Source organism: Ruegeria sp. AO1, assembly GCF_056535985.1.
Genome location: NZ_JBQFJC010000001.1, coordinates 3472501 through 3530171, shown reverse-complemented (window position 1 = coordinate 3530171; position 57671 = coordinate 3472501). Strand labels below are relative to the sequence as shown.

The 57671-nt window shown below is 57.8% G+C and carries 50 protein-coding genes, 1 tRNA gene and 2 rRNA genes (2 of these 53 only partly in view); 20 read left to right on the top strand and 33 right to left on the bottom strand.

From position 1 onward, the window contains the following. The 5 genes from ACR3FB_RS17550 to dxs form a co-directional block, all read left to right on the top strand. Positions 1 to 246 carry the 3' portion of a response regulator gene (locus tag ACR3FB_RS17550; protein ID WP_170379735.1) on the top strand. It extends 456 nt beyond the left edge of the window, so the window shows 246 of its 702 coding nt (coding positions 457-702); its start codon lies off the left edge, out of view; the stop codon is at positions 244 to 246. Positions 247 to 315: 69 nt separating this feature from the next. Next, a complete protein-coding gene (locus ACR3FB_RS17545) occupies positions 316 to 1242 on the top strand; it encodes a histone deacetylase family protein (RefSeq protein ID WP_480566354.1) in 927 nt (308 codons plus the stop codon). Further along, positions 1239 to 1481: an exodeoxyribonuclease VII small subunit gene (locus ACR3FB_RS17540; RefSeq protein WP_480566353.1), complete on the top strand. Its 243-nt coding sequence runs from the start codon at positions 1239 to 1241 to the stop codon at positions 1479 to 1481. Before ACR3FB_RS17545 ends, ACR3FB_RS17540 begins: the two co-directional genes overlap by 4 nt. Further along, positions 1482 to 2348, top strand: a complete 867-nt coding sequence (locus ACR3FB_RS17535) for a polyprenyl synthetase family protein (RefSeq protein ID WP_480566352.1) — start codon at positions 1482 to 1484, stop codon at positions 2346 to 2348. A 16-nt stretch (positions 2349 to 2364) separates the two neighbouring features. Beyond that, positions 2365 to 4293, top strand: coding sequence for a 1-deoxy-D-xylulose-5-phosphate synthase (gene dxs, locus ACR3FB_RS17530; protein WP_480566350.1), 1929 nt, complete (start codon positions 2365 to 2367; stop codon positions 4291 to 4293). 9 nt (positions 4294 to 4302) lie between these two features. Here dxs and ACR3FB_RS17525 read toward each other — a convergent pair whose 3' ends face one another. Beyond that, positions 4303 to 6513, bottom strand: a complete 2211-nt coding sequence (locus tag ACR3FB_RS17525; RefSeq protein ID WP_480566349.1) for a glycosyltransferase family 32 protein — start codon at positions 6511 to 6513, stop codon at positions 4303 to 4305. 193 nt (positions 6514 to 6706) lie between these two features. On the opposite strand from ACR3FB_RS17525, the gene ACR3FB_RS17520 reads away from it, so the two are divergent. After that, a complete protein-coding gene (locus tag ACR3FB_RS17520; protein ID WP_480566347.1) occupies positions 6707 to 7675 on the top strand; it encodes a glycosyltransferase family 2 protein in 969 nt (322 codons plus the stop codon). Between the two features lie 3 nt (positions 7676 to 7678). Here ACR3FB_RS17520 and ACR3FB_RS17515 read toward each other — a convergent pair whose 3' ends face one another. The 8 genes from ACR3FB_RS17515 to ACR3FB_RS17480 form a co-directional block, all read right to left on the bottom strand. After that, on the bottom strand, positions 7679 to 9922 hold the full coding sequence (locus ACR3FB_RS17515; protein WP_480566346.1) for a glycosyltransferase family 2 protein: 2244 nt from the start codon (positions 9920 to 9922) through the stop codon (positions 7679 to 7681). Then, positions 9922 to 10962, bottom strand: a complete 1041-nt coding sequence (locus tag ACR3FB_RS17510) for a glycosyltransferase family 2 protein (protein ID WP_480566345.1) — start codon at positions 10960 to 10962, stop codon at positions 9922 to 9924. The genes ACR3FB_RS17515 and ACR3FB_RS17510 overlap by 1 nt, the downstream gene beginning before the upstream one ends. A gap of 188 nt (positions 10963 to 11150) precedes the next feature. Next, positions 11151 to 11618 carry an Hsp20 family protein gene (locus ACR3FB_RS17505; protein ID WP_480566344.1) on the bottom strand — a complete coding sequence of 156 codons (468 nt, stop codon included), beginning with the start codon at positions 11616 to 11618 and terminating at the stop codon, positions 11151 to 11153. A gap of 126 nt (positions 11619 to 11744) precedes the next feature. After that, entirely contained in the window at positions 11745 to 12560 is an 816-nt protein-coding gene (locus ACR3FB_RS17500; protein WP_480566343.1) for a trypsin-like serine peptidase, read from the bottom strand. After that, positions 12557 to 13348 carry a trypsin-like serine peptidase gene (locus ACR3FB_RS17495; RefSeq protein WP_480566342.1) on the bottom strand — a complete coding sequence of 264 codons (792 nt, stop codon included), beginning with the start codon at positions 13346 to 13348 and terminating at the stop codon, positions 12557 to 12559. The genes ACR3FB_RS17500 and ACR3FB_RS17495 overlap by 4 nt, the downstream gene beginning before the upstream one ends. A 119-nt stretch (positions 13349 to 13467) precedes the next feature. After that, on the bottom strand, positions 13468 to 14787 hold the full coding sequence (gene glcF / locus ACR3FB_RS17490) for a glycolate oxidase subunit GlcF (protein WP_480566341.1): 1320 nt from the start codon (positions 14785 to 14787) through the stop codon (positions 13468 to 13470). A gap of 4 nt (positions 14788 to 14791) precedes the next feature. Beyond that, positions 14792 to 15892 carry an FAD-binding protein gene (locus ACR3FB_RS17485; protein WP_480566339.1) on the bottom strand — a complete coding sequence of 367 codons (1101 nt, stop codon included), beginning with the start codon at positions 15890 to 15892 and terminating at the stop codon, positions 14792 to 14794. A 63-nt stretch (positions 15893 to 15955) separates the two neighbouring features. After that, the gene (locus tag ACR3FB_RS17480) at positions 15956 to 17395 is read right to left on the bottom strand and encodes an FAD-linked oxidase C-terminal domain-containing protein (protein WP_480566338.1); all 1440 of its coding nucleotides are present in this window, start codon (positions 17393 to 17395) and stop codon (positions 15956 to 15958) included. An 81-nt stretch (positions 17396 to 17476) separates the two neighbouring features. On the opposite strand from ACR3FB_RS17480, the gene ACR3FB_RS17475 reads away from it, so the two are divergent. Continuing rightward, positions 17477 to 18187: a DUF599 domain-containing protein gene (locus ACR3FB_RS17475; RefSeq protein WP_480566337.1), complete on the top strand. Its 711-nt coding sequence runs from the start codon at positions 17477 to 17479 to the stop codon at positions 18185 to 18187. A gap of 35 nt (positions 18188 to 18222) precedes the next feature. Further along, positions 18223 to 18570 carry a hypothetical protein gene (locus tag ACR3FB_RS17470; RefSeq protein WP_480566336.1) on the top strand — a complete coding sequence of 116 codons (348 nt, stop codon included), beginning with the start codon at positions 18223 to 18225 and terminating at the stop codon, positions 18568 to 18570. A 3-nt stretch (positions 18571 to 18573) separates the two neighbouring features. Here the strand turns inward: ACR3FB_RS17470 and ACR3FB_RS17465 are convergent, their stop codons facing one another. Genes ACR3FB_RS17465 through rsfS form a run of 3 tightly spaced genes read right to left on the bottom strand, consistent with a single transcriptional unit; the run spans position 18574 to position 19946 of the window. Continuing rightward, entirely contained in the window at positions 18574 to 19059 is a 486-nt protein-coding gene (locus ACR3FB_RS17465; RefSeq protein WP_480566334.1) for a flavodoxin family protein, read from the bottom strand. Positions 19060 to 19071: 12 nt separating this feature from the next. Then, entirely contained in the window at positions 19072 to 19542 is a 471-nt protein-coding gene (gene rlmH / locus ACR3FB_RS17460; RefSeq protein WP_170379769.1) for a 23S rRNA (pseudouridine(1915)-N(3))-methyltransferase RlmH, read from the bottom strand. A 44-nt stretch (positions 19543 to 19586) separates the two neighbouring features. After that, positions 19587 to 19946: a ribosome silencing factor gene (gene rsfS / locus ACR3FB_RS17455; RefSeq protein ID WP_170379770.1), complete on the bottom strand. Its 360-nt coding sequence runs from the start codon at positions 19944 to 19946 to the stop codon at positions 19587 to 19589. A gap of 230 nt (positions 19947 to 20176) precedes the next feature. Here rsfS and ACR3FB_RS17450 point away from each other — a divergent pair, with 230 nt between their 5' ends. The 6 genes from ACR3FB_RS17450 (at position 20177) to ACR3FB_RS17425 (ending at position 25160) form a co-directional block, all read left to right on the top strand. Continuing rightward, complete coding sequence (locus tag ACR3FB_RS17450) at positions 20177 to 20284, top strand: isopropylmalate isomerase (RefSeq protein WP_152611973.1); 108 nt, start codon at positions 20177 to 20179, stop codon at positions 20282 to 20284. 43 nt (positions 20285 to 20327) lie between these two features. Next, positions 20328 to 21731, top strand: coding sequence for a 3-isopropylmalate dehydratase large subunit (gene leuC / locus ACR3FB_RS17445; protein WP_480566333.1), 1404 nt, complete (start codon positions 20328 to 20330; stop codon positions 21729 to 21731). Positions 21732 to 21768: 37 nt separating this feature from the next. Then, positions 21769 to 22323 carry an HdeD family acid-resistance protein gene (locus tag ACR3FB_RS17440; RefSeq protein WP_480566332.1) on the top strand — a complete coding sequence of 185 codons (555 nt, stop codon included), beginning with the start codon at positions 21769 to 21771 and terminating at the stop codon, positions 22321 to 22323. Between the two features lie 42 nt (positions 22324 to 22365). Next, positions 22366 to 22971, top strand: coding sequence for a 3-isopropylmalate dehydratase small subunit (gene leuD, locus ACR3FB_RS17435; protein WP_170472726.1), 606 nt, complete (start codon positions 22366 to 22368; stop codon positions 22969 to 22971). Between the two features lie 333 nt (positions 22972 to 23304). Beyond that, complete coding sequence (locus ACR3FB_RS17430; RefSeq protein ID WP_170379780.1) at positions 23305 to 24135, top strand: hypothetical protein; 831 nt, start codon at positions 23305 to 23307, stop codon at positions 24133 to 24135. Next, a complete protein-coding gene (locus ACR3FB_RS17425; RefSeq protein WP_480566331.1) occupies positions 24132 to 25160 on the top strand; it encodes an endonuclease/exonuclease/phosphatase family protein in 1029 nt (342 codons plus the stop codon). The genes ACR3FB_RS17430 and ACR3FB_RS17425 overlap by 4 nt, the downstream gene beginning before the upstream one ends. A gap of 5 nt (positions 25161 to 25165) precedes the next feature. On the opposite strand, the gene ACR3FB_RS17420 is transcribed toward ACR3FB_RS17425, so the two are convergent. Next, on the bottom strand, positions 25166 to 25693 hold the full coding sequence (locus tag ACR3FB_RS17420; protein WP_425084764.1) for a redoxin domain-containing protein: 528 nt from the start codon (positions 25691 to 25693) through the stop codon (positions 25166 to 25168). Between the two features lie 91 nt (positions 25694 to 25784). Here ACR3FB_RS17420 and leuB point away from each other — a divergent pair, with 91 nt between their 5' ends. Continuing rightward, on the top strand, positions 25785 to 26888 hold the full coding sequence (leuB, locus tag ACR3FB_RS17415) for a 3-isopropylmalate dehydrogenase (protein ID WP_480566330.1): 1104 nt from the start codon (positions 25785 to 25787) through the stop codon (positions 26886 to 26888). Positions 26889 to 26961: 73 nt separating this feature from the next. Here leuB and ACR3FB_RS17410 read toward each other — a convergent pair whose 3' ends face one another. Beyond that, entirely contained in the window at positions 26962 to 29148 is a 2187-nt protein-coding gene (locus ACR3FB_RS17410) for a PBP1A family penicillin-binding protein (protein ID WP_170555189.1), read from the bottom strand. 259 nt (positions 29149 to 29407) lie between these two features. On the opposite strand from ACR3FB_RS17410, the gene ACR3FB_RS17405 reads away from it, so the two are divergent. The 3 genes from ACR3FB_RS17405 (at position 29408) to ACR3FB_RS17395 (ending at position 31617) form a co-directional block, all read left to right on the top strand. Then, positions 29408 to 29746, top strand: a complete 339-nt coding sequence (locus ACR3FB_RS17405) for a P-II family nitrogen regulator (RefSeq protein ID WP_170379789.1) — start codon at positions 29408 to 29410, stop codon at positions 29744 to 29746. Positions 29747 to 29780: 34 nt separating this feature from the next. Beyond that, positions 29781 to 31094, top strand: a complete 1314-nt coding sequence (locus ACR3FB_RS17400) for an ammonium transporter (RefSeq protein WP_419740654.1) — start codon at positions 29781 to 29783, stop codon at positions 31092 to 31094. Between the two features lie 157 nt (positions 31095 to 31251). Next, positions 31252 to 31617 carry a SpoIIAA family protein gene (locus ACR3FB_RS17395; protein ID WP_480566329.1) on the top strand — a complete coding sequence of 122 codons (366 nt, stop codon included), beginning with the start codon at positions 31252 to 31254 and terminating at the stop codon, positions 31615 to 31617. Between the two features lie 56 nt (positions 31618 to 31673). Here ACR3FB_RS17395 and ACR3FB_RS17390 read toward each other — a convergent pair whose 3' ends face one another. The 4 genes from ACR3FB_RS17390 to ACR3FB_RS17375 all read right to left on the bottom strand — a co-directional run bounded on the left by ACR3FB_RS17390 (position 31674) and on the right by ACR3FB_RS17375 (position 34634). Next, a complete protein-coding gene (locus ACR3FB_RS17390) occupies positions 31674 to 32858 on the bottom strand; it encodes an amino acid aminotransferase (RefSeq protein ID WP_170640712.1) in 1185 nt (394 codons plus the stop codon). After that, on the bottom strand, positions 32858 to 33712 hold the full coding sequence (gene sseA, locus ACR3FB_RS17385; protein WP_480566328.1) for a 3-mercaptopyruvate sulfurtransferase: 855 nt from the start codon (positions 33710 to 33712) through the stop codon (positions 32858 to 32860). Before sseA ends, ACR3FB_RS17390 begins: the two co-directional genes overlap by 1 nt. A 70-nt stretch (positions 33713 to 33782) precedes the next feature. Beyond that, positions 33783 to 34055, bottom strand: coding sequence for a CBU_0592 family membrane protein (locus tag ACR3FB_RS17380; protein WP_170464012.1), 273 nt, complete (start codon positions 34053 to 34055; stop codon positions 33783 to 33785). Between the two features lie 24 nt (positions 34056 to 34079). Next, positions 34080 to 34634, bottom strand: coding sequence for a helix-turn-helix domain-containing protein (locus ACR3FB_RS17375; protein WP_480566326.1), 555 nt, complete (start codon positions 34632 to 34634; stop codon positions 34080 to 34082). A gap of 106 nt (positions 34635 to 34740) precedes the next feature. Here ACR3FB_RS17375 and ilvD point away from each other — a divergent pair, with 106 nt between their 5' ends. Next, complete coding sequence (gene ilvD, locus ACR3FB_RS17370; protein ID WP_480566325.1) at positions 34741 to 36573, top strand: dihydroxy-acid dehydratase; 1833 nt, start codon at positions 34741 to 34743, stop codon at positions 36571 to 36573. Positions 36574 to 36945: 372 nt separating this feature from the next. Here the strand turns inward: ilvD and ACR3FB_RS17365 are convergent, their stop codons facing one another. Further along, complete coding sequence (locus ACR3FB_RS17365) at positions 36946 to 37764, bottom strand: sulfotransferase family protein (protein WP_480566323.1); 819 nt, start codon at positions 37762 to 37764, stop codon at positions 36946 to 36948. Positions 37765 to 37905: 141 nt separating this feature from the next. Between ACR3FB_RS17365 and ACR3FB_RS17360 the strand changes: the two genes are divergently transcribed. Then, a complete protein-coding gene (locus ACR3FB_RS17360) occupies positions 37906 to 39483 on the top strand; it encodes a DUF5928 domain-containing protein (RefSeq protein WP_480566322.1) in 1578 nt (525 codons plus the stop codon). Positions 39484 to 39519: 36 nt separating this feature from the next. On the opposite strand, the gene amaB is transcribed toward ACR3FB_RS17360, so the two are convergent. From amaB to ACR3FB_RS17290, 14 genes are all read right to left on the bottom strand, one after another. Further along, positions 39520 to 41016 (bottom strand): L-piperidine-6-carboxylate dehydrogenase, encoded by a 1497-nt coding sequence (gene amaB / locus ACR3FB_RS17355; protein ID WP_425084914.1) that lies wholly within the window; start codon positions 41014 to 41016, stop codon positions 39520 to 39522. 18 nt (positions 41017 to 41034) lie between these two features. Beyond that, entirely contained in the window at positions 41035 to 42141 is a 1107-nt protein-coding gene (locus ACR3FB_RS17350) for a saccharopine dehydrogenase family protein (RefSeq protein WP_425084756.1), read from the bottom strand. Positions 42142 to 42343: 202 nt separating this feature from the next. Then, entirely contained in the window at positions 42344 to 43333 is a 990-nt protein-coding gene (locus ACR3FB_RS17345; RefSeq protein WP_425084755.1) for a HupE/UreJ family protein, read from the bottom strand. After that, complete coding sequence (locus tag ACR3FB_RS17340; protein ID WP_425084754.1) at positions 43330 to 44160, bottom strand: peptidyl-prolyl cis-trans isomerase; 831 nt, start codon at positions 44158 to 44160, stop codon at positions 43330 to 43332. The genes ACR3FB_RS17345 and ACR3FB_RS17340 overlap by 4 nt, the downstream gene beginning before the upstream one ends. Positions 44161 to 44310: 150 nt before the next feature. Beyond that, positions 44311 to 46233 (bottom strand): DUF3604 domain-containing protein, encoded by a 1923-nt coding sequence (locus tag ACR3FB_RS17335; RefSeq protein ID WP_170472674.1) that lies wholly within the window; start codon positions 46231 to 46233, stop codon positions 44311 to 44313. 256 nt (positions 46234 to 46489) lie between these two features. Beyond that, positions 46490 to 47560 carry a hypothetical protein gene (locus tag ACR3FB_RS17330; protein ID WP_480566321.1) on the bottom strand — a complete coding sequence of 357 codons (1071 nt, stop codon included), beginning with the start codon at positions 47558 to 47560 and terminating at the stop codon, positions 46490 to 46492. Between the two features lie 352 nt (positions 47561 to 47912). Further along, the gene (locus ACR3FB_RS17325) at positions 47913 to 48239 is read right to left on the bottom strand and encodes an ion channel (protein WP_480566320.1); all 327 of its coding nucleotides are present in this window, start codon (positions 48237 to 48239) and stop codon (positions 47913 to 47915) included. A gap of 32 nt (positions 48240 to 48271) precedes the next feature. Beyond that, positions 48272 to 49498 (bottom strand): HlyD family secretion protein, encoded by a 1227-nt coding sequence (locus tag ACR3FB_RS17320; protein ID WP_480566318.1) that lies wholly within the window; start codon positions 49496 to 49498, stop codon positions 48272 to 48274. Continuing rightward, positions 49491 to 49829: a hypothetical protein gene (locus ACR3FB_RS17315; RefSeq protein ID WP_425084752.1), complete on the bottom strand. Its 339-nt coding sequence runs from the start codon at positions 49827 to 49829 to the stop codon at positions 49491 to 49493. The genes ACR3FB_RS17320 and ACR3FB_RS17315 overlap by 8 nt, the downstream gene beginning before the upstream one ends. Before the next feature lie 747 nt (positions 49830 to 50576). Next, a complete protein-coding gene (locus ACR3FB_RS17310) occupies positions 50577 to 51515 on the bottom strand; it encodes a hypothetical protein (RefSeq protein ID WP_480566316.1) in 939 nt (312 codons plus the stop codon). 289 nt (positions 51516 to 51804) lie between these two features. Continuing rightward, positions 51805 to 54948 carry an adenylate/guanylate cyclase domain-containing protein gene (locus tag ACR3FB_RS17305; protein ID WP_480566315.1) on the bottom strand — a complete coding sequence of 1048 codons (3144 nt, stop codon included), beginning with the start codon at positions 54946 to 54948 and terminating at the stop codon, positions 51805 to 51807. 785 nt (positions 54949 to 55733) lie between these two features. Next, positions 55734 to 55810 (bottom strand) — tRNA-Met (locus tag ACR3FB_RS17300). 124 nt (positions 55811 to 55934) lie between these two features. Continuing rightward, a 5S ribosomal RNA gene (rrf, locus tag ACR3FB_RS17295) occupies positions 55935 to 56049 on the bottom strand. 192 nt (positions 56050 to 56241) lie between these two features. Continuing rightward, a 23S ribosomal RNA gene (locus ACR3FB_RS17290) occupies positions 56242 to 57671 on the bottom strand (it continues 1399 nt past the right edge of the window).

Below are 57671 nucleotides of genomic sequence, written 5' to 3'. Positions count from 1 at the left end.
GGTGAGGACCCGGTGCGTCTGACCGCAACCGAAAGCCAGTTGATGAAGATCTTCTCGGCCAAACCGGGTGAGCCGATCAGCCGCGCGAAACTGGTCGAGGATCTGGGACGTGACAAGGGGCAGGCGCAGGAACGGGCAGTTGACGTGCAGATCACACGGTTGCGCCGCAAGATCGAACAGGACCCCAAACAGCCCCGATACCTGCAAACCGTTCGCGGAGCAGGGTATATGCTGGCACCGGATTGACCGGGCCGCTGCGCGGCGATTTTATGCCTTCGGCGAGGATATTTTTAGCCAGATGAAGAGGGGATCCCGATGAAGACGGCCTTGTTGACCCATGCAGATTGTCTGGGCCATGTCACCCCCGATGGCCATCCTGAGCGGGTGGCGCGGCTAGAGCATATACTTCATGCGCTGGAGGCATTGGACCTGGACCGCAGGACCGCTCCGATGGTGGCGGATGACGATTTGCTGCGGGTACATCCTGAGGACTACATTCGCGATATACGGGCCGCGCGGCCTGCAGAAGGGTATACGCAGATTGATGGGGATACGTTTATGTCTCCAGGCTCGGTCGATGCCGCGTATCGGGGCGCTGGGGCCGTTGTTCGGGCGGTAGATCTGGTGCTGTCTGGCGAGGTCCCGAATGCGTTTTGCGCCATTCGGCCTCCGGGGCACCACGCGGAGACCGATAAGGCGATGGGGTTTTGCCTGTTCGGCAATGCCGCTTTGGGTGCCAAACATGCTCTGGATCATCACGGGCTGGACCGAGTCGCGGTGGTGGATTTCGATGTGCATCACGGCAATGGCACGCAGGACCTGTTATGGGACGAGAAACGCGCGCTTGTGATCACCAGCCAGCAGATGCCCTTATGGCCAGGCTCCGGTCGACCCGATGAAACCGGGGCTTACGACACGGTTCTGAACATACCCCTGCCACCTGCAAGCGGTGGAGCCGAGATGCGCGCAGCCTATGAGGCGCAGGCCTTTCCGCGCCTGAGAGCCTTCAAGCCTGAGCTGATCATTATCTCGGCCGGGTTTGATGCCCATCAGGACGATCCACTGGCTAATCTCAACTGGTCCACGGGCGACTTCGCCTGGATCACCGCCGAGCTGTGCAAGATCGCGGATGAGGTTTGTGAGGGCCGTATCGTCTCGACTCTGGAAGGCGGGTATGATCTGAACGCATTGGCCGAGGCGACACACGCCCATGTGGAAGAACTGATGAAGGCAGCACGATGACCGATACCCCCGTTGAGCAGATGACGTTTGAACAGGCGATGAAAGAGCTTGAGGCCGTAGTAGGCCAATTGGAACGCGGTGACGTGGCGCTGGATCAGTCGATTGCCCTCTATGAACGCGGCGCGGCTTTGAAGAAGCGCTGCGAAGATGAGTTGAAGCGCGCTGAGGAAAAAGTGGCCGCTATCACGCTGGACGCCAGCGGGCAGCCAACCGGGACGACTCCAATCGAAGGTCAGTAAATGTTTCGCGACAGGCTGGCGCAGGATGCGGCGCGGGTTCAGAGCCATTTTGATCTGGTTCTGGGGGCGCTTGACGATCTGGATGTGACGCGGGCCATGGCCTACGCCACCGATGGCGGAAAGCGTCTGCGGGGGTTTCTGGTTCTGGAAAGCGCGCGCCTGCATGGCGTTAGTGCCACGCAGGCGATCTGGCCCGCGACCGCGATTGAGGCGTTGCACGCCTATTCTCTCGTCCATGATGACCTGCCCTGTATGGATGACGATGACCTGCGACGCGGGCGCCCAACGGTTCACGTGAAATGGGACGAAGGCACTGCCGTTCTGGCCGGGGATGCTTTGCAGACCCTGGCGTTTGAGCTTTGCACACGGCCCGAAGTCGGCAAGCCCGAGATTCGCGCCGAACTGGCGATGACTCTGGCCAAGGCAAGTGGGGCGCAGGGCATGGTTCTCGGTCAGGCACTGGATATTGCGGCTGAAACGGCGTCTGCCCCGCTGTCGCTGGACGAAATCACGCGGCTGCAAGCAGGCAAGACAGGGGCGTTGATCGAATGGTCCGCTTGCGCGGGCGCTCGGTTGGCGCAGGCTGATCCGACCCCATTGCGCCAATATGCCCAAGCCCTTGGGCTTGCTTTTCAAATCGCCGATGACATCTTGGATATTGAGGGCGATGCCGAAAAGGCCGGAAAACGGCTGCAAAAAGATGCAGATGCGGGCAAAGCAACCTTTGTTTCGCTTCTGGGGCTGGATGCAGCGAAAACCCGTGCAGCAGAGCTGGTGGGCGAGGCCTGCGCCGCGCTGGATGGGTATGGTACTAAGGCGGAAACCTTGAAGGACGCTGCTCGCTTCGTTATTGCCCGGGACAGCTAAGCCAGGAACGCGCCAAATGTCTGACCGTCCGAATACGCCACTGCTGGACCTTGTGAACCGCCCTGCGGATCTGAAGCAGTTCTCGGACGCGCAACTGCATCAGCTAGCGCAGGAATTGCGGGCCGAGACGATCTCGGCCGTGTCGGTCACCGGCGGGCATCTGGGCGCGGGCCTGGGTGTGGTTGAGTTGACGACGGCGTTGCATGCAGTCTTCGACACACCACGCGACAAGATTATTTGGGATGTCGGGCATCAGTGCTATCCGCATAAGATCCTGACCGAACGCCGCGACCGTATCCGTACCTTGCGCATGAAGGATGGCCTCAGCGGCTTCACCAAACGCAGTGAAAGCCCCTATGACCCGTTTGGTGCGGCGCATTCCAGCACTTCGATCAGTGCCACATTGGGCTTTGCCGTCGCCCGCGATCTGGGCGGGGTAACCCCAGAAGGGCTGGGCGATGCGATTGCGGTGATCGGCGATGGCTCGATGTCTGCGGGCATGGCGTTTGAGGCGATGAACAACGCAGGCCACCTGCGAAAGCGCCTGATCGTGATCCTGAACGACAATGAGATGAGCATCGCGCCACCCGTCGGCGCTCTTTCGACCTACCTGTCGCGCATCTACGCCGAGGAACCGTTTCACGAGCTGAAAGCCGCCGCCAAAGGCGCGGTCTCTCTGCTGCCCGAGCCGTTCCGCGAAGGAGCCAAACGCGCCAAAGAGATGCTCAAAGGGATGGCTGTTGGCGGGACCTTGTTCGAAGAGCTCGGGTTCTCTTACCTCGGCCCGATTGACGGGCATGACATGGACCAGTTGCTGCCGGTTCTGCGCACCGTCAAGGCACGGGCCACGGGGCCGATCCTGATCCACGTACTGACCAAAAAGGGCAAGGGCTACGCCCCGGCCGAGCAGGCTCGCGACAAAGGCCACGCGACCGCCAAGTTCGATGTGGTCACTGGTGAACAGAAAAAAGCGCCCTCAAACGCGCCGTCCTATACCTCGGTCTTTGGCAAAACGCTGGTGGAAGAGGCCGCACGCGATGACAAGATCGTCGCCGTCACCGCCGCCATGCCCGATGGTACCGGGTTGAACCTGTTTGCGGAACGCTACCCCTCGCGCTGTTTTGACGTGGCGATTGCGGAGCAGCATGGCGTGACCTTCAGTGCCGCGCTGGCTGCAGGTGGGATGAAACCCTTCTGCGCGATGTATTCGACATTCCTGCAGCGCGGCTATGATCAGGTTGTGCATGACGTGGCAATCCAGCGCCTGCCGGTGCGCTTTGCCATCGACCGTGCCGGTCTTGTTGGCGCGGATGGCGCCACTCATGCCGGGTCCTTCGATATTGCCTATTTGGCTAATCTGCCGGGCATGGTGGTGATGGCCGCCGCAGATGAGGCCGAGCTGATGCATATGGTGGCCACCGCAGCAGCCCATGACGACGGCCCGATTGCGTTCCGTTATCCCCGGGGAGAGGGCGTTGGTGTCGACCTGCCCCAGCGGGGCGAGGTTATCGAAATCGGCAAAGGCCGGTTGATCCAGAAAGGCGCGCGCGTGGCTTTGTTGTCCTTCGGCACCCGTCTGGCCGAGGTTCAGAAAGCGGCCGAGGCCTTGTCGGCGCGCGGCATCACCCCGACTATTGCGGACGCACGTTTTGCCAAGCCGCTGGACCGCGATCTGATCCTTGAATTGGTCGAAAACCACGAGGCACTGATCACCATCGAGGAAGGCGCCATTGGCGGTTTCGGCAGCCACGTCGCGCAGCTCTTGGCCGACGAAGGCGTGTTTGATCGCGGGTTCAAATACCGCTCGATGGTCCTGCCCGACATCTTCATTGATCAGGCCAGCCCGGCGGACATGTATGCGGTGGCGGGCATGAATGCCGAACAGATCGAAGCCAAGGTTCTGGATATTCTGGGCGTTGCGACCATCGGCGAAAAACGCGCCTGACGGCCTCGTCTAGCCCAATTCTTTCAACCCCAGCCGCACGGCCCGGTTGGGGTTTTGTTTCAGGATATGCGCGCCCATACGACGGGCGAGGTCCTTGTGCCCTTTCTTGACCGCGCGATTGAACAGCTCTCGCTGGTAGCGCGGGAATTGTCTGCGGGCGCGCAGAAGGGTGTAGAACTCGGTCTCGGTCAGGGTTCCGTTCAACGCCCCGAGAATGATCGGGTGCAGGATACCCATTTGTAGCAGAGACGACCCCAAGCGATGCCCCAGCAGCGGCGCACGCAGATGCGAGACGTTGGCGTTCGTGAACCGCGCCGCGTGACCGGCATCCAGCGGCTCGTAAGGGTCATAGAGGATCGACACACGCCGCGCCGCCTGACTGACCTGCGCGGCATCGCCATAAGGGCCGGTAAAGTCCCGATCCCAAACGGTTTTATAGCGCGTCTCCCACGGGACAACGGACTTGTCGACCGTGCTTTGCGGTGAGATGGCAACCACATCGCAGCCCGGCGCTGCCGGAGAAAAGGCGCAGGCCGCATAGCCGCCCATCGAGGCCCCATAAAAGACAACACGCTGAAACTGGTCGAAGAAACCGCTCTGCTTCAGCTCATCGAATTGGTCATAAACCCAGGGTTCGCGATACCACGTCCACCCGCCCGCGATGGCCGAGAGCATCGACCAGTTCTGCTCTTTGATGAAGGAATATCCCCAGGGGCGACGGTCTTTGCGATTGTTCATCGCCACGTCCAGATTGTCGAAGGTCACCACAAGAGTGTCCTTGGACCGCGGCATATAAAGCAGTGAGTGCCCGATCTCGCCGGGCCTGTACCAGCCGTCCTTGCCTGCAAGATCCGTCGCGATCTGCGCCCAGCTGCTTGCGGCATCGGTGGGTTCGGGCGGTTTAGGCAGGACCTTCACGCGGGTGACCTCGTGCCCGTCAACCTCATGCGTGGCGATCTTTTCATTGGTCCCGAAGGCCTTGAGGAAGGGAAACGCGCCCGAGCCTTTTCGGATATCCATGAACAGCTGCGTGTTGGAATGCAGCATCCGGATCAGGAACTTCTCAAGGAACGGCACCCTATAGTGATCGCCAAACCCTTGGAGATTGCACAGCACGTCCACCGGCTTAAGCCGGTCCTCTGAGGTGATGATTTCGATCCGGTCCCGGTCGACCTCATGATCGGTCAGAAAGGCGACATAGTCGGCAATCCACGGCTCTTCTTCGGATTTGAACTTACCGCGACGGTTGACGTCGACCAGCTTGACGTCGCAATCGAACTTGTGATGCAGCGCCAGAACAAAGCTGCGCGCCTTGCCGGTCAGATCCGCGACCGAGCGGACCTCGGTCAGGTCGACCTCATCAATCAGCGCGCCGTCAAACACCGTATGCCCTCGCCCTTTGATCGGCGAGAGGACGGGGTTGATGCCCGTCTCGGCCACAAGTTTGGCGAGGTAGGTGCCCTTAGGCGGCAGGCCGTTGTGATGATTGCCCAACTGGCGCTTGTTCGAAGCCCACAGATGAAGTGCCGTGGTGTCTTCGGTAATCAGCTGCTTGGCCAACGCCACACGACGCATGAACTTGTAGCGCTCGGGGAAGGTGACCGGGTAGAAGGCGCTGACCGGCAGGGCGTGGTGCTCCAAACCCAACGCGTGAACAAAATGTGTTACCATCATCGGCCCCCAGACGCCCCATGGCTGCTGCGAAATGTGAACCGGGTTGCCGCTTTCCGCCGCCTGCTGCATGGCGCGCTGTTTCGCCTTCGGCAGGAACGGCGCGATGGAATAGCGATCCTCGGTGAAGTCCAGCATCTGGCGCAGCAGCTCACTGTCCGAAGGCATCCCCAGCACCGCGTTGTTGATCCGAGGCGAGTCCGGCAGCTCAAACCCAAAGACATAGTCGCTGTCATAGGTTATGGGGCGGTGGCAAAAGACATCCGTGTCGATCCAGATCATGCCGGGGCATTTTTGGATCATGTGCAGCCGGAACCAATCGGCGAACAGCGCGAAGGAGTTCTTCTGTTCGTATTTGATGAAATCGTCGGTATCTATGATCTCGCGCCCGTCGCGGCGGATCACACCATCAGGGACGTTGGGGATATCCTCGTAGGAAAACAGGGTGATCTTCTGCCCCTTATCCACAAAGGATTTCAGGCACAGCTGTTCAAGCCAACTGAGCGGGCCACCGATCCATAACGTGCCAACCTCGCGCGTGCGTGCCATCCGCGTATCCTTGTGCCTGCGTGTATTTTGGCACACGCGTCGTTTTCTTGATCCTAAGGTCTTGCGCCGCGCTTGGGTACCGCCAGATTACGCAGCAGGCGCGAATAGTTGGCCGGGCGTGACCTTGCTGCATCCCGTTTTGCGCCGCATAGACAAGACCCAGGCGCCAAAGCAGGCAAGCGAGCAGACAGTCATGAGCAATGAGACTTATACAGTCGTCTCCACGATGAAAAACGAAGGCCCCTACATCATTGATTGGGTGGCGCATTACAAAACGCTGGGCTTTGACCATATTCTGGTCTGCACGAATGACTGCACCGATCCCACCGTCGAAATCCTTGTGCGCCTACAAGAGATGGGGCTGGTCACCCAGCACAACACAATCATTCGCAGTGGCGGGATTCACCGTTCGGCCCTGCGGCAGGCCTCGCGCCGCTACGACATCGTGATGGACGCCAAATGGGTCTTTGTCTGCGATGTGGATGAGTACCTGAATATCCATATGGGCGATGGCTCGGCCCGTGCGCTGGTCGAAGGGTCCGGTGCGGATGCGGATGTGATCTCTGTGCCTTGGCGGATATTCGGCCCAGACCACATCGAACGGTTCGACGATGCGCCCGTTACCCAGCAATTCACCATGGGCGAATTCGAATGGGACGCAAAGGATCGTCCCAAAACCGGTAAATTCGTCAAGTCCCTCTACACCAACCAGCACAAATTCAAGCGGATGGGCCTGCATGCGCCGGTGTCTCTGGATGAGCATATCCCGGACACGAAACGAGTTTTGCCCGGTGGCGGGGACTATGTCATCGACGGTAAGCGCACCGAGAACCCGCCCCTGTTTACCCATGCGCAGGTCAACCACTATGCGTTGCGCTCAATGGAGAGTTTTCTGATCAAACGCGCGCGCGGACGGGCGAACCACAGCCACCACGTGCTGGGCATGGAATACTGGGACAGGTTCAACCTCAACGACGAGAAAGACACCTCGATCGAGCGCTACGCCCCGCAAAGCAACAAGCTGGCGGATGAGTTGAAATCTGACCCGGTTTTGGGCGATCTGCATGCACGGGCGGTGGAATGGCACCGGCGCAAGGCAGCCTCAATGAAGCTGGATCCGGAAATGGATGAGCTGGTCAAGGGGCTGAAAGCCGCGCTTTAGGCTCTAATGTTGGGTTTCCCCGTCATGATCGACGGTAAAGAACCAATCCTTGTCGGGGTCACGCTCCAGCACGTCATCTGGAATGGATGAGGGGCCTTTGAGGAACACGTTCGCCCCGAAATGCCGGTGCAGGCGCGCAAGCTTTTCCAGACGCGCGCCTGTCAGTTCGGCGTAGAAAGCGGCGTAGTTCGGTGTGGCCTTCAGTTCCGCGATCTTGGCACGGTGGCAATCTACCGAATGGGCATGCGCGGCGGCGATCTCGGGATCGCTGAGCAGGCGGTCCAGTTCGGCCTGCATTGCTGGCACCATACGCGCGATGGAATGATCCTCGGCGTAGTTGTTGTTCATGCGGAACCAGTAGGCGAGGCCCTGATCCCGCTCAACATGGTTCACCCGGCCCCTGTCGCGCTTGACCAGAAAGCTCTCGGCCGAGCGGACGGCGTAGTGGTTCAGTTGCACCAGATCATAGCCATAGGTGTTTATCGTGGACCGCCAGCCATTGCGAAACATCGAGCGCGGCATCGGCGCACCGGACCCGTTGACCCAGTTGATCTCCTCCCACAATTGCGGATTGAGGCCCTTGGGGCGATGCACGCCGAGCTTTCGGAACAGGCCGATATTGCGGAACAGCGTCTTGAATCCCCAGGCCTGATGCGGCTTGCGGGCATATTCCGGGGCGCAGCGCTGGAACTGTTCGATTATGGGCCTGTCCTCGAACCCGTGTAGGTCTCCGTTACCGAACAATCGCCAGGTCATCGCGATCATGTTGGCGTCAGGCACGGCGGCAAACAGCGCGTCCAGAGTGCCGTCGCCGCATTTGATGTTCACGTATTCATCCACATCAATGCAGGCGACCCACGTGGCGTCTTTGACGATCTGCTCATCATCTGCGGAATGCAGGGCCGCGTGCTGCGGGCGCATGTCCATCTGACGGAACGGGTTGTCGCGATGCTGAACCAGGCCTTTGCTTTGCAGCATCTCCAGCATCGTATCAGTGCCGTCGGTGCAGTCATTGGTGTAGATCAGGAAATCATCGAACCCGATGGCCCGGTGATAGGCGAGCCATTCCAGAATGAACGGGCCTTCGTTCTTCATCGTGGTCACGATGGCACAGCGTCCGCGCCCTGTTTCCTTTGAGGTGACCTCCAACTCGGGCATCCGCACCGGTTTGTGCCCCCAGGTCGTGGTGGACAAATGCAACAGCGGCTCATGCTCGATCAGAGAGGTCTTTGGCACGATTTTCGAGATCGAGCGTGTCGGGTGTCGCAAAAGCATATGGCGGTAAAACCCCATAGTTAGGGTCGAATCCGGGCGCGCATTTCCGACCCGGACCAACCGCCAGACCGCATCAGGGGCAGACTTGGCCGGCGCGATGCACCAGCGCTGCCGACCGCCCGTGGCATCGAACTGCACACAGATATGATCACCGAAATGCGCCTTTTGTCCCGCACGCACGCGCCACGGATAGCAATGCCGTCCGAACAACGCGATCAGTCCACCCTCGGATGCAACGGCTGCGTCGAAGACGAATGTATCTGTTTCGACCATCAGATCATGCACGTCGATATTTGCCACGGCGCGCGCCTGCGCCAGAAACCGTGTGCGCAAGATCTCATAGACCGAAAACGCGCCAAGCGGGCTGTCCCATGGGCTAGGGGGCGGGACCTCCATCCGGTCCTTGCCCGGAGACTCGCTAACGCAAAACGGGTGCGCCTCGGGTGGCAGGTCGGGTTTGCCCAGCGGCACCGGGCTTTGGACCAGAACCACCTGACAGGGCAAGGCATGGCTTTCCAGACACTCGCGAAGCGCGACGGCAAACCCATCCTCGGCACCGGGAGGAGCACGGTCGAGGATCACGGCAGCCTCAAGCCCCTGTGTTTCAATGTGGTAGGCCAACCACTCCAACACGATCCCAGCGCTTTCGCCGTTGCGTTGAGCGATGAACGCATTCTGCCCCTCAAACAGCGCGCATTCCGAGGGCGCACAGTTCAGATCAAAAGCCTCCCCGCAGATCGTAAATCGAGGGTGGGCGTCCTGCGGCAAGCGATATCGCAGAATGCGCGCGTCGCCCACGGCGCCTGCCTCCTCAGCTACGCTGCCCTTAGGGGGGATGACTTCCTCAGCCGCAATCAAACGATCAAAGAACAACGTGACGGCCTGCGCGCCATCGTCCTGATGCACGACCGCATCGAGCAGGATCGCGACACCCAAATCCTGACCTGCAAGCTGCCGTTCGATCAGCCCCATCACTCGGCCGCCTTTGACAAAAGCGAGACCTGTCGGGCAACAAACGCAGCCCCCTCTTGAGCGGAGGGCGGGATGCTGTTGACAAGCCCGAGGCGGAACTCCAGCCGTACGGCCTCGATATCTTGCTGCAAAGCCGCATAGGCGGCACGGTGCCAGTTCAGGCAGGCCTCATGCGCGGCGGCTACGCCGGGCAGGTCCATCAGATCGGCACAAACAGCCCGGGTCGCTTTCATCATTGCGGAAATGCTTGTCTCTTTGACCGTGTTCCAATTGCGCTCGGCCCAATAGGTCATCCCGATCTCGCGGTCCGTGTGGTTCGGCAAACCGCGTGCGCGTTTAACCATGAACTCTTCGCGCGAGCGCAGGGCATAGTGGTTCAACCAGACCTGACGCGCGCCCATAGGCAGACCATAGAGCGAAATCGCGCCATCATTCCCCGCGAAACCCGCAGGCAAGTCCGCCCCATCCGGGCCGATCCAGCGCGCGGGTTTTGATGGTTTGCTGCGGGGCCGATGCACCCCCAGCTTTTGAAACGCCGCCGGGCGGTGGAGCGTTTTGAACAGGTGGCCGAGGGGAAAATGCAGATCCTTCGGCGCGGCTTGCGTAAACCTCTCGGGCGTCAGACCTCTGTCACGCTTCACTTGACCGCCCGCGCCAAAGAACCGCCACGGCAGGGCAAGGGCATCGAAGAGCCCTGATGCTGCCTCGAACCGGGTCAGGAGATCGAGCAGCGAAGCGTCCTGCAGGCACAAGAATTCGTCACAATCGAAAAACAGCGCCCAATCGGCCGAAGCGTAAGCTGGGTGATCCGAGGCCAGTTTCAACGCCTGCCACTGCACCGCCTTGTTGCCTTTGGGGGTGAAGGGCAGATGATCAATCCGCACATCCTGGGCCAGCGCCCGCAACAACGTATCCGACCCATCCGAGCAATCGTGGCTCAGCACCAGAAACCGGTCGACTCCCGCCGCAAGGTGATGAGCCAGCCATTCCACCAGAAACGGCCCGTCATCCTTCTGACATGTGATGCCCAATAGGGTCATGCATGACCTCTGACTGCTCTTGGTCTTTTCATCCACTTATAGGCAGATCGGAACAGGAAAGCCACGCGGTTGATCAGGGAATGGTTCCCTTGAGCAGCGCAAAAAACAACGCCCCGCGTCTGGAGGAACGCGGGGCGGGTGTTGCGGCAGTCAGGGAGGAGGAGACCGCCGCAGGAACTTAAGGCGCGTTAGTTCACGGCCTTGGCATCAACCACATCTTTTTCGATGACCTTGCCCGAGGAAATCTGAATCCGGCGCGGTTTCAGCGCTTCGGGCACTTCGCGCTTGAGGTCGATGTTCAGCATGCCGTTCTCATGGCTGGCACCTGTCACGCGGACATGGTCGGCCAGAGCAAAGCGGCGCTCAAACGCACGAGTGGCGATACCGCGGTGCAGATAGCTGCGGTCCTTGTCCTCGGCGGCTTTCTTGCCAGCCACGATCAGTGCGTTTTCCTTCACTTCGACGGACAGATCTTCTTCGGAAAAACCGGCGACAGCGACGGAAATCCGATAGGTGTCGGCGTCGGTTTTTTCGATGTTATATGGGGGATAGCTGGGCTGTGCCACGTCGTTGGTCAGAACGCGGTCCATCATGTCGGCGATCTGGTCAAAACCAATGGTGGCGCGGTGCAGCGGTGCAAAATCAAATGTACGCATGTGTCGTTATCCTCATCCTAGAGCGATTTACGATGTTCAGCCCTCCGATCTGGACGGGCCTTGGGTTATACCGGACCCCGTTGTGGCGATCCGATACAAATCAAATGGGTAACGATTTGGGTAAGTTCAACCCCCGCCCGAGCTGATGAATTTCGCGCCCGATCCGGACTTGCCCGAACCCACCTGCAATCTGCGGATATTGGCTTTGGGTTGGGGTACATCCCGCCGCATGATCGCCTTGAGTTCGGAGACGACCGGAGACAGTTCCATCCCGAAGCCGATCTTGCGCCCCCCGCTCTCGCCAATGGCGGAGACAACCGACAAAATCTGCCAGCGCGACCCGTTTTTGGTCAGAACAGCCGACCCCGATGAGCCAAAGGTGACATCGCAATCAAAGGTGATCAGCCCGTCTCGCCGATCTAGGATTCGACAGGATTTTTCGCGTGTTATGGCCTCGGACCGTCCTCGACCGTAAGAAGCGACACTGAGTTCGGAGCCGATGACGGGCCCCTTATACAGGACAAACGGATCGGCAATCGAATAGGGGATCGGTTCCTCCAGCCGCATCAGCGCCACGTCTTCGCGCACACCTTGGTTCGACAGAGGGTCATTGGTCCCATAGCTTGGAAGCGTGGCAATCTGAACCACCTTGCGCTCGGCCAGGGCGACGCCATTGCTCAGCCCAGCGCGGAACGTCACCTCGCCCGGCTCATAGGCCTGTCCGGTGCGTTTGTCCAATGCACAATGGGCGGCTGTCAGCACCATGTCCTGCGCTATCAGCGTCCCCGTACAGAAGGACCGTTTGCCCACATCAAGCCGGCCGATCGCCTCCCACCCGTAGAGGTCATCGCGATCCGTCAGTGTGCGTTTGTTGCTTTGGGCCTGCGCCGCCGTGGCCACCAAAGAGGCGCACAGGACGAAAAGGGCAAAGGCATTCCTCATGGCCGGATAAACCTTGCCCCGACATTCTTGCCAGACCCGGAGCTGCCCGAAGACAGGCCAAACCCATTGCCATTGGACAGTTCCGCCTGCAACAGCTGCAGCGATCCATCCAGCGCGGTGCCCAATGATACGTTTTCCCCGTTAAGCTCGGCTTTGGCCGACACCACAGATACGATTCGCGGACGCTCACCACTCAGAGAGAAAATCGGCGCGCCAGAGGCCCCGAAATCAACGTCGCAGGACATTACCAAAACACCACGGTGCCCAGCCATGACCGAGCAAACCTGCTGCAGCGACGGGGCCTCGGCCCGGTCATGCGCGTAAGACACGACACCCACCTGCTCGCCTTGGTCGGGGCGTGCACCGGTCTCAAAAGGAATAACGGTGGTGTTTCGAACCGGCTGCCAGAGCTCAATCAACGCCAGATCATAGCGGACACGGTCGCTGGTGGCCCTGCCATTGTATACATATTTCGGATGAATCACGGCCTGACGCGCCGGACGATAGGCCGAAGCGCTCCCACGTCGCCAACCCGCCAGAAACTCGATCCGCGACGGGTCGATTCGCTTCTTGGTATGTTTTTCGAACAGGCAATGCGCGGCGGTCAGCACCAGAGTGGGTGAGATCAACGCGCCGGTACAAAACCCGGTGCCGTCAATATCCAGCCGCCCCACGGCCATCCATTGCCGCCCGGAATCCGACGTCTCGAGGCTTTTCAGCCCGGTATCCTGCGCCGAGGCGGCCATTGGCAGCACACTCAGCGCGATGGCCTTGATCCAGTTGCGCACGCGGTTCTCCGGCTATCCGTTCCGGTCAACTGTTCTACGGGTCGCGTGGGGCGAAAATAGGGCAGGTCGGCTTGGCGGAAATTTCCTGTTCAACTGATGCCAAGGCGCATCATCGCTGCCTAGCGCAAAATAGGCACCTCTGAGGTCGCCCTGCCCGTCTGCAAACCACGAGGTTTCGGGCCTCCGGTGGCCCAATCCAGCAGCTCGACCGTATGAACGATCGGCAGCTCGGTCCCCGATCCGATCTGCATCATGCAGCCGATATTCCCCGCAGCGATCAGGTCGGGCTTTTTCGCCTCAAGCGTTCGCACCTTGCGCTGTTTCAGCTGGCCCGAGATCTCGGGCTGCATCAGGTTATACGTGCCCGCACTGCCGCAACACAGATGGCTGTCAGCGGGTTCAACAACCTTGAAGCCAGCGCTTTTCAGCAGCTCCTTCGGGTAGGTCTTGATCTGCTGCCCGTGTTGCAGCGAACACGCCGCGTGATAGGCCACGGTCAGCCCTTGATCCGACTGCTCGGGCAGATCCAATTGCATCAGGACCTCACTGACATCCATCGCAAGGGCCGACACCCGTGCCGCGTCCTGTGCCAGAGGGTCATTTCGGAACATGTGCCCATAGTCCTTGACCGTCGTCCCACAGCCCGAGGTGTTAATGACGATGGCGTCCAGCCCATCCCCATCCATTTCACGCACCCAAGCACGGATATTGCTTGCAGCCGCCGCGTGGCTCTGCTTGCTTTTGCCCATGTGGTGGGTCAGCGCACCACAACATCCGGCCCCTTCGGCGACAACCACCTCGCATCCCAACCTGGTCAGAAGACGGATCGTTGCGTCGTTGATATCGGTGTTCAAAGCCTTTTGCGCACAGCCCGTCATCAAGGCCACTCGCTTTTTGCGCGGTGTTTTGGGCGCAAAGCTCTGCGGGTCGTCATTGCGACTGACCGGAGGGATATGTTTTGGCGCCATATCCAGCATCGCCCGCAGCCGAGCATCCGGCATCAGAAACCGGAACGGACGCCCCAGCTTGGCCCCGATCAAGGCCCAGCGAAACCGCATCGGATAGGGCAAGATCTGCGCCAGAACCCAGCGCAGCACACGATCCGACAATGGGCGCTTGTAGTTGTTCTCAATATACACGCGCGCGTGATCGACCAGATGCATGTAGTGCACGCCTGACGGGCAGGTCGTCATACAGGCCAGGCAGGACAGGCAACGGTCGATATGTTTGACCGTCTTCTCGTCCGGTACACGCTCATTCTCAAGCATATCCTTGATCAGGTAGATACGGCCGCGCGGGCTGTCCAACTCATCGCCCAGCACCTGATAAGTGGGGCACGTCGCGGTGCAAAACCCGCAATGAACACAGCTGCGCAGGATCTCGTTCGCGCGTTGAATGCCTGGATCCTGCAACTGTTCTTCGGTGAAAGTCGTCTGCATCGGCCTACCCCATCAATCCCGGATTAAACAGGGCCCGCGGATCGAAGCGCTGCCGCAAACCATGGCTGAGGGCTGCAACCGGTGCGGGCTCCGGTTGGAAACGGCCCAGAGCCTCAACGGTCTCGGGTTTCGCCCGCACAATAGAGGCGTGGCCCTGAAAACCGCCAAGACGCGCGCGAACATCGGTTCCCTCATCCACCAACGCCCAGATCAAACCGCCACCCCAATCGAGCAGGAGTTTATTCGCCTCAAGCCGCGCAGTGATTTCCGGTGCATCGCTGGGCTTGACCGAGATACGCCAGACATCGCCCTCTTTCCCCGCGAACGGGGTCACGTCCCGGATCGCGCGCCACGTCGTATCTGAATCCTCAACAACGGCGACCTCGCCAAACCCGGACAGCACGTCCTGCAAACGTTCGACACGATACGCAACCGAGTCCGCAAATCCCTCAACCCGCAGCAATGCTTGACCTGTTTCGGGGGCAAAGGCAGCCCCGCTCACCTCATAAGGCGACCGCAATGCGGCAGACAGAACCTCAACCGCGCCCGAGGCATGGGCAACCGGCACACCCAGGGTCACGACCGCTTCGGGTTTCGGCAACACTTTCAACGACACTTCGGTCAGCACCCCCAGCGTCCCCCAGGAGCCTGCCATCAGCTTGACCAGATCATAGCCGGTGACATTCTTCATCACCCGCCCGCCATTCTTCACGACCTGCCCTTGCCCGTCGACATACCACACGCCCAGCAGAAAATCCCGACACGCGCCGGCCTGCACCCGCCGTGGCCCCGAGATGTTGGCGGCAACAACCCCACCAATCGTCGGCTCACCCGAGGTGTCCAGCAGCGCGCGGTAGTCCGCCGGCTCGAACGCCAGTTGCTGACCTTCGGCCTCCAGCGCGGCGTCTATCTCGGCCACCGGAGTTCCCACCTGCGCAACCAAAGTCAGCGCGCCGGGTTCATAGAGCGATATCCCACGCAACCCATCCACATTCAAAACCGCCCCCGGGCCATCCACCCCGCGCGTCCCGCCACCTGCAATACGCACCGGCCCCTGCAACCCGGCCACGATCTCGGCCAGTTCCGCCTCTGTCTCAGGTCTCATATCACTTCTTCTGTTCCAAAACACCTCGGGGGAGTCGCGCCTGCGCGACGGGGGCAGAGCCCCCTATTCCGCAGCCATCCGGCGCGCCTGTGACACGTCCAACGGAAACACCTTGGCCGGGTTCAGCAACCACTGCGGGTCGAACACATCCTTCACCGCCATCTGCGCCTCAAGATCTGCCGCGCTATATTGATGCGACATCAGATCCCGTTTCTCGATGCCCACCCCGTGCTCTCCGGTCAGGCAACCGCCCACATCTACGCAAAGCTTCAGGATATCGGCGCCAAACGCCTCACATTTCTCCAGATCACCGGGCTTATTGGCATCAAACAGGATCAGAGGGTGCATATTGCCGTCGCCCGCGTGGAAAACGTTGCCGACGGGCAGGCCATAATCCTCGCTCAACTCTCCGATGCGGCGCAAAACCTGTGGCAGCGCCGAGACCGGGATTGTGCCGTCCAAGCACATGTAATCGTTCATCTGCCCCATCGCACCAAAGGCCGATTTCCGACCCAGCCAGATCTTGGCGCTTTCTTCAGCCGACTGGCTTTCACGCAGTTCCACCGGATTGTGGCGCTTGGCGATTTCGACGATCTTCGAAAGCTGATAGTCAATCTCGGCATCCGAGCCTTCGACCTCGACAATCAGCAGCGCGTGGCAATCGGGGTAGCCGGCATGGGCGAAATTCTCACACGCCCTGATGCAGAGCGTATCCATGAATTCGATCGCAACCGGCAAAATACCTGACTTGATGATGTCCGAGACACATTGACCGGCCACCTCATTGTCATCGAACCCCATCAGAACAGGCCGCGCGCCTTCTGGTTTGCGCAGGATCCGCAGCGTCGCCTCGGTCACGACGCCAAGCTGCCCTTCCGAGCCGCAGATAACCCCCAACAGGTCTAGCCCGCCGGAGTCCAGATGCGCGCCGCCGATCTCGACCACGCTGCCATCCATCATCACCATGGTCACGCCCAACAGGTTGTTGGTGGTCACACCGTATTTCAGGCAATGCGCCCCGCCCGAATTCATCGCGATGTTCCCCGCAATTGCACAGGCAAGCTGGGATGATGGATCGGGCGCGTAGAAGAAATCCTCCTCTTCAACCGCGCCGGTCACGCTCAGATTGGTGCGGCCGGTCTGAACGCGGATGAAGCGGTTGTCATAGTCCGTCTCCAACACGTCATTCATGCGCGCCACGCCAAGGATCACACAATCCGCCGTCGGCAGCGCCCCTCCAGCCAACGAAGTCCCTGAACCGCGCGGGACCACCGGCACGCCTTCGTCATGGCAAATACGCAGCACGTCCGAGGCCTCCTGCGTGGTCGATGGCAGCACCGCCAGCATGGGCGGGCAACGATACGCGGTCAGCGCATCACACTCATAGGCCCGAGTCTCTGACGGGTCGTGAATCACCGCATCCTCAGGCAAAACCTGCAGCAATCGCGCCAGAACGGCCTGCTTTCGCGCAAGCACTTCAGGATTTGGCTGGGGCATTTCCATGGCTGATCCTCCAATTTGGTAAAATAATATTACCAATTTCTCCGTCTGGCAAGTTTTATGATCTGACCCTACTGTCGCGCCATGACCTGGATTGATCGCGCGCTTATGTTTTCGACGCTGGACTATGCGGCCGTTCTGCTTTTGCTGATGGCCTGGCAAGGGATCGGCTGGAAGATCGAACACCCCTCGCCGGGCAAACTGTCTGTCGCGATGATGATGGATGATTTCCGCCGCGGTTGGATGCACGAGATGGTCACCCGCCAGCCCCGCATGTTTGACGCACAGGTCGTTGCAGCCATGCGGCAGGGCAGCACCTTCTTCGCCTCAACCACGATGATCGCCATTGGCGGCGGGCTTGCGTTGTTGGGCAATACCGAGCAACTGGCAGGCGTCGCCAGCGATCTGGCCATCGGCAGCGCCCCTGCATTGGTGTGGGAGATCAAGATCCTCGTTGTGATCCTGTTTCTGGCAAACGCGTTTCTGAAATACGTTTGGGCGCACCGCTTGTTCGGCTACTGCGCCGTCCTGATGGCCGCCGTGCCGAATGATCCCGATGACCCGGAAGCCTACCCGCGCGCCGCGCAAGCCGCCGAGATCTGTGTGACCGCCGCCCGCAGCTTCAACCGCGCGCTCAGGGCCACCTACTTCGCGCTTGCCTCGCTCGCGTGGTTCTTAGGCCCCATCGCGTTGATCATTGGCACCGTGATCACCTTTGGTGTTCTCTACCGGCGTGAGTTCGCCTCGCATTCGCGAACGGTGCTTCTGACCTTACCCCCTGACACCAAGACGTGATCCCTATTTCGTAATCAATTCCTTAAGATCTGCCCATGCGCTACCTGATTCTGACCGCTTTCCTTGCCACGCCCGTTCTTGCCGATCCGCCGACCATCGAGAGCGTCTCGGCCAGCCGCAGCGGAGATACGTGGCGTTTTGATGTGACGATCCGGCATCCGGATACCGGATGGGATGACTACGCCGATGGTTGGCGTGTGCTGGACATGAAGGGGGCCGAACTTGGCATGCGCGTGTTGCATCACCCGCATGTGGACGAACAGCCCTTCACCCGCTCGCTGAGCGGCGTCTCGATTCCCAAAGGTATCACGCAGGTGCAGATTCAAGCCCGCGACAATGTCGGTGGTTGGAGCGAAGACACCACGATCATCGACTTGAACTGAGGATCAAAACACCCCGAGGCTCAGCCCCGCCGCCATAGCCGCGCCGATCTCGCGGCACTGATCCAGTTGGTCTTCGGGGATTGTCTTCTCAGCCAGTATCGCCTCAGGCGATTGAGCATGAGTGCAAATGATCAAAGGCGGCTGCACCTCTTTCAACCGCCAGCCGGTGGCGATGCGGGCGGTTTGGCGGGCGGCGTTCTCTCCGTCAGACCCGGCGCAGATCATCTGGGCGTAGGGGCGGCCTTCGATCCGGCCCAGAACGGGATAGTAGCTACGATCGAAGAACTCTTTCATCAGGCCCGAAATCGCGGCGAGGTTTTCGGGGGCGCAGAAAATGTAGCCGTCCGCGGCCAGCAGATCGTCGGACCCGGCCTGACCTGCGGTTCTCAGGACGATATCTGCCTCATCCCTACCGGCCTCGGCCGCTGCTTCGGCCATTTGCCGAGCACCGCCGGTGCGCGAATGATAGACAATCAGAAGCTGCGCCATGTCAGACCCGTTTCAGACCCGGTGATAGGGGCCGCCCGACAGGATGGTTGCGGCCCGATAGAGTTGCTCGGCCAACATCACACGGACCAGCATATGGGGCCAGACCATGGACCCGAATGAGATGGAAAAATCCGCCTCAGCGCGCAGTGAAGGGTCAATTCCATCTGCTCCACCGATGATCAGCGCCAAATCCTGCCGCCCGGCGTCGCGCCAGTTTCCCAGCTTTTGGGCAAAATCCGGTGAAGACATCAGCCGTCCGCGCTCATCCAGCGTACAGATCACAGCGCCTTTGGGCAGTGCCTTGCGCAGCAGACCGGCCTCGGCGCCCATCCCTGCGTTTTTCTTGTCTTCAACCTCGATCACCCGCGCAGGCCCAAGGCCCAAGCCACGGCCGGTGCGGTCGAAACGGGTCAGGTAATCGTCAAGCAGGGTCTTCTCGGGTCCGGCGCGCAATCGCCCGACCGCAACTATGCTGATACGCATATCTCTCTCGCCTCCGGCCCTTCAATAAAGGCCGGGATGGCGCCTCAGTTGGCTGAGGCGCTGCCGCCCGCAGGCTGCCACATCTTTTCCAGCTGGTAGAATTCACGCACTTCGGGGCGGAAGATATGGACGATCACGTCGCCCGTATCGATCAGCACCCAGTCGCCGGCATCCTTGCCTTCGACCTTCGAGGTGAAACCGAATTCCTGCTTGATGCGATCTGTCAGCTTTTCCGCCATGGCTGCGACCTGACGGGTCGACCGACCCGAGGCAATCACCATGTGATCCGCAACAGAAGACTTACCTTGCAGGTTGATCTGCACGACGTCTTCGGCCTTGTCGTCGGAAAGTGAGGAAAGGATACGCTCAAGCAGCTTGTCGCTGATTGACTGAGAGTGGGCCATTACACTGGCCCCGTCATCGGCGGGCAAACCCGCCTGGGTATGTAGAGACAGGACATAGTCCTCCTTTGCTGCGCGCCGTAAAACCCGGCGCAGGGTAAAATCAAGGTAGCAAGCGACCCATGACATTTCAATGAAGCAGGCCTGATGCCTCGCATGAATGTGCCCTGATGGCATCTGGGGGCCTTACAAGACCTTGATAGACTCGGCCAGTGTCTATATCTGACCGGAATATGAGACTCAATGTAGCCCAACTTCAGAATCTGGAAGACCGCGCGCGGTTGCGCGAACGGTTCTATGGGGCTGCCCGCACGGTTCTGGCCCGCCTATCGGCGGCCTAAGCCACCTCGCCAGCTATTTCTCATTACATACGGGAGAGGACCGATGTCCCCCAAAACACTCTATGACAAGATCTGGGATGCCCATGTCGCGCATGAAGCCGATGATGGTACCTGCCTGCTTTATATCGACCGCCACCTGGTTCACGAAGTCACCAGCCCGCAGGCGTTCGAAGGCCTGCGCATGGCAGGCCGTCAGGTGCGCGCACCGGAAAAGACCATCGCCGTGCCGGACCATAACGTTCCGACCACGCCTGACCGTGTGAACGGGATCGAAAACCCCGAATCGCGCATTCAGGTCGAGGCCCTGGACAAGAACGCCAAGGATTTCGGCATTCACTACTATCCTGTGCATGACGTCCGTCAGGGCATCGTCCACATCGTCGGCCCCGAGCAAGGCTGGACCCTGCCCGGCATGACCGTTGTCTGCGGCGACAGCCACACCGCCACCCATGGCGCGTTTGGCGCTCTGGCCCACGGCATCGGGACGTCCGAGGTTGAGCACGTTCTGGCCACCCAAACCCTGATCCAGAAGAAATCCAAAAACATGAAGGTCGAGATCACCGGCAAATTGCAGCCGGGCGTGACCGCGAAGGATATCACTCTGGCCGTAATTGGTGAGACCGGCACCGCTGGCGGCACCGGCTATGTCATCGAATATTGCGGCGAAGCGATCCGTGATCTTTCGATGGAAGGCCGTATGACCGTCTGCAACATGGCGATCGAAGGCGGCGCGCGCGCCGGCCTGATCGCGCCGGACGAAACCACGTTTGAATATGTCAAAGGCCGCCCGCATGCTCCGAAAGGCGCTCAGTGGGAAGCTGCGCTGGATTGGTGGAAAACGCTCTACACCGACGAAGGCGCGCATTTTGACAAGGTCATCACCCTGCGCGGCGAAGATATCGCGCCGGTCGTTACTTGGGGCACCAGCCCAGAGGACGTGCTGCCGATCACCGCAACCGTCCCGCACCCTGAGGACTTTGAAGGCGGCAAGGTCGACGCGGCCCGCCGTTCGATCGAATACATGGGTCTGGAAGCCGGTCAGAAGCTGAGCGATGTCGAAGTAGACACCGTTTTCATCGGGTCCTGCACCAACGGCCGCATCGAAGATCTGCGCGCCGCAGCGGAAATCTTGAAGGGCAAGAAGATCAAGGACGGCATGCGCGCCATGGTCGTGCCGGGTTCCGGTCTTGTCCGCGCTCAGGCCGAAGAAGAAGGCCTTGCCGAGATTTTCAAAGAGGCCGGTTTCGAATGGCGTCTGGCGGGATGCTCGATGTGTCTGGCAATGAACCCCGACCAGCTGCAACCGGGCGAGCGCTGCGCCGCGACCTCGAACCGTAATTTCGAAGGTCGTCAGGGGCGTGGTGGGCGAACTCACCTGCTGAGCCCGGCAATGGCTGCCGCTGCGGCAATCACAGGACGGCTGACAGACGTCCGTGAATTGATGTAAGGTCCCCTCATATCTAGATATTTGAGGGATTGAACAAATGAGTGACTGGATCAAATGGCTCCTGCTGGGGCTCCTATCCATAGCGTTCGGTATCTTTGTGCTGGGCGCACCTGTCGTGGCATCTGTCGCCGTGACGGTGGTAACCGGCGTGTTGCTACTGATCTCGGGCGTGCTGCAGGTTGTTGGCGGCTTCACAGTTGAAGGCGTTGGCAACAAAATCCTGTCACTCATCATGGGTGCGGTCATGCTGTTTCTGGGCTGGTCCTTTCTGGATCACCCGCTGCAGGGTACGCTTACGCTGGCGACCGTAGTGCTGATCCTGTTCATGGCAGGCGGCATCGCGCGGATCATTCTGTCGTTCCAGATGAAGGGAACGCAGTTTTTCTGGCCCACGATGATCTCAGGCATCTTGTCGATCGTCCTCGCAGGCATCATCTGGAGCTATGTCGGGCAGCAACCGCAGGCCCTGCTGAGCATTCTGGGGATCTTCCTGGGCATCGAGATGCTGTTTAACGGGTTCGGATTGGTCTTCATGGCGTTCTTCGTCAAGAACGCACCCAAAGACGAAACAACTGAAGCGAAAGAAGCTTAAACGCGAGGCACGGGCGCGGCCCTACCCCGCAGGAGTGTAGACATGGAAAAGTTTGACAAAGTCCACGGGGTGGCCGCCCCAATGCCGCTGATCAATATCGACACCGATATGATCATCCCCAAAGTTCACCTGAAGACTATCAAACGGTCCGGCCTTGGTGTCGTTCTGTTTGACGAGATGCGCTATCACGACGACGGGCAGGAGAATGAAGAGTTCGTTCTGAACAAACCCGCCTATCGCGAGGCCGAGATTCTGGTGGCCGGCGACAATTTCGGCTGCGGATCCTCGCGCGAACACGCACCTTGGGCGATCAAGGATTTCGGCATCAAGGTCGTGATCTCGACCAGCTTCGCCGACATCTTCTTCAACAACTGCTTCAAGAACGGCATTCTGCCTATCGTGGTCGAAGAAGAGCATCACGCGGTTCTGATGGATGACGCGCACAAGGGCGAAAACGCCCGCATGACCGTGCATCTGGAAGATCAGAAGATCACCACTTCGGACGGGGTTGAGATCACCTTCGACATCGACCCGCACCGCAAGCACTGCCTGCTGAACGGTCTGGACGATATCGGCCTGACGATGGAAAAAGACCATCACATCGACAAGTTCGAGGATCACGCCGGTCAGGCCCGTCCCTGGGTGTGATTCTGGGGACGAATCTGTTGATACTCAACCTAACGGAGTCGCCAAGGTGGCTCCGTTCGCATTCTTGGGGTTGAAAATCCGAGAAACACAACATGTAGGTCTCAAATTGAGATACACGTCGGATTTGCGTCGAAATTGATGCAATCCCGCACCAGTTGCGCCATCATTTTGCCCGAAATCACGTGTTATCTGCACCCTGGCTTGAGCGAATTACCGCTTATCGTCCATGTTTGGTCGAAAGAGGTATCCGTCATAAAACGCAGGCGACGGGCACAAGTTGGAATGAAGCCGACACAGAATTGGCTGGTTCCGGTTTGAAAAAGGGTTCGGATAGTGATTGCACGCACGACAGGGGCGGCGATACGTGGGATTTTGGTCGCCGTTATGGTGTTGACCCCCGCGTTGTACCTGCCAGTTTCATCGACGAACGGGACCGAGGTCATTGTCTTCCTCGCGATCCTCGCGTTCATCCTGACCTTTGCCGAATATAACTCGGCCTTCCCCAGCTTTATCGAATTCCGTGATGCGCCGCCGGTGAACCGTTTGCGCTTCGTTGGCCTGATGTCGATGGTCACGTTCCTGACGCTGATCTGCAAAAACGCCTATGCGCCGACTGAAATGACCCGCTTTTCCTACGCGATGGGCTTGTCCGTCGCGAATGTAGTCGATTTTCCCTATTCGCCGGTTCGGTTGATCGTTTTGATGCTGCCCGCAGATGCTGCCCAGCCGCTGGTTGAGCTTGTGCGTGTCGCTGCCAGCATCGCCTACATGGCCGCATTGGTGACCATCGCAAGCTTCGCCTATGCTGTGAAACTGCGCGGCTGGCCGACTGGAAACGGGGCGTTCAATGTGTGGACAAACCTGCCTCTGTTCGACCCGACCAAGGGCGGTGACGTGGTAACACGCCTGCAGCGCGATGGGCGCCTGAACATCTGCATTGGCATCCTTTTGCCCTTCCTGATCCCGGCAGTGATGAAACTGCTGACAAATGTCTTGCTCCCGATCTCGCTGAGCAACCCCCAGACCCTAATCTGGACCATGTGCGCCTGGGCCTTCCTGCCCGCAAGCATGATCATGCGCGGCATGGCGACCCTTCGGATCGCCGGGCTGATCGTCGAGAAACGCCGCGCCTATTCCACGACCGAGTCCACTCAGACCGCATGATCCGTACCCTGATCCTGCTGATGCTGCCTCTGGCCGCACAGGCAGAGACTGTGCGCGTTGCCACCTACAACACCGAACTCAGCCGTAAAGGCCCCGGGTTGCTGCTGCGTGATATTCAGCGAGATGACGATCAGGTTCAGGCCGTCGTTGACGTCTTGGTGGCCGTCCAGCCCGACATTCTGGCGTTGCAGGGGATCGATTGGGATTTGGGTGGCCAGGCGCTGGCCGCTTTGATCGACGAGCTGCGCGCGGCCGGTCTGGACTATCCACATCATTTTGCCGCGCAGCCCAATACCGGGATAGACAGCGGGCTGGACCTGGACGGAGACGAGCGCACCCAAGGACCGGGCGACTCGCAGGGTTGGGGCTTGTTTACGGGTCATGGTGGGCTGGCCGTTCTGTCCCGGTATGATATCGCACAGGACGAGACGCAGGATTTTGCGCCTCTGTTGTGGTCCGAACTTCCAGGTGCTGAACTGCCGGTCGTGAATGGCGCGCCCTACCCGTCAGCGCAGGCGCAAGCGGCGCAGAGGCTGTCCTCCACTGGGCATTGGGTGGTTCCCGTCACCACGCCTTTTGGTCATCTGAATCTGATGACCTTTCACGCCACTCCGCCGGTCTTCGACGGGCCAGAGGACCGCAACGGCCTGCGCAATCGCGATGAGATCCGGTTCTGGTCCCTGCTGCTGGACGGGCGGCTTGGCCCCGTTCCGGACGGCCCTTTTGTTATCGCAGGCGACGCCAATCTGGACCCAGGCAAGAGCGGCGGACGCACCGAGACTATCGCCGCGCTTATCTCCGATCCGCGTCTGCAGGACCCACAGCCCAAGACCGCAGAGGGCGACGCCGCAACTGTGAACTGGAAAGCCGTCGGAGAACTGAGGGTGGACTATGTCCTGCCCTCAGCTGACCTGCAGGTTGTTAACTCGGGCGTGTTCTGGCCCAGCCCCGAGGACCAGATGCGCGATACCGCGCAGCGCGCCAGCCGTCACCGGGTGGTGTGGGTAGATGTCGCTTTGCCATAAAAGGCCTAGAGCGGTCCGGTATAGGTACCACGCGCAGGATAGTTGTTTCCGAGGGTGAATTTCAGACCACCAACAATGTCCGCCATGGCCGGACGTCCAAATGGCGTTGTCTGCTGCCACGCGTAATACAGCGTCCGGTCCGTAGCGATGTAAAAATGCCCCGGCTCGGCAAAGAAAGCGGGCTCGGCACTGCCTTCACGCGCGGTTGAGATGTTCAGGCCCCAATCCTCACGCGCGGCGGCCAGAGGCAGGCTGTGCCCGACACGCAGACGGGACACACCGGCCTTTTCAGCAGCCTCGGCCGCGCGGTCGGCGGTATCGGTGGTGATCATGATGACCTCGACGCCCAGCGTGGCAAAATCATCCAGCGCCGCTTCGACCTCGGTCATCTGCTTGATACAGATCGGGCAATGCAATCCCCGATACTGGATCACCAGCGTTCCGTTTTCGCCTTTGTCGGCCTCAAGATCGAACACCCCGTGCCCGACTGTTTCAATTTTTAGGCCTGGGGCGGGATTTCCCGGTATCAACATGTATTTTCCTCGTGATTCATCCGGATCGTCTCATTGACCCGGTGCGGCGCAGACGCTAGGCCCTTTGCGACAAAACGCAAGGAGACTGTCGATGTCCAACCCCTCGCTCCTCATCCTGCCCGGAGACGGAATTGGCCCGGAAGTTATGGCCGAAGTGCGCAGAATCATCTCTTGGTTCGACACCAATCGCGGCCTTCACTTTGACGTGAGCGAGGATCTGGTCGGCGGTGCGGCCTATGACGCCCACGGCAAGCCCCTGTCGGATGAGACCATGGCCAAGGCGCAAGAGGTAGACGCGGTTCTGCTGGGCGCTGTTGGAGGCCCGAAATACGACGATCTGGACTTCAGCCTGAAGCCCGAACGCGGCTTGCTGCGTTTGCGCAAGGAGATGGACCTGTATTCGAACCTGCGCCCGGCGCAGTGCTTTGACGCGCTGGCGGATTTCTCGTCGCTGAAAACCGATGTTGTAGCCGGTCTGGATATCATGATCGTGCGCGAGCTGACCTCGGGCATCTATTTCGGCGAGCCGCGCGGCATCTTCGAGGAAGGCAATGAGCGCGTGGGCATCAACACCCAGCGCTATACCGAATCCGAGATCGAACGTGCAGCGCGCTCGGCCTTTGAACTGGCGATGCGCCGGAACAAGAAGCTGTGCTCGATGGAAAAAGCCAATGTTATGGAATCGGGCATTCTGTGGCGCGAAGTGGTGAACGAGGTCGCCAAGGATTACCCCGAAGTCGAAGTCACCCATATGTATGCCGACAACGGTGCGATGCAGCTGGTGCGGGCACCCAAACAGTTCGACGTGATCGTGACCGACAACCTGTTCGGCGACATCCTGTCGGACTGCGCCGCAATGCTGACAGGCTCGCTGGGTATGCTGCCGTCGGCGTCGCTGGGTGCCCCGATGGCCAATGGCCGCCCGAAGGCGATGTACGAGCCGGTCCACGGCTCGGCCCCCGATATCGCGGGCGAAGGCAAAGCCAACCCGATCGCCTGTATTCTCAGCTTTGCAATGGCGCTGCGCTACAGCTTTGATCAGGGGGCCGAGGCCGACCGTCTGGAAGCCGCGATTGAGAAAGTGCTGGCCGACGGCGTTCGCACCGCAGACCTGCTGGCAGATGAAGGCGTGACCCCGGTTACAACCTCGGAAATGGGCGACGCAATTCTGGCAGCGCTGGACGCCAGCGTCTGATCCCAGATCACGTTTGAATTGAAAAAGGCGGCACCTAGTGTGCCGCCTTTTTTTGTGTTTGGACCGCGGCGCTTTAGTTGCCGCCGAAGATATCCCGGATCAGGTTGTTGATGGCGCGTTCAAACCCTCCGCCCTGTTTGCGGCGGGGCTGAGGTTGCGCGACCTGCACCGGCGGCTCTGGCGCGATCATCGGCAGAGGCGTGGGCGTCATCCCTTCGGTCACGCGCAGCATCGTCTCTTTCCAGATTTCGGCCGGCAGCCCGCCTCCGGTGACACCGGACAGGGGCGTGTTGTCGTCATAGCCCATCCAGACACCGGCCACGTAGTCGGCCGTGAACCCGATGAACCACGCATCCCGCGCCGCCTGTGTTGTTCCGGTCTTGCCTGCCACCTGCCACCCCGGCAGCTGGGCGCGGCCACCTGTGCCCTCGGACACGACGCGCTCCATCATCCAGATCAGTTCCTTGGCGGCTTTGTCATTGATCACCCGCTCACCAATCCCTGTAGTCGTCACCATCACCGGGGTTTCATCGCCCAGCAGCTTCAACTCGGTCAGGCCGTAGGGTTCAACCGACGAGCCGCCGTTCAGAATACCCGCATAAGCACCCGTCATCTCGATCAGCGTGCTTTCCGATGCGCCCAACGCCAGCGCGGGGCCTTGCGCGAGATCGCTGGCGATCCCGAAACCGGTGGCGACGGTGCGCACATTGTCGAGGCCCGAAATCTCGGCCACTTTCACCGCGGGGATGTTCAGAGAGTTCTTGAGCGCATCCGCCAGCGTGACCTGCCCGTAGTATTTGTTGGTGTAGTTCTTGGGGCACCATTGACCCGATCCGGGGATGTTCACGCAGTAGGGCTCATCCATCACCGTATCATAGGGCGAATACCCAAGCTCCAGCGCAGTAGCGTAGACAAAAGGCTTGAACGACGACCCGGTCTGCCGCAGCGCCTGTGTCGCGCGGTTGAACGCGCCCGAGACGCGGGTTTTGCGGCCACCGACCATGGCGCGCACCGCCCCATCCGCCGACATCACGACAATCGCGGCCTGCGCTTTGGATCCTTCCCGGACCTTTTCCTGAAAGATGAATTGCAGCGCCTCTTCCGCCGAGGTCTGGATGCGCGGATCTAATGTCGTGCGGATCACCACATCCTCGGTGGTGTTACGGGTGAAGAACTCGGGTCCGCTGGCCATGACCCAATCGGCGAAATAGCCGCCTGCACGGGCAGCGGCGGCCTCAGACAGTTGCGCAGGACGGGCACGCGCTTCGCTGGCCTGCGCGCCGGACAGGTAGCCCTGCGCTTCCATCAGCCCAACCACAAGTCGCGCCCGATCCTGCGAGCGCTGCAGGTTGTTCGTCGGCGCATATCGCGATGGGGCCACCAAAAGCCCGGCCAACATCGCGGCTTCTGCCGGAGAGACCTCGGCCGCGGACTTTCCGAAATAGCGCTGGCTGGCCGCTTCGAACCCACGTGCACCTGCACCCAGAAACGCGCGGTTCAGGTAGATCGTCAGGATTTCGTCCTTGGAGTATTTCACCTCCATCGCCAGCGCATAAATCGCCTCTTTGCCTTTGCGCCAGAGCGAGCCCTGACGGCAATCCGCTTCATAAGCGGCCTCCGACTCCCACTCGGCAGGATCGTAAGGCACACCCAGACACAGCAGCTTGGCCGTCTGCTGCGTGATGGTCGAGCCGCCATGACCCGAGAGCGGGCCGCGCCCTTCGCTCAGGTTGATACGCACTGCGCTGGCCACACCACGTGGGCTGACGCCGAAATGACGGTAGAACCGTTTATCCTCGGTAGCGATGACCGCGTTCTTGAGGTGGGGCGAGACGGTATCGGCGGTGATCACCCCGCCGAACTGGTCTCCGCGCCAGGCAAAAACCTTGCCATCGCGGTCCAGCATCGTCACCGAGCCGCGTGCGCGACCATCCAACAAGGCATCGACATCGGGCAGCGAGGTATAGACCACCCCGACCGCCAGCGCGATCAGCATGGCGACCACGGCCCCAACGCGCCATGTCACGCCCCAGACCAGCCGCCAGATCCAGCGGAACAGACGACGGAAAAAACCTCCGCCATTGCCGCCCGACCGCTTGCGCGTTTTCTTCCGTGCCGTCTTGCGGGTCGTGGTCTTTCGGGCGGTCGACTTCTTGCCCGCAGGCTTGGCAGCCCGCTTGGTCGTCGAAGGTTTGCGCGCCTTCGAAGGGTATCTTTTATCCGCGACCAGTGTCGGTTTGCGGCGCTTGGACTCAGACATGCTCAAACTCTGCCCGTTATACTTTTGCCTCACCATACCCTGACGTCCCGCCTATGTTGAGATCCGATTTTCCGGAACTACCCTTCCCATTTTCGCCTATTTTTTAATCATCAAGCACTGTTTGTGCAAAAATTGTGCAATATAGCGTCATTTTCAGTCGGTTTCACGTCGGGGAATCGTTCCTTAACGCCCCGACACGCGCTCTTTTTCTGCACGTGCAAACAAGCCGGCCCGATCCGGAGTAGTAGAGGGGACAGACGTGAAACTGATCATTGCGACAATCAAGCCGTTCAAGCTCGAGGAGGTGCGCGAGGCACTGACCGAAGCGGGCGTACGCGGCATGATGGTGACCGAAATCAAGGGCTTCGGCTCGCAATCCGGTCACACCGAAATCTACCGTGGCGCGGAATACGCCGTGAACTTCGTACCCAAGATCAAACTTGAGATCGTGGTACCTGCAACGATGGCCGATCAGATCGTTGAGACCATCACCAACACCGCCAAGACCGGCAAGATCGGTGACGGCAAGATTTTCGTCCTCGATGTCGAGCAGGCCATGCGCGTGCGGACTGGGGAAACGAACGAAGAGGCGCTGTAAGGCGCCCACACTCACTATCATTCGAGGACTGACTATGAACCTGATGAAATCTCTCATCCCTGCTGCTGCGATTGTCGCGCTGCCGCAGATGGGTCTGGCGCAAGAGGCTGCCGCCGAAGGCGAAGCTGCGCTGCACACCCAGTATATCTTCACCACCCTGCTGTTCCTGATGGCGGGCTTCCTGGTCTTCTTCATGGCGGCAGGCTTTGCCATGCTGGAAGGCGGTCTGGTGCGTTCCAAGAACGTGGCCATGCAGATGATCAAGAACGTGGCGCTGTTCTCCATTGCCGCGATCATGTACTGGCTGGTTGGCTTCAACACGATGTACCCTGGCGACTTCAACGGCTTCTTTGCCATCGGTGGCCCAACCGTGCTTGACCCGGTTGGTGTGGACCCTGCCGAGGCTGCTTTGGACTATGCCTCGATCGGGTCGGACTTCTTCTTCCAGCTGGTCTTTGTGGCTGCAACCGCGTCCATCGTGTCGGGGGCCGTGGCCGAGCGGATCAAGCTGTTCCCTTTCCTTATCTTCGTAGTCGTTCTGACCGGTATCCTGTACCCGATCTCGGGTTCCTGGCAGTGGGGCGGCGGCTGGTTGTCTGAAGCTGGCTTCTCGGATTTCGCTGGTTCGACCGTTGTACACTCGGTCGGTGGCTGGGCAGCCCTCGCAGGCGTGATCGTTCTGGGCCCGCGTATCGGCAAGTACAAGGACGGCAAAGTGCATCCGATGCCCGGTTCGAACCTGGCGCTGGCAACTTTGGGTACGTTCATCCTGTGGCTGGGTTGGTTCGGCTTTAACGGCGGCTCGCAGCTGGCGATGGGCACCGTGGGCGATGTGACGGACGTATCGCGCATCTTTGCCAACACCAACATGGCAGCTGCATCCGGTGCCGTAACCGCGCTGATCCTGACCCAACTGCTGTACAAAAAGCCTGACCTGACCATGGTGCTGAACGGCGCACTGGCTGGTCTGGTTTCGATCACCGCTGAACCTCTTGCCCCGACCCTGTTCGGTGCGCTGTGGATCGGTGCAGTTGGCGGTATCATCGTGGTCTTCACTGTCCCGCTGCTGGACAAGTTCAAGCTGGACGACGTTGTCGGCGCAATCCCGGTTCACCTGTTCGCAGGCATCTGGGGCACCATCGCCGTCATCTTCTACGGCGAGGCGTCTCTGGGCACCCAGCTGCTGGGTATCGCGGCCTACGGTGTGTTCACCTTTGTTGGCGCACTGATCCTGTGGACCATCCTGAAAGCCATCCTTGGCATCCGCGTCAGCGAAGAGGACGAGATCAACGGCCTCGACATGGCGGAACTGGGCATGGAAGCTTACCCCGAGTTCTCGAAAGGGTAAGTGCCACTTACAAAACCATTGGAATGGCTCGGCGCAATGCCGGGCCATTTTACTTTTGGTTGACCCCTTGCACCCTCAACTCTGGTATATGGCTGAACACTGAACACAGCCGACCAATCAACGGTCGCAAAGACGTACATCAGATCGGGAGAGAGTTATGTACAAGGTGCTGGACCAAAGCGAGGGCAATATCCTCGGCCTAGAAATTTCCGGCAAAATCGACATCACGCAGGAACGTGAATTGATCGAAAAAGCCGAAGACATACTAAATGATCACGCCAAGATCAGCGTGCTAGTGGTCGTCGACAAAGGGGTCTCTGCCACATTTGAGGCCGCAATGACTGATCTGAAATGGATCATCAAGAATGTGAAGAAACTTGGTAAGCTGGCGATTGTCGCTGACAGCGTGTTCTTGGGTCATTTGGTCGAGATCGACGCGAAATTTGCCGCCATGCTCGATATCGGTGAAAAGCACTTTACCACCGACGAACTTGATAAAGCCTGGGCTTGGATCAAGTCCTGACCGCCAAAGCAAAAAAGCCGCGAATTTCGCGGCTTTCTTGATTTTCAAAGGGTAGCTTAGCAGCCCACATCCACGATCGCTTTTGCCAAAATAGGCACTGTGTTTGCGTTCAGACCGGCGATGTTCAACCGGCTGTCGCCGACCATGTAGATCCCGTGGTCCGCACGCAGTTTCTCGACCAGCTCAGGTGCTGCACCCAGACGCGAGAACATACCGCGGTGCTGCGCGACAAAGCTGAACCGATCCGACCCGGTCAGGCGCTGAAGCTCATCCGCCAGCTGCTGACGCAGGCCCAGCATGGACAGGCGCACCTCTTCCAGTTCGGCTTGCCAGTCGGCACGCAGGGCGTCATCGGTCAGGATCGTGGTTACAACGCGCGCGCCGTGATCCGGCGGGAACGAGTAGTTCTGGCGGTTCAGGAAGGCCAGCGTCGACTGGTTCAGCGAGGTTTGCGCCGCATCATCGCTGATCGCCATCAGAAGGCCGGTACGCTCGCGGTACACGCCGAAGTTCTTCGAGCAGGACGCCGCGATCAGGCAGCGCTTGACCGACGAGGCCACCAGTCGGGTCGCCTGCGCGTCTTCCTCAAGACCGTCACCAAAACCCTGATAGGCGATGTCGATCATCGCCACGAGGCCCAGTTCGTTGATCAGGTTCACCACCTCTTGCCACTGTACGAGGTTCAGGTTTGCGCCGGTCGGGTTGTGGCAGCAGCCATGTAGCAGAACCACGTCGCCCGCCTTGGCGGTTTTCAGGTCCTCGATCATGCCATCAAAATCGACACCACGGGTTTCGCCATCGAAATAGCGATACTGGACAGTCTCCATGCCCAGATAGTTCAGGATCGACAGGTGGTTCGGCCATGTCGGGTTCGACACGAATACGCGGGCCTCGGGGTTGGCCATGCGGATCATCTCAAACGCCTGACGGCAGGCGCCGGTACCACCGGGGGTCGCTACGGCGGCAATATTGGCGCGCGGTACTGCGTCGCCGAGGATTAGACCGATCATCGCATCGGCATAGGCCGGATCACCTGCCAGACCGGTATAGGCTTTGGTCTCCTGCTCTTCGAGAATGCGCTTTTCGGCGGCCTTGACGGCGCGCATCACCGGGGTCACGCCTTCGGCGTTCTTGTAGACGCCGACGCCAAGATCAATCTTCTGGTCGCGCGGGTCTTCACGGTACATCTGCATCAGCGCCAGGATCTTGTCGGCTGGCTGCGGCTTGAGGTTCTCGAACATCAGTTCTCTCCGGTTGCGACAGGCAGGGTTGGGAAGGCGCCCCATTCGGCCCATGACCCGTCATAAAGCGAGTGGTCTTTCTTGCCCATGCGCTCCAGCGCAAGGCTGAGGATCGCAGCCGTGACGCCTGACCCGCAGGAGGTGATCGCGGGTTTCGACAAATCCACGCCTGCGGCCTCGAACACGACGCGGCAATCCTCGGGCGATTTCATCGTGCCGTTCTTGTTCAGCAATTGGCCAAAGGGCACATTGCGCGATCCCGGGATGTGGCCCGAGCGCAGACCTTCGCGCGGCTCGGCCTCGGCACCCGCGAAACGGGGGGCTGAGCGGGCGTCGATAATCTCATGATCGGCCAGCTTGGCGGCTGCCGAGACCTGGGTCACGTCCCGAACCAGATGGTTCTGCACCCGCACGGTCATGTGGCGATCCCGGATCACGGGTGGCAGGTCTTCAACCTCGCGCCCCTCAGACTGCCATTTCGGTAGACCACCATCCAGAACGGCGATGTTTTCCTGCCCCATCAGGCGGAACAACCACCAGACGCGCGCGGCCGACATCAGCCCGGCCCCGTCATAGACCACCACCTGATGACCATCGCCCACACCCATGGCGCGCAGGCGCGACATGAATTTCTCGACCGGAGGGGCCATATGCGGCAGGTCCGAACGCTGGTCTGAAATGTCATCGATATCGAAGAACCGGGCGCCGGGGATATGTGCCGCGTCATATTCCGCCTTGGCATCACGGTTCTGCGCAGGCAGGTACCACGATCCGTCCAGAATCCGCAGATCCGGGTCTTTCAGATGGGCGGCAAGCCAGTCGGTTGAAACGAGGGTTTTGGGATCGTCTTGCATCAAAGCCTCCCCTAAGCGCGGTTGAGTTTTCCCTATACGCGCAAAGGGCCGTATTCAAGCCGGGTTAGCGCTATTCCACGCCCCGTTTCAGTCGGAAGTACTGAATTATCCCGATCACGCTGATGATGATCCAGAACCCCTCGATCAGCATCGAGGCCAGATTGAAGTTGTGCAGCAGAGAGTAGGCGATCAGCACCGACCCCAGCAGATTGATCACCGGAAAGGCCAGATCGTCGGAATTCATCATCCGCATCTGCGTCGCAAAATAGGCCGCGACCACGACAAGCGCACCGGCTGATCCCACGGCATCCACGATAGTCAGGCTGTTCAGCACATCCGTCATTGCATATCATCCTGAAAGGCCGGGCTACCCGACCGAGGCCAGCTCGGCCGGTTGAAAATAGTGATGCATGTTCAGAAAGGCCGCCCCATCTGGCCCAGCGCGATAGCCATGCGGTAGATCGGCGGCAAAGCGCAGCCCCTCACCGGCCTTGAGGGCGACCCATTTGCCATCCTGCAAAACCTCAAGCGCGCCGTTCAGCACAAAGACCTCCTCGGTCACCCCGGCGACATGGGCCGGGGATTCGTGGCTTTGATTGGCGGCCAGTTCGACATGGAAGGTCTCGGCCCCAAGGGCGGGATCGAAGGGAAAGACGATCTTGACCTGAATGCTGCCCGGAAAGGTCACGGTCCGGAACACGCCCTGCGCGCGCGCATCCGAAGTCCCAATCAGGGCGCTCAGCGGAACTTGAAACCCCTTGGCGATTTTCCACAGGGTCGCGATGGTTGGGCTTGATTCGCCACGCTCAATCTGGCCCAACATGGCTTTGCTGACACCGGTCAACTCGGCCACTTTGGACAGGCTGAGGCCCGATGCTGCCCGCACTTCCTTTAGTTTCAGCGTAATTTCGTCCGATTCCATATCCGCGCCCAACGATTTGCCTTGTGCGTTATAACGCACATGTGGTACGTGCGCTATAACGTACGCACCCCGCATATCGCAACCGGGGCAAAAGGGAAACAGCATCATGCCAATGTACCGATCCAGAACTTCTACCCATGGCCGCAACATGGCCGGTGCCCGCGGCTTGTGGCGCGCCACCGGTATGCAGGATGACGATTTCGGCAAACCGATCATCGCCATCGTCAACTCATTCACCCAATTCGTGCCCGGCCACGTCCACCTGAAAGACCTGGGCCAGATGGTCGCGCGCGAGGTTGAGGCCGCTGGCGGCGTCGCCAAAGAGTTCAACACCATCGCGGTGGATGACGGCATCGCCATGGGTCACGACGGCATGCTCTATTCGCTGCCCTCGCGCGAAGTGATTGCGGATTCGGTGGAATACATGGTCAACGCGCACTGCGCCGACGCGATGGTCTGTATTTCGAACTGCGACAAGATCACCCCCGGCATGCTTATGGCCGCGATGCGCCTGAACATTCCGGCGATCTTCGTTTCAGGCGGTCCGATGGAGGCCGGCAAGATCGACATCGCCGATTTAGACGTTAAGAAGATCGACCTGGTTGACGCGATGGTTGCCGCAGCGGACGACAAATATACCGACGAACAGGTCAAACATATCGAGGAAAACGCCTGCCCGACCTGCGGCTCGTGCTCGGGTATGTTCACCGCGAACTCGATGAATTGCCTGGCTGAGGCGCTGGGTCTGGCCCTGCCCGGCAACGGCTCGACCCTGGCGACCCATTCGGACCGCAAAGAGCTGTTCCTTGAGGCCGGTCGCCGCATCGTCGAGATCACCAAACGGCACTACGATCTGGACGAGAAGGGCTTCCTGCCCCGCGAAATCGCCACCTTTGATGCGTTCGAGAACGCAATGTCGCTGGATATTGCGATGGGCGGATCGACCAACACCGTTCTGCACCTGCTAGCCATCGCTTATGAGGGCGGCGTTGATTTCGACATGTCCGACATGGACCGCCTTAGCCGCAATGTGCCGTGTCTGTGCAAGGTCGCACCCAACACCGAGAACGTGCATATGGAGGACGTCCACCGCGCAGGCGGCATCTTCTCGATCCTCGGAGAGCTGAGCCGCGCCGGGCTGCTGCACGAAGACTGCAGCACCGTGCATTCAGCTACCATGGGCGAGGCGATTGCCAACTGGGACATCAAAGTAGCCAACAACCCGAAGGCACAAGAGCTGTTCAAGGCGGCCCCCGGCGGCGTGCGCACCACGCAGGCCTTCAGCCAGTCGAACCGCTATAAAGAGCTGGACACCGATCGCGAAGGCGGCGTCATCCGCTCCAAGGAGCACGCGTTCAGCCAGGACGGTGGTCTTGCGGTTCTGTTCGGAAATATCGCCCGTGACGGGTGTATCGTTAAAACCGCGGGTGTGGATGAGAACATCCTGAAATTCACCGGTACGGCCTATGTCTGCGAAAGCCAGGATCAGGCAGTCAGCGACATCCTGACCGGCAAGGTGAAAGAGGGCGATGTGGTGGTCATCCGCTACGAAGGTCCGCGCGGCGGACCGGGCATGCAGGAGATGCTGTACCCGACCTCGTACCTGAAATCCAAAGGTTTGGGCAAAGCCTGCGCTCTGTTGACTGACGGCCGTTTCTCGGGCGGCACATCGGGCCTGTCGATTGGTCACGTCTCGCCTGAGGCGGCTGAAGGCGGCGTCATCGGCTTGGTGCAGACCGGCGACAAGATCGAAATCGACATCCCTGCCCGCTCGATCCATTTGGCGGTCTCGGATGAGGATCTGGCAGAACGCCGCAAGGTTCAGGACGAAAAAGGCTGGACCCCGGCCGCACCGCGCAAACGCAAAGTGTCCACTGCGCTGAAGGCTTATGCAAAACTGACCACCAGCGCGGCAAAAGGAGCGGTACGCGAGCTGTAACGCCTTCGAGAGCGAAATCCAAAGGCCCCACCCGCCTAGCGGATGGGGCCTTTTTTGAAGTACACGGAGCAATCCCATAGTCGGACCTTCCTCTTCGAGATAAACTCATGCGACCGACACGTCTTGAGACCCATCTAAACTATAGAAGCTGGGCGTCAGTTCATCGCCCACGAACGGGACGTCGAAGCCCCTCTACTCCCGCTAAGCTGGGATTCGAGACCTCGCTGACCAATGACACAATCCCAAATACTCCCGCGCCCGTTCCGAGCCATCGGCTACGCCGATACCCCGTTCGGGCCCAAGCAGAGAAGATGTCTCGTCAGAGACATTGACGATGGGCGGGAGCGTTCCCCTGCCCCAAATCAGCTAGGGCTACGACCCGAGTTTTGCGTGGATTTCATCCAAATCGATCTCACCCACCGGCATCTTGTTTGCCGGGTTTTCGAAATCGTATTTGAACAGCTCGAAATCCTGTTTGTAAATCTCATAGACCAGATGCATCGAAAGATCGTCGAAATAGTCCTCAACCGGGTGAGCGCGCTTGGGTCCGTGGCCTTCGGATTCGTTAAACCTCGGGATCTCGGACAAGGTTACGGTATGCGAGGTCTCGATGTGGTTCAGAACGTCCTGCATCCCGTCGTTGAACTTCTCAGTCCAGAAAATGTTGTCGTAGCGCCCGCCGTTGACCACAAAGGTCGACACATGCCCCGACATGGCCGACCAGTGGATATCCGGGTCCATCGGCCTGCGCCACCGGATCGTATCCCGCGCAAACAGAAGGAAGCGGCGGAAACTGGCGATCTGGTCGAACTCACCCTTTCCATCTTCACCACCAACCTCGATCCCGTAGTTATAAACCAGCGTCGGCACCAGCTTGCCCCGGTACCGCTTGCCGTTGCGCTGAATGCCACAGATTTTGTCGAAGAATGAGCTGAGGATCCGCGTGTAGGGATTGCGCACACAGGTGAACGCAAAAGACCCATGATTGCGCACATTGGCCGAGATCATGCCTTGGCTGTGGTCAAAGGCCCATTTGTGCATCCCGTCCTTGGCATCATGAATGTCGCCATCAAAGAACTGGCCATGATCGGAATAGTACATGATCTGACCAATAGTCGAGCAGGCACATTTCGGCACAACTCGGTACACCATGCTCTCGCTTTCGGTCATCCAGGTGCCGGGGAACCCCATCCGCTATGCCTCCTCAAAATCTCGGAACTTGTTACGCGCAAGTTGTTTTACAAGCAAAGAACCAAAACTATTCGGTTTATTCAATCGCTCATCCTCAGTATCACGAGTGTAAACGGGCAGAAACGGAAATAGCGGAGCCACATGGCGAAGATTGCCTACATATTGCTGTGTCACAAGGACCCCGACGCGATCATCGCGCAGGCTGAGCAATTGACCGCCGTTGGCGACTATATGGCGATCCATTTCGATGCGCGGGCCAAGGCGTCGGACTATGACCGAATTCGTACAGCCCTGAAGGACAACCCGAACGTCACCTTCGCCGCCAAACGCATCAAATGCGGCTGGGGAGAGTGGTCTTTGGTGCAGGCCACCCTGCACGCCCTGCAAGCGGCCGAAAGCGCCTTTCCCCGTGCCACACATTTCTACATGCTTTCGGGCGATTGCATGGCCATCAAAACGGCAGAATACGCCCACAACTTTCTGGACGAACACGACACGGACTTCATAGAAAGCCACGACTTTTTTGCCAGCAACTGGATCAAGACCGGCATGAAAGAAGACCGGCTGATTTACCGCCATTACTTCAACGAACGCACTCAGCCCAAACGGTTCTATACCTCTTACGAGTTGCAGAAGCGCTTCAACGTCACACGCGACATCCCGGATGATATTCAGGTGATGATCGGCAGCCAGTGGTGGTGCCTGCGCCGCCGCACGGTCGAGATGATTTTGGATTTCCTGAAACAGCGGCGCGATGTGGTCCGGTTCTTCTCCTCCACCTGGATTCCCGACGAGACCTTCTTTCAGACGCTGGTCCGTCACCTGATCCCGAAGAACGAAATCGAAAACCGTACGCTGACCTTTCTAATGTTCTCGGATTACGGAATGCCGGTGACCTTCTACAATGATCACTTCGACATGTTGTTGGGGCAGAATTACCTGTTTGCTCGCAAGATCAGCCCCGAAGCGCATGAGCTGAAAGAGCGTCTCGGGACGCTCTACGCGAGCACCGGTGTCGATTTCCCAATCTCGGATGAGGGGCGCAACCTCTATGCCTTCCTGGCCGGGCGTGGACGTGTAGGCCGCCGGTTCGGTCAACGGTTCTGGGAGGCCGGGAATACGCTGGGCCCGGAACGAGAGCTGTTTCTGATCGTCTGCAAAAAGTGGCACGTGGCAAAGCGGCTGGTGGATCAGATCGCTTCGGTCACCGACATCCCCTGCGTCGAATATCTGTTCAACGAGCAGGACACTCCGCTGCCTGATCTAGGCGGGATCGAGACAACTCTGACCAAACGTTCGCGTCATAGGCGGGCCGTTGTTCGGATGCTGTTCGATCATTTCGGATCGAACCAACTAGCCCTATGCCTTGATCCGGCCAATCTGGACGCCATTCAGGATTTCTGCGGCGATGCCGCCAAGACCCATGTGTTGGAAATCGAGTGTCAGTATTCCGACGATTACCTGATCGGCCATGCGCGCCGTGTCGGCCTGGCAGGTGAAAACAGCCCATCCGAGACCGTCGCACGCCTGTTGCCCACCCTGCGCAATGATCTGGAACACGAGTCCGAGGAAATCCGCAAGGCCGGGATTGATGGCTATCTGCGCCTGCGCGAGACATCGGATCGGGCCGAGAATGAGGCCGCAATCACCAAGTTCCTTGGGGTGAAAACCGAGACAGCCCAATCCATCATGAAACTGGACTACCTGTTTTCAGATTGACGGCCCGGCGGCGTGACCCCGCCGCCGGACGAGTGTTCAGATGTCGAACTTCACGCCTTGCGCCAGCGGCAGCTCTGCCGAATAGTTCACCGTGTTGGTCTGACGGCGCATATAGGCCTTCCACGCGTCCGAGCCGCTTTCGCGCCCGCCGCCGGTTTCCTTTTCACCACCGAAGGCGCCACCGATCTCGGCGCCGGACGGGCCGATATTGACGTTGGCGATACCGCAATCCGATCCGGCGGCTGTCAGGAACTGCTCGGCCTCGCGCATGTTCAGGGTGAAGACGCATGAGGACAGGCCCTGCGGCACACCGTTCTGAAGCTCGATGGCATCGTCGAAATCGTCATAGCCCATGACATACAGGATCGGCGCGAAGGTCTCAGTTTTTACCGTTGCTGTCTGGCCGGGCATCTCAACAATGGCAGGCTCCATATAGACGCCGCCCGGCACGCCGTCGGTGACGCGCTTTCCACCAAAGACCACGCCGCCTTCGGCTTCAGCCGCCTTCAGCGCCGCTGTCATCGCCGCGCCCGAAGCCTCATCGACCAGTGGGCCGATCAACGTGCCCTCGGCCATCGGATCACCAATGGGCAATCCGGCATAGGCTTTCTTCAGACGTGCGACCAGCTCATCCTTGATCGAGTTATGGACGATCAAGCGGCGCAGTGTCGTGCAGCGCTGACCCGCCGTTCCAACCGCCGAGAAGACAATCGCCCGCACCGCCATTTCCAGATCAGCCGACGGACCGACAATCATCGCGTTGTTCCCGCCAAGCTCCAGAATGCACTTGCCGAACCGCGCCGCCACAATCGGCGCAACCGCGCGACCCATACGCGTCGAGCCGGTGGCCGAGATCACTGGCACGTCTTCGCTGGCCACCAGAGCTTCACCCAGAGCAGCGCCGCCAATCAGCGTTTGCAGCAGGTGGTCGGGCGCATCCTCAAACCGGGCCAGCGCACGTTCAAAGATCTTCTGGCAAGCCATCGCGGTCAGAGGCGTCTTTTCAGACGGTTTCCAGATCACCGGATCGCCGCAGACAAGCGCCAGCGCCGCGTTCCACGACCAGACCGCGACCGGGAAATTGAAGGCAGAGATCACGCCGACCGGACCTGCCGGGTGCCATGTCTCCATCATCCGGTGGCCGGGACGTTCCGAGGCAATGGTCAGACCGTAAAGCTGCCGCGACAGGCCAACGGCAAAGTCACAGATATCGATCATCTCCTGCACCTCGCCCAGACCTTCCGAGGTGATCTTTCCCGCCTCCCAACTGACCAAAGCGCCCAGATCGTCCTTGGCGGCGCGCAATTCCTCACCCAGCAGGCGGATCAGTTCCCCCCGCCGCGGGGCAGGCACTGTGCGCCACGCTTTGAAGGCCGTTTTGGCGTTGGCCAGAATGGCCTCCATGTCAGAGGCCGGTGTTTCATGCACGTCAGCCAGGGTGCGCCCGTCGATCGGAGACCTTACCGCCAACGTTCCGCCTGTCAGCTCCGCTGCGGTCAGATCGAGGTTTGCCAGAGTGGTTTCTGCAGTCATCACAACGTCTTTCATCTTTTACGCCGCCTTGTTCTGTGGGGTTACGTCGCCCGCCCGATAGAGCCGGCCAAATTCGGTATTGAGGAAATCGGACAGCTTCACCTGCTCCTGCCGGACAAAGCCGGTCGAAGGCAGAACGCCCGTACGCATCAGATCAACCACGCCGAGTACGCCCGCTGCAGTGGTGACCTGAATGGCGCTCCAGACTTGTCCGTTGATCTCACGCGCGAAACTTTTATTGATCAGGGATTTTTCGCGCAGGGCACCGTCGATCTTGCCCTTGGCAGTACAGTAGACAAGCACCACATCCTGATCCGTGCGCGGCAGGGCGGCCTCAAAAATCTCTTTCAGAAGATCGCGGCGTTGACCCAGCCCCAGATCGTTCAAGAGCAGTTTCAGGATATCGCAATGACCCGGATAGCGGATCGAGCGGTAGGACACCGCCCGCGCCTTGCCCTCAAGGGTTTCAGGAAGGGTTCCAAGGCCGCCTGAGGTGTTGAAACACTCATACTCCACCCCGTCATGGCCCAGGACCTCATAGTCCTCCAACGGAGCGGTCTTCACCCGCTCGCCGTTCACGATGGCATCGCACGGGTTGCAGTATTCGTTGATCAGCCCATCGGTCGACCAGGTCAGGTTGTATTTCAAAGCGTTGGTCGGAAAGAGAGGCAAGGCCCCGACCCGCATATGCAGGCTGTCAATCTCATCAAACTCGGCCGCCAAGGACGCCCCCGCGATGCCAACAAAGCCGGGTGCCAACCCGCATTGGGGCATGAATGCGGTCTTGCTGTTTTCTGCCAAATCACGCACGGCATTGGTTGCGGCCACATCTTCGGTCAGGTCAAAATAATGCGCCCCGGCCCGCTGAGCAGCTTTCGCGATATTCGGTGTCAAAAAGAACGGAGCGGCCGAAATCACCGCGTCAAACGTCTTCAGGCCTTGCGCCAGACCTTCAATATCCGAGGCATCAATCTGCTTGGTCGCTACCCCAATTCTAGCGATGTCGCCCAAGGCCTTGAGATCATGATCCGCAACCGTGACGCTGTAGTTTGGCGACCCCTTCAACAGCGTGGCGATCATCTGCCCAATCTTGCCAGCCCCAACGATGCAAATATTCCAGCCCATAACGCGCCTCCTCCTTCTGGTTTTCAGTCCAGAGTGGCGGAGAATATCGTCATTTCGCAGGAGCTAAATTGACGATTTAACGGATGATTTCGTCATTTTTACGGGTCCTTTTCCCTTTTTGACGAAACAGGTTTTGGACATAGGTCGCGAAGCTGTCATCAAAAGCAGAGACGCGTTCAGTATCCGAAGGCAGGGCCTCGCGTCAAAATCCGGCCGTGCGCTCAATCAACCAATACATCGACACGGAACCAATGCCATAGGCAGCAACGATCGTGGCCTTTTGGCCCAGTGGCAACGCAACCTGCCGCCATACTGCGACCACGAGAGCCAAAGCCCCAATGAAACACAGCTGCCCGGCTTCAACGCCAAGGTTGAACGCTAGTAGGGCCGCAGGAATGTCGTTGGCAGGCAGACCAATATCTGCCAGAGCCCCGGCAAAGCCCAGCCCGTGCAAGAGCCCGAAGCCGAAGCAGACGATCCATGGTTTCTCCTTTGACAGTCGGAACCTGCCTTCGCCATCCTTTGCAATCTCCATCGCCAGAAAAACGATCGAGAGCGCTATGACAGCTTCGACTGGTGGCCCAGGAACGTTCAGAACGCCAAAGGTCGCAAGCGCCAAAGTGATCGAGTGCGCCAGGGTAAACGCGGTGACGGCCCCGACCAGCCGCCAGCGATCACGCACCAGAATAAACAAGGCAAGGACAAACAGAAGGTGGTCCCAGCCTTCCAGGATATGCTCGAACCCCAAGACGGAATACGCGGCCAAAACGGACCATGTTGACTGTGCCACCGGTATGGTCTGAACGGCAGCATCCGGCGTGAAACGAAGGGTAAGCGGTTCTGACTGCAACGGATGCAAGCGCACCAAAACATCGTTGTTTTGGGTCTCCAAGCCCTCAATCGCAATGGGCTGACCTGCAATGTCCGCGCTGCATTCTGTGACCCACGACGAGACCCAGGCCCTGTTCCCGGCCACCGGGTCTGGCCCTCGGGCCGGGGTGCAGACCTCGGGCAATACAGCGTCAATCGCCATCGGTCGGCCATTCACATCCGGTTTGCGCCAATGAACGCTCCAACTATCCGACGCGATTTGGCGTATTTCCAGGTAACCGGGATCAAGGGCATGCGCGGTGGCCTTGCCTGCCGTGAATGAAAACAGCAGCAAGATCAAAAAACAAAGTGCAGCCTTCATTCAGACAGCTCCGCAAAGTCTGGAACGATGATTTCATAGCCTTGGGCCAGTGTTTCATATTGCGCCTGCGCCAAATCCTCGCTTGTCGCACGCAGCCAGTCCCGCAAAACAACCTCGTGAATGTCTTCCAATGGCGGGTTCTTGCTGGGTTCAATCTCAAGGACCTTGACCAGATGAACACCGTAGCCCGACAGAACCGGACCGGCCCATTCCCCTTTTGCGAGGGTTGTCAAACCATCCGAGAACCCATTTCCGTAAACCGAGTCGACAACCCGTGTGGCTGACAACGGCATCGACGCGGGCAAAAGGGTCGATCTGCTGAGATCAGCGGGTTCTTGCTGCGCACGCAACGCTTCCAAGGCCCGTTCGACTTCGCCATCAGCGGGGTTTTCGCCCAGAAAGACCTGAGTGAAAGCAATCTTGTGAGGTGTCGTGTATTGATCCAGATTTTGCTGACGAAACGCCTCTAAAACTTCGTCTTCCGGAACAACTGATGCGGCGATCGCTTCGGTCAGAAAGCCCATCTTTTGACTGAGTCGGGATCGGATGACTGTGTCACCACGATCAAGACCAAGCTTCTTCGCCTCACGCACCAGAACCTCTTCCCGGATTGAGGCGTCGACCAAGGCTTGCAGCTCGGCCGTGTTGGGTGGGCGTTTCCAGCGGGCTTCGAACTGTTCAGACAGCAGCGTGACGTCTTGCTCGGTAATTTCTATCCTCTCACTGTCTACGGCTGCTTCGGATTCCGGCGATACGATGTGGAACCAGATGAATATGGCCGCTCCGATCAGGAAGAAATGGAACAGCGGTTCTTTTAGTAAACGCATGAAGGCTCCTGCTGGAAATGCACTCAGGTTCTGACCGTCAATGTTGGAAACGGTTTGCACATAAATCTACGCCCTGCCTGCTGTGAGGCGCAAGGAAACCGCCGGAGTGATATTCCAGACTCCGGCGGTCGGCTGAGTTTTCAAGACAGCTCACTCGGAAGGCGTATACCAAATCGGTGAGGAATAGGCGCGTTCCTGATGTGTCAGGATCGCGTCCTCAGGTAATTCGGCCCCAAACCGAAGTTTGTCATACAGGATCCAGCGCGGGGTAGGGATTTCGATGGCCCGGACATAGTAGAAGGCACGCTCATTCGGGTCGAAATCTGGATCGGACCAAACGGTGACCAGTTCAGCCGTGCCGATTGTGTTGGTCCAGCTGGCGGTATCAACGTCAACCGTATTTCCAACCGCAGGGATCTTGCCATTGCCGTCCGCAACGCGGTCGTCCGACCACGCTACATCATAGACTTTTTCCTGCATGGCGCCTTCGGCATCCAGCCACCCTTTGACCACCTGCACGCGATCCAGATTGGCACCAACCGGGTCACGCAGCGCTGCGATCAGGAAGGACGGAGCCCCATCCCCTTCGCGTGGACGCAAGTCAGACCCCATTGGGACACCCTTGGTATAGCCAACATCAGCAAGGAAGCGGGTTTCCACATCTGCGTCACTGAAATCCCATCCGCCAAAGAACCTCAGACCAATCCGGGGGCCGGTTGTGGCATATGTCTCGCGCCGCTTGAACGCGTCAAAAATCGCGGCACGCGTGTTTTCGGTCGCCCAGACGGCCGTATATCCGGACGCCACAAGCAGATCGCCGGGGATTTCGCCAAGGTCATTGGCAATGAACGGATGTTTGATCCTTGAGGCCGAAGGTTCGACACTTACGGACTTGCCGAAGAAGTTGTCCTCCTCCGCGGTGGCCAAAGAGGTATGACTGTCTGTCGCCCCTCCCATTCCGAACTTGTAGGGGTTTACGCCGAACTTCTCTTCCAGCATCAAACCGCGTTTAAGCGCTTCGCGGGCATATTCTCCGGCTAGCATGTCATCGGTTTTCAACTCGGTGATATCAAGATTGCCTACGTCCCAGTTTTCGTAGTCTGCAAATTCGTCATCGGGGCTGAGGAAGGGGTGCGCTTCGCCGTCACCCTTGATTTGCGTGACCTCATAATGTGGCTCCCATTTCGCACGGGCTGCGACGTAGTCCTCGTCGACCTTGCCGCCGTGATAGGTATCTTCTGTCGGGAACATCCAACCATTCGACAGGTTGCCGTTATGGGCAAAGGCCACAGCCCGGCCACCGGTTTTTTCCTGATACTCCTCCAACCATGCATAGAGCGACTTGGGATCCGTATCACCATAGGGCGGTTGCGTGACCGGAGGCACCATCTGAAGCGCTCGGATGGGGCCATCCCGCAGCATGACATTGCGGTGCAGGTTGAACCCCTTCGGGACCGAGGTCCACTCGAACCCGATGAAGGCCGTGAACTCGCCGGGGTCATTGTGTCGCTCGGCGGCGAGAACAATATGTTCCCACGTAAACGCAAACGCGTCCGCGCCCGGGCTATAGGATTCCAGAAGCACCTCGGGCAATGTCATTTGCGAAAAATTGGTGATGATATCAAAGGCCGTTTTTCCAGCCTCTTCTCCTCCGGCCTTGTAGCCTTCGTACCATTCCAAGCCTTTGGGATCAGACAGAACGCCCGGCTTACCGGCCTGAAGGTCCGGGGCAAAGCCCATCAGGTCAGTATGGTCCGTCAGGACCATCCAATCCAACGGTCTTGACAGCCGGACCGGTTGACCTGTGGACGAGATGACTTGCTCTCCCTTGGCAAAGCGCCAGGCCTCATCGGGCAGCAATGTGTTGCCAAACGCACCGGCATCCAGCGATAGCCCCGTGTGAAGATGCGTATCCCCCCAAAGTGGACGTTCAGGGAAACTTCGGTTGGCGTAAGGTGAATACGGTTGGTCCTGGAACAAACCTTCTGCGGCCTCTTCGCTTGGAACCGCGTCAGACAGTACGCTTGCTGGTGCCAACACAAGCGAAACCAAACAGACGGATAGCCGAAACATATTCACCTCCCTTTACAAAAAATGAAGTCAGGTACCTTCGGGCACCCTTGCGAAAAACATATTAGAATTTACCTATATCATAGGTCTCTGCTTTCTTTGAAATTTTTTTGAAAGCGTGCGTCAGTCGTAATTTGAACGTCCATCGCCGCCAATTCGATCTGCTTTATGGCGCGCTTTGCTTCGGCCCTTCACCAAGCGGTTCAAGCGTTCCTTGTTGTTCGAAACCCATGCAAAACAAACACCGTTCAAATGCGGCTTAGTCAGATGCCACTCTGGTCCCCAAAGCCAGATTGAGGGCAAACTGAGTGGCGGGGTTCGAATCAGCCCGGGCAAGCATAGCCTCAAACTGCTGGTGTAACTGAGAACTCCCCCATTGCCGCGTTGCAATTGCAATCTGCAGGGCCAGGTCCGAGTCCGTTTCTAAAGCTTCCGAGAAAATCTGGATGATCTGAGGCTTGAATCTTGCCTGCGATTCACCGGCCTCAGCCAAAGCGCGAATAAGCGACTGTCTGTCGACCGACGTCTTTTGCCTATCTTGCAGCGCCAACCCGATTGCGTTGATAGCGGCTTCCTCCTCCGCTTCTATACCGGCAAGTGCCCACTCATGAGAATGTAAGTCGCCCGAGGCCAGCACGTCAGCAAAACGCGCCTTCACGATCGAGCGCGCCTGTGGATCTGTTTGCAGACCCAACAGGCGAATTGCGACGGATCTGTATGGGAAGCGGTTCAAATCGTTGAAGTCCCTCAGGATCTGCTTTGTCGTAGACGTGTCACCGATTGGGCGCACAAGCTTGTAGGGTGCCCGCCCGATTTCTATCAGGGCCGCGTTATGAAGCGCGATGTCCGGGTGCCACAGATATTCGGCAAAAAACTGAACACGGTCCTGAGTGTCCGTTTCGCCGTAGGTCCACAATGCACCGGCCGAGCTCAAATCCTCGAAAAATTCAGCTCTTTCCGGGTTGACCAGAAAAATACGCCGCCATGCCTTCGAGAAGCTTCGATCAGTGCTTTCTTGATAATCCGGCCCGTAGGTCAACAAAACAGAACTTGTAGGATCCAAGCGAAAGGCGCGCCGCGTCACGCTATCAATGAGGAAGGGAATATCCGGCACGTCGTCGAGGTTCTCCCACTGTCCTTTCAGAACCTCGTGCACACCGTATCTGAACGGGTTTTCGGCATCAGGACCTGCCAACACAATGAAATCGGCGGACAGGATGTGATCTGCAAGCGATGCCTCGGGCCGCTCGATACAAACCCCACACGCGTGTCCGGCTCGCGGTTCAGCAAGCCCGAAGATAGTCGCTAATATGATCAGAATTAATCTCAACCTACGGAAAAACTCCTTAAACCAAGTGCAAAGCGCGGTACCATAGGATCAGAGTAGCAGCTAAGGACTTTTTATCCAGCCGGAGATTAGTCTGTGGTTTTTAGCTTTTTGTCTTATTAGACGATAGCTCGGGGGATCTAGCCGCCTTCGATGGGCTGCTTTGTACCTCTGCGCCTCCAGTCAGCGAGAACATACAAAACCGCTTGAAGAACGGCTTGCCAAGGCGCGAGGAAAGTTTTGGTTGTCTTGAGTGGCTACCAAGCTGAAATTCGCTACGGTTGCCGCACTCGTCGTCGTTGGCGGCTGCTACGCGGATAAATCGGTCATTCGCGGTTCTTGAAACCTACACAAATCAAAATTCGATATTCATCGAGGTCTCGACTGCATGTACACCTATACCCACGACAATCCCTGCAAAGATAAGCCCAATAAATGCGTTGATAACCGCCAACGCCCGACTCGTGGGTTTCTCAGGCCTAATGTCTCCGTAGCCAACCGTAGTTGCGTTTATGAACGCATGGTAAAGGCTCGCTCCGGTCGACCAGCCTTCGATCCGACCAATTGATATCCCCAGCACGCACACCAAAACCAACAAGAATACGAGTATCGGTGACAGGTAGATCAGGTCCCAAAGGAAAACTGATAGAAACGTGCAAATGTAGCTGGCGTCGCAACCCATAGCGAAACTCTACCTCAATGCCAGTTGGGGGCCTAGTTGAATACCAATGTCTTGACAGGAAGCAGAATGGCCTGTGCACGCAAGACAATTGCATTTGCTATACCCATGCCATCCACAATCCTTGCAATGAAGGCAGACAGGCCCGTGATCTCACCAGCGTCGATCTCCTTTGCTCGGCTCGTATACGCAACGCCCACGCACGCACTACCTGGCGGGATGCTATCAAGATGCTGAGGAAAAATAGGTGCTAGGAACGCTGTAACTGTACCGGGTCGCGCTCGATCCTGCTGATCCAACAGCGTATCACCCGGTCGGAACTGCCCCGCGGCAATCGCCCCTTGCACGTCATCGACAACCATCGGGACTATGGTCAACGGTTTAGACGCGCAGGTAATTTCCACCAGCATACCCGGCTTTAGTACACTGGCAGAAATCTGACCAAAAGCTGCGATAAAACGCCCCTGTCCCGTAACCTCAGGCACCAAAATCCCGGCAGGGCGTAGTATTGGATTAACGATATCACCCGGCTTGAGGAGAAATTGTGTTACCGTCCCATCCACCTCGGCAAAAACGGTGGATTTTGATATCTCGTTCTCAGCCTCTCTCAAAACCGCACGCGCAGTTTCAAGCTGTGCAGGGAGAAGGGTGGTTTGGCGCAATTTGGCACCGTCTAACGAGGCAATAGCGGCTGCGCGCTGACTTTCTGCGCCGGTCACTGCGGTTTGCAACCGTTCCAGTTCCTGCTCACTAACAACGGTGTTGTTTCGCTCCGCAAGCTCCAGGCGTCGCTCCAAATCGCTCGTCGCCTGAGTAAGGTCAGCTTCTGTCGCCTCAACCCTGGCGTTGGCGCTCGCGACTTCCGTTTCGGTCAGGCCCAAAGCCGCCTCAATCTCTTCGATACGTCGCTGAGCCGTTTCTGCTGCTGCCTCCTGCCGCGTGGTGTCCAATCGGAAAATCGGCTCGCCAGCCATAACGTCCTCATTATTGGCAACGTAGACTTCCGCGACCCGCCCCACGCGATCCGAGAGAATGGTAACTGTGCGAAATGCAGCTGAGACATTCCGCGTTGAAGGGTGGAAATAGAAGATCACCGTGATCAGCGTCACAGCCAGTATTGCACAGGCGGTCAAACCCCACCGCAATTCATACCAGACATTGAAGAGGGTAATTTCCTGGCCCCACCGCTTGCCCTGCTTGTAGCGGCGATAAAGGTAGTCCGGGACGATTGTAATCAGTGCGGAGAAGACCAACTCAAGCATCGTGGCTCTCCGAGATGTCTACGTCGGTCTTGAGCGGAAAGATTTCATGCAAGGGCACGGCGGCGATCAGAATTGCTGCGATCCAGAAAGCGTTGTTGAGGGTGAAGAGGGAGATCAATCCAAGCACACCGACTAACTGCATTTGCACTTTGTGAGCACCTGCTGCCATGCGGTCTGGAATGGCCTGTACGGTGAAGTAAAGCGCACCAAAACCCAGCAGCACTATGACTAGAACCAACCCAACAACGATCAGAAAACCGTCTGTCTCCCCCGGGGGTGTTACCCAAAATGGGAGCCTTGCCATTGCCTCATCAGAAATAGAACTGTTCACCTGCCCCTCCCCGCATTCAGGTAATCACATTCGAATATAACTTATGGAAATCAAGAAAACCAATTTGCGTTGAGGCTTTTGGGTTTGTTCAAACGCACCATCGAAAATTTTGCTAGACCACCAAACTGTGGGTCTCGGGTGCATAGAAACCGCCATAAATATGTTAAGATTACTGTTGGGTCCGTTCTGAGGTTGTAGCTTTCGAATGTATCCGTAGCATTCAAATGGCACGCCATTTCTGCTTTGCTCTCATCCCGGCCCTATGGGTATGTATCGTGCAGAGTTTCTTGTTGCCCGCCCGAAAACGTACCGTTTCCGCTCGTGTTGATTTGACAATGCTTCCAGAGGGTTTGCGTAAATAGGAACACCGCCCGAAGGCGACGCTAAGTGTTTGTTATCTGATACTAAAGATTGGTTGCGGGAGGACGCAACCAGCGTTGTCGAACACCGTTGAAGTATCTACTTAGGAAACGAAATTGACAATAATGGGGCTAGTCAACCGTCAAGTGAATGGGTTTGCAGCAGATGAGATTTAGAACCATACTTCGGCTTCGACTAGCACGATTGCTTTCCACAACACTTGGTTGACCATATTCCTTGCAACTGACCAGTCTTGGTGGCGAAGAATCTCTTTCGCACCACCCAAAGGTTACGGCCGAAGCCGTAACCCTTAATTCCATCGCACCCGGTTCAGCGTCGACTGTGTTAAACATCACGTAAAAATCCATGAGACAAAAACGCCATTTGTTATTGGGTTGCATCCAAGCCCGGCGGAACGTCTTTGCAATAACCACCCGCGCAAAACACACCGCTGCCAGGCATCGAAGCTGGTACCCAGATATCGTGACCACTGACTTCGTCCACAAACCAAATGTCAATACAGGCGTTTTCAACAACCAAGTAAACTGGGTTGTCTGGCGCGAGCGGCACTCCGTCGATTTCCATCAGTACGAGTTGAATCCCGAGCCCTTCAGCTAGAAATCGCTGTTTGTAGTTTCCGTTGTTGGGCGGCGGATCCGAGAAGTTTCCTGCAGTTTCAGTTTCAAGGCTGTTGCCATTCACATTGAAGGTCCAACGAACGTTGATCGGAATCCCCTCGAAAGTATTCGTCTTTGGATCTCGACACATAACAAACTTGGTTGTCCGAATGTCGAACTCACCGCGCCCAAGACCTATTCCTGTTCCCACGTGACGTGCATTCTGGACAGCACGCATGGAACTGCTCCCGAGTACTGGCGTTCCATATAGCTTTTTACCCAATGCCTCACATTTTTCCGCACCGATGGATGTAACGTTGAGAATTGCAATCGCCGCGGCACTCGACATCCCTCCCAAGAGCAACGCCTCTGCAAGAGGTGCTGATGTGTCATCATCCAGGAGCCGTTGAATCTCATCAGGTGGTTCGTTTCTCAAGACCTCAAGATCACCGACAGATTGCGCTGATAGCTCATTTACAGTTTCGAGGCTGAAATTTTGATCGGAAAGTGCCTTTGCAAGCATTCCAAGATCAATGTTCTGTCGTTCTCCACCAGTCTCGGTAATGTAGCTGTAACTAACTGGAGGTAAACGTTGAGCGTCCCGATCCTGACTATGAACTTGGGTCGCAGCAACAGTAGAAACCGCCAACATTGCAGGAGCGATCAGAAACTTTATTCGCTGAATCCCGAAACAAAAACTTGTGGTCATGAAACCCTCCACAAAGCAATAAACCGTCGAAAAAGGCACCAATAATCAACAATTTGCATCTAATCGTAGCGCACGAGCAGAAATTTTCCCTGCAATCCGGGTGCTTTGCGCCACCATCCACGGTGAACATTTTTAGCACATCCAAGCCTAATTTGCACGTGATTTGCCAAGAGTTGGCATTGCGCAATACTCATCCATGGAGTTCGATGAACGAATTTAGATAGTTCGCCGAAAATGCCAAATGCTCGCCGCGCCTTATTCTCTCCGCCGCAATGCTAGGGTCCTGACCCTACATTGCGGCGCGAATGTTGGCCTCAATTCGTGCGGCAACACCCAAATGATAGGCAACTCCGCCCTCTTTCTGGTTCGCCTTCATCTTTTCGATTGCAGCGAGAGCGTTTTCGACGTCACCACCGCAAAGATATGCGTCCGCCAGCAGCGTGTATGCATATTGCGTTATCTGCGTCGAGCCCGTGGACAGATAAGCATCGATCCCCTCCAAAAGGCCGGAGATTGCAAGCGTAGGTTCTCCGGAACGCGCTCGACCCCATGATCGAATGATAGCGCTCCAAGCGTTCCAGTATTTGAAATTGTGCTCATTGCTGATCTTGGATGCTTCTTCAACTAATTCTAGCAACGCGTCAGAGTCACCCAAAGGTTGATAAGACGTGGCAAGAATATTGAGGGCATAACATCGCGAAAACTCGTGCTGCTCGGAGGTCAATTCTACTACTGCGATCTCGATCCCGGAGCGAACATCGAAGGGGTCATCGCCATTCAAGGACCGCGCCCAACAGCGCATCGCCGCATCGACCGGGCCAATGTCAGCAGCGTGAAATCTGAGAACATCCTCGGCCGTGCACTCTCGACGAAATGCGAGCGCGCTGTCAAATCGGGCAATAGCAGCTGAGAACTTCCCCAACATAAACATTGCCATTCCGCGATTGTGGTTGCCAACAGCCTTCATAGTAACATCGTCGCAGTCTTCCGCAATTCGATCAAAATCGTCGCACATCTTAAGCGCGCTCGCAGCGTCACCTAGCATCAACTGCACGCCAAATTGAACGTGAATAGCTAGAAATGCATCCTCAGGTGCCGTTGCCGAACTGAGAAGCAACTCATGCAAGCGAGCCATGTTCTCAAGAACCGGATGCGAGCCAAACGCGCGCGTGTTTAGCGCGACATTAAACATCTTGCGGAGTGCTATTTCTTCGGCCGCACGAGATCTTTGGTCAACCAATTTACTATTTTGAAGCAAAGCATCTTCAAGATGTTGAATTGTCTCCTCAGTTGCAGAGCGATTCGCTGCATGGATTGCTGCGTCTCGCCATGCGTCCCTTGCCTGGGCGGGCATTTCTGCATGCGTGTAGTGCTGGGCAAGTAAATCTGGTTGTTGGAGAGCCAGGTTAGGATAGGAGTCGGCAATCACCTTTGCTATCTGCCGGTGTAGAGTTTTGGCACGGCTTTTTAGCATCAGATCGTAAGCTGCATCTTGTATCAAAGCATGCCGGAACGAGTAGCTTCGATCCGGTTGATTTCCTCGCGGCACGAGAATGTCTACATCAGAGAGATAGTCTAGTTGACTGCGGGCTTGCTCGAAGGATAACCCGGTGACCGCTTGAACCATGGACGGATAGATCGTTCGCCCGATCGCGGCACAAACGGGGACTACTTCCCGTGCCGTCACCAGTCCATCAATCTTAGCGCGTAGAAGATCTTTCAAAGTCGAAGGCAGCGAGATTGGATCAGCTTCACTGCACGTCGAGCCAGGGTTGTTCAAGCGCCGCCGCACCATATGGGCCAGTTCTTCGAGAAACAGCGGAACACCGTCGGATTTTTGAATGATTTGCTTTTCTATTTCAGGAGCGGCTGTTTCACCCGAAAGCTCGTAGCGCATCATTTGGCGAGCACAGTAGTCATCTAGTCGCGGTACAGTAATGGATGTTACGCGTGCTAGCCCAGTCCAACGTAGCTTAAATTCGGGCCGCGACGTGCACAAGATCATGACCCGATGTTGGTGAAGGCGCTCAATCAGTATATCAATCAGTTCTTCAGTAGATGGATCTACCCAATGAAGATCCTCAAACAGCAGTAGTACAGGGCTCTGATCTGAAAGCCGGACAGCAAGATTTACCAATAGTTGATTCAGTAGAGATTTGAGTTGCTCTGGCGAAAGGTCGATTGCCCGATCACTAACACCCGTACGGATTGATAGAAGATTTGCAAATGATGCGAATGCACGCTCATAGTCCGGTCCGGAAAACCAACTATTCAATAGGCGTCTGAGTTTGCTTTCTTGCTGTTCTTGCGTGTCCGAGCGTCGAATTTTTGCAGCTTGGTTAACAAGCGAGACAAGAGGGAATAACGCGTTGCTTTGGTGGTGAACAGAACACTGAAAGTTCAGACGTTGCCCGCCATCGTCGCCAATCCTATTCCATAGTTCCTCAACAAGCCTCGACTTGCCTATACCGGCTTCACCAGAGAGTAGAACAGTTTGTGTTTGGCCGTCACAAACTGACCTCCATCGGCTTTCGAGCAAGCGTATTTCCTCTTCGCGGTTGACCATTGGCGAAATCGCACGTTTTTGACGCGAACGAAACCGCAATCCCGTATCGGGAGATTCGTTGACAGACCAAACGCCTTGGGGTTTCTGAAAGCCTTTTAATTTATACTCACCGAGCCACTCACACTCTATGGACGTGCCCAACAACCTCTTCGTTCGGTCACTTATCGCGACTGTTCCTGGCCGAGCGACAGCCACAATCCGGGCTGCCAAGTTCGGCGTATCGCCGTAAGCCAGCCCCTCGCGCATCGATTGCTCTTCAACAACAAGATCACCGGTAGCTATCCCAATCCTAGCTCGAATGGTGCGGCCCACTGCGGAAAGGTGCTTGCTCAGTCCACCGCAAATATCCAAACCAGCTTTCACAGCTCGTTCTGCATCATCCTCGGCGGCAGTGGGATATCCGAAATAGGCAGTGACCGCATCTCCGATGAACTGAGCTACGTGCCCGTGATGGTGACCAATCGCCTCGAGTGCGACCCTTTGATACTGATGTATCACATCGCGATAGTCTTCCAGATCAAGCTCGCTGGAAAGTGCGGTCGACTCTACTAGGTCCACAAACATCATTGTCAGATGCAGCTTCTCCGTTGTGTCTACTATGTTGCCAGATTGGGTATTGCTAAGTTGGCCGGTAGCACTCTGAATAAGTGTGTTGGTCTTGACTGACGTCAGAGAACTCTTGGAGGCCCCTTTGAGAGTTTTCAAAGCACGCATTATGCGTTTTCGATCACCCACGTTTAGACCCAACTCTGTAAAGTCAACCTCTTCCAGATCTGCTATTATTTCTAGGTCGACAGAGTTTTTGGCGAACACATCATAGTGTTTGTCTAGCGAATGACTTTCTAGCCAGGCTTTGAGTTGGTCCATCTCTCCCCTCCGAACTTCGGAGACAGTCAGAAATTAGAAACTTCTGACAATTCTCAAAGTTGTGAAAACAGCTTTTGAAAGGTCTTGATTTTATTGTGAAAATAGTTCGTGCAGATTAGACCTGATGATAATAACAGAAAACTCGATTTTCTGAAATGGGCGGAAGAAACTCACATTGGTCTGGCTCTATCAACCTGAATCGTACCAGGTTCCCCTGCCCCAAGCGGTCCGAGCGGTTCTCAGCTACCTGCCACTTCTTCCTAGCAATACCTATGTAGTTGCCTATACTGTCCCAGGCCACCACGCTGCCAACCCGCAAAACCAGTGGCTTTTGCGCACCGGCTTGACGGCACCCATAGGTCGCGAGTCCGCTTTTGGATTCGAATGGTAATTATTGCAACGCATTGCCCCACGCTCCTCTTAGGACTATATCACGCTTCGAGAGCGTTGATCATGACGACCCGAAATGCACCATAACTGCACGACCTTTGTAGAAACTCCTTCTTTCCTCTGCGGCACGTCACCGTAGATGGTCTGGAGCCAAATCGGAAACTGCGCGGATGACAATCGAGGCGTCGGCTTTCAACGCCTTCGTTTCCACGATCTCCAACCGGCTTTCCACCAATTCATACTTTCCCACATAAGACGGCGGCTTGCCCAACAATTTGGTCAACCCAGCTTGTAACAACCCTGCCCACTGCCTGAGCCTGACGAGGTATTTTTGCTACAAAAACAGTTCGCTTGACTGTTTGTAGTCTGATCGGGCTGTTTGGATTTTCTGACGCTGGTTGCGGGAGTAGGATTTGAACCTACGACCTTCAGGTTATGAGCCTGACGAGCTACCGGGCTGCTCCATCCCGCGACACTTTGCGTTGGTCTACCGCCTATTCGGCTACTTGAGACCATTTGTTGGCCTACCGCTTACGCTACTTGAGGCCGTGTAGTGTTCTTCTGATCGTATTAGAGAGACTGTGGGCTTTTACTAGGTTTGGCGGTGACCTACTCTCCCGGGGCTTAAGCCCAAGTACCATTGGCGCGGCAGTGCTTAACTTCCGGGTTCGGGATGGGACCGGGTGTTTCACTTGCGCTATGACCACCAAACCGAGGAAAAGCCCACGTCACGTCTTTGCCTTTGGCAAAGCGCGACGCGCAGGGGGAAGCGTCTTTTGTTTACAAAAGGCGCGTTCCTGCACGGTTATATAATCAACCAACATCGCGGCTTGGCGCTACGACGTCATCCATTGTCAAGGTCGGTGTATGCTTTTGGTTTGATTTGTCTTTCTGTTACTGGATCAAATCAAGCCTATCGGGCGATTAGTACCGGTCAACTGAACGCATTACTGCGCTTACATCTCCGGCCTATTGACGTGGTGGTCTTCCACGGCCCTCAGGGAGACCTTGTTTTGAGGGGGGCTTCCCGCTTAGATGCCTTCAGCGGTTATCCTGTCCGATCATAGCTACCCAGCACTGCCGTTGGCACGACAACTGGTCCACCAGTGGATCGTTCACCCCGGTCCTCTCGTACTAGGGGCAACTCCTCTCAAGTCTCCTACACCCACGGCAGATAGGGACCGAACTGTCTCACGACGTTCTAAACCCAGCTCACGTACCTCTTTAAACGGCGAACAGCCGTACCCTTGGGACCTGCTCCAGCCCCAGGATGAGATGAGCCGACATCGAGGTGCCAAACACTGCCGTCGATATGGACTCTTGGGCAGTATCAGCCTGTTATCCCCGGCGTACCTTTTATCCGTTGAGCGATGGCCCTTCCACTCGGGACCACCGGATCACTATGGCCGTCTTTCGACTCTGCTCGACTTGTCAGTCTCGCAGTCAGGCTGGCTTCTGCCATTGCACTCAACGAGCGATTTCCGACCGCTCTGAGCCAACCTTCGCGCGCCTCCGTTACGCTTTAGGAGGCGACCGCCCCAGTCAAACTACCCGCCACGCAGGGTCCCGGATCCGGATAACGGACCGCGGTTAGACATCAAGAGTGCGAAGGGTGGTATCTCAAGGGAGGCTCCACGGATACTTGCGTTTCCGCTTCAAAGCCTACCACCTATCCTGCACATCACAATCCTGATGCCAGTGCGAAGCTGTAGTAAAGGTGCACGGGGTCTTTCCGTCTAACCGCGGGAAGCCTGCATCTTGACAGGCAATTCAATTTCGCTGAGTCGATGTTGGAGACAGCGGGAAGTCGTTACGCCATTCGTGCAGGTCGGAACTTACCCGACAAGGAATTTCGCTACCTTAGGACCGTTATAGTTACGGCCGCCGTTTACCTGGGCTTCAATTCAAGGCTCTCACCTCTCCTTTTAACCTTCAGGCACCGGGCAGGCGTCAGACCCTATACGTCGTCTTGCGACTTCGCAGAGCCCTGTGTTTTTAATAAACAGTCGCCACCCCCTGGTTTGTGCCCCCAGCCCCTAGTTGCCTAGGAACCGGGCCTCCTTCTCGCGAACTTACGGAGGTATTTTGCCGAGTTCCTTCAACATCGTTCTCTCAAGCGCCTTGGTATGCTCTACCAGTCCACCTGTGTCGGTTTAGGGTACGGTCTGATGGAGGGCTATTTCCAGGAACCACTCAGCAGCCCAATCAATCCGATAAGATTGAACTACACTTGTGATCCGTCACATCCTCCTGGCCTAGGAATATTAACCTAGTTCCCATCGCCTACGCCTTTCGGCCTCGGCTTAGGGGCCGGCTTACCCTGCTCAGATTAG

What these genes read in the sequence shown, in the direction of transcription:
- ACR3FB_RS17510 (WP_480566345.1), bottom strand. Translation starts at nt 10,962, where the DNA reads ATGACCCTATTGGGCATCACATGTCAGAAGGATGACGGGCCGTTTCTG.
- ACR3FB_RS17400 (WP_419740654.1), top strand. Translation starts at nt 29,781, where the DNA reads ATGAACCTGATGAAATCTCTCATCCCTGCTGCTGCGATTGTCGCGCTG.
- ACR3FB_RS17325 (WP_480566320.1), bottom strand. Translation starts at nt 48,239, where the DNA reads ATGGGTTGCGACGCCAGCTACATTTGCACGTTTCTATCAGTTTTCCTT.
- ACR3FB_RS17535 (WP_480566352.1), top strand. Translation starts at nt 1,482, where the DNA reads ATGTTTCGCGACAGGCTGGCGCAGGATGCGGCGCGGGTTCAGAGCCAT.
- ACR3FB_RS17475 (WP_480566337.1), top strand. Translation starts at nt 17,477, where the DNA reads ATGACCTGGATTGATCGCGCGCTTATGTTTTCGACGCTGGACTATGCG.
- ACR3FB_RS17485 (WP_480566339.1), bottom strand. Translation starts at nt 15,892, where the DNA reads ATGAGACCTGAGACAGAGGCGGAACTGGCCGAGATCGTGGCCGGGTTG.
- ACR3FB_RS17410 (WP_170555189.1), bottom strand. Translation starts at nt 29,148, where the DNA reads ATGTCTGAGTCCAAGCGCCGCAAACCGACACTGGTCGCGGATAAAAGA.
- rlmH (WP_170379769.1), bottom strand. Translation starts at nt 19,542, where the DNA reads ATGCGTATCAGCATAGTTGCGGTCGGGCGATTGCGCGCCGGACCCGAG.
- amaB (WP_425084914.1), bottom strand. Translation starts at nt 41,016, where the DNA reads ATGACTGCAGAAACCACTCTGGCAAACCTCGATCTGACCGCAGCGGAG.
- ACR3FB_RS17380 (WP_170464012.1), bottom strand. Translation starts at nt 34,055, where the DNA reads ATGACGGATGTGCTGAACAGCCTGACTATCGTGGATGCCGTGGGATCA.
- glcF (WP_480566341.1), bottom strand. Translation starts at nt 14,787, where the DNA reads ATGCAGACGACTTTCACCGAAGAACAGTTGCAGGATCCAGGCATTCAA.
- ACR3FB_RS17465 (WP_480566334.1), bottom strand. Translation starts at nt 19,059, where the DNA reads ATGGCGCAGCTTCTGATTGTCTATCATTCGCGCACCGGCGGTGCTCGG.
- ACR3FB_RS17340 (WP_425084754.1), bottom strand. Translation starts at nt 44,160, where the DNA reads ATGCGTTTACTAAAAGAACCGCTGTTCCATTTCTTCCTGATCGGAGCG.
- ACR3FB_RS17320 (WP_480566318.1), bottom strand. Translation starts at nt 49,498, where the DNA reads ATGCTTGAGTTGGTCTTCTCCGCACTGATTACAATCGTCCCGGACTAC.
- ACR3FB_RS17365 (WP_480566323.1), bottom strand. Translation starts at nt 37,764, where the DNA reads ATGGGGTTCCCCGGCACCTGGATGACCGAAAGCGAGAGCATGGTGTAC.
- sseA (WP_480566328.1), bottom strand. Translation starts at nt 33,712, where the DNA reads ATGCAAGACGATCCCAAAACCCTCGTTTCAACCGACTGGCTTGCCGCC.
- ACR3FB_RS17540 (WP_480566353.1), top strand. Translation starts at nt 1,239, where the DNA reads ATGACCGATACCCCCGTTGAGCAGATGACGTTTGAACAGGCGATGAAA.
- ACR3FB_RS17545 (WP_480566354.1), top strand. Translation starts at nt 316, where the DNA reads ATGAAGACGGCCTTGTTGACCCATGCAGATTGTCTGGGCCATGTCACC.
- ACR3FB_RS17395 (WP_480566329.1), top strand. Translation starts at nt 31,252, where the DNA reads ATGTACAAGGTGCTGGACCAAAGCGAGGGCAATATCCTCGGCCTAGAA.
- ACR3FB_RS17420 (WP_425084764.1), bottom strand. Translation starts at nt 25,693, where the DNA reads ATGTTGATACCGGGAAATCCCGCCCCAGGCCTAAAAATTGAAACAGTC.
- ACR3FB_RS17310 (WP_480566316.1), bottom strand. Translation starts at nt 51,515, where the DNA reads ATGACCACAAGTTTTTGTTTCGGGATTCAGCGAATAAAGTTTCTGATC.
- ACR3FB_RS17500 (WP_480566343.1), bottom strand. Translation starts at nt 12,560, where the DNA reads ATGAGGAATGCCTTTGCCCTTTTCGTCCTGTGCGCCTCTTTGGTGGCC.
- ACR3FB_RS17375 (WP_480566326.1), bottom strand. Translation starts at nt 34,634, where the DNA reads ATGGAATCGGACGAAATTACGCTGAAACTAAAGGAAGTGCGGGCAGCA.
- ACR3FB_RS17480 (WP_480566338.1), bottom strand. Translation starts at nt 17,395, where the DNA reads ATGGAAATGCCCCAGCCAAATCCTGAAGTGCTTGCGCGAAAGCAGGCC.
- ACR3FB_RS17440 (WP_480566332.1), top strand. Translation starts at nt 21,769, where the DNA reads ATGAGTGACTGGATCAAATGGCTCCTGCTGGGGCTCCTATCCATAGCG.
- ACR3FB_RS17350 (WP_425084756.1), bottom strand. Translation starts at nt 42,141, where the DNA reads ATGGGCTGGAATATTTGCATCGTTGGGGCTGGCAAGATTGGGCAGATG.
- ACR3FB_RS17305 (WP_480566315.1), bottom strand. Translation starts at nt 54,948, where the DNA reads ATGGACCAACTCAAAGCCTGGCTAGAAAGTCATTCGCTAGACAAACAC.
- ACR3FB_RS17425 (WP_480566331.1), top strand. Translation starts at nt 24,132, where the DNA reads ATGATCCGTACCCTGATCCTGCTGATGCTGCCTCTGGCCGCACAGGCA.
- leuB (WP_480566330.1), top strand. Translation starts at nt 25,785, where the DNA reads ATGTCCAACCCCTCGCTCCTCATCCTGCCCGGAGACGGAATTGGCCCG.
- ilvD (WP_480566325.1), top strand. Translation starts at nt 34,741, where the DNA reads ATGCCAATGTACCGATCCAGAACTTCTACCCATGGCCGCAACATGGCC.
- ACR3FB_RS17505 (WP_480566344.1), bottom strand. Translation starts at nt 11,618, where the DNA reads ATGCGTACATTTGATTTTGCACCGCTGCACCGCGCCACCATTGGTTTT.
- rsfS (WP_170379770.1), bottom strand. Translation starts at nt 19,946, where the DNA reads ATGGCCCACTCTCAGTCAATCAGCGACAAGCTGCTTGAGCGTATCCTT.
- ACR3FB_RS17520 (WP_480566347.1), top strand. Translation starts at nt 6,707, where the DNA reads ATGAGCAATGAGACTTATACAGTCGTCTCCACGATGAAAAACGAAGGC.
- ACR3FB_RS17360 (WP_480566322.1), top strand. Translation starts at nt 37,906, where the DNA reads ATGGCGAAGATTGCCTACATATTGCTGTGTCACAAGGACCCCGACGCG.
- ACR3FB_RS17450 (WP_152611973.1), top strand. Translation starts at nt 20,177, where the DNA reads ATGAGACTCAATGTAGCCCAACTTCAGAATCTGGAAGACCGCGCGCGG.
- ACR3FB_RS17335 (WP_170472674.1), bottom strand. Translation starts at nt 46,233, where the DNA reads ATGTTTCGGCTATCCGTCTGTTTGGTTTCGCTTGTGTTGGCACCAGCA.
- leuD (WP_170472726.1), top strand. Translation starts at nt 22,366, where the DNA reads ATGGAAAAGTTTGACAAAGTCCACGGGGTGGCCGCCCCAATGCCGCTG.
- ACR3FB_RS17345 (WP_425084755.1), bottom strand. Translation starts at nt 43,333, where the DNA reads ATGAAGGCTGCACTTTGTTTTTTGATCTTGCTGCTGTTTTCATTCACG.
- dxs (WP_480566350.1), top strand. Translation starts at nt 2,365, where the DNA reads ATGTCTGACCGTCCGAATACGCCACTGCTGGACCTTGTGAACCGCCCT.
- ACR3FB_RS17470 (WP_480566336.1), top strand. Translation starts at nt 18,223, where the DNA reads ATGCGCTACCTGATTCTGACCGCTTTCCTTGCCACGCCCGTTCTTGCC.
- leuC (WP_480566333.1), top strand. Translation starts at nt 20,328, where the DNA reads ATGTCCCCCAAAACACTCTATGACAAGATCTGGGATGCCCATGTCGCG.
- ACR3FB_RS17390 (WP_170640712.1), bottom strand. Translation starts at nt 32,858, where the DNA reads ATGTTCGAGAACCTCAAGCCGCAGCCAGCCGACAAGATCCTGGCGCTG.
- ACR3FB_RS17525 (WP_480566349.1), bottom strand. Translation starts at nt 6,513, where the DNA reads ATGGCACGCACGCGCGAGGTTGGCACGTTATGGATCGGTGGCCCGCTC.
- ACR3FB_RS17515 (WP_480566346.1), bottom strand. Translation starts at nt 9,922, where the DNA reads ATGGGGCTGATCGAACGGCAGCTTGCAGGTCAGGATTTGGGTGTCGCG.